General features: G+C 54.7%; 43 protein-coding genes and 7 pseudogenes (1 of these 50 running past the window's edge). 28 read left to right on the top strand and 22 right to left on the bottom strand.

Annotated elements, in window-relative coordinates; translation table 11 throughout:
• The 3 genes and pseudogenes from AC1DWM_RS12895 to AC1DWM_RS12905 all read left to right on the top strand — a co-directional run.
• Nucleotides 1–28, top strand: the 3' portion of a protein-coding gene (locus tag AC1DWM_RS12895) for a type II secretion system protein (protein WP_223512738.1). Its footprint begins 347 nt before the window's first position; 28 of the gene's 375 nt are visible here — the last part of the coding sequence; its start codon lies beyond the left edge, outside the window; it ends in the stop codon at nt 26–28.
• Nucleotides 3–542, top strand: a complete 540-nt coding sequence (locus AC1DWM_RS12900; protein ID WP_223512743.1) for a type II secretion system GspH family protein — start codon at nt 3–5, stop codon at nt 540–542. The genes AC1DWM_RS12895 and AC1DWM_RS12900 overlap by 26 nt, the downstream gene beginning before the upstream one ends.
• Nucleotides 539–745: pseudogene (locus AC1DWM_RS12905) on the top strand (CsgE family curli-type amyloid fiber assembly protein); the annotation flags it as partial. The gene AC1DWM_RS12900 and the pseudogene AC1DWM_RS12905, both read left to right, overlap by 4 nt.
• Before the next feature lie 253 nt (nt 746–998).
• Here AC1DWM_RS12905 and AC1DWM_RS12910 read toward each other — a convergent pair.
• From AC1DWM_RS12910 to AC1DWM_RS12925, 4 genes and pseudogenes are all read right to left on the bottom strand, one after another.
• On the bottom strand, nt 999–1,214 hold the full coding sequence (locus tag AC1DWM_RS12910; RefSeq protein WP_477795332.1) for a hypothetical protein: 216 nt from the start codon (nt 1,212–1,214) through the stop codon (nt 999–1,001).
• 65 nt (nt 1,215–1,279) lie between these two features.
• Nucleotides 1,280–1,545 (bottom strand): annotated as a pseudogene (locus tag AC1DWM_RS12915) (curlin repeat-containing protein).
• A gap of 60 nt (nt 1,546–1,605) precedes the next feature.
• Nucleotides 1,606–3,849 (bottom strand): Ig-like domain-containing protein, encoded by a 2,244-nt coding sequence (locus tag AC1DWM_RS12920; protein WP_477795333.1) that lies wholly within the window; start codon nt 3,847–3,849, stop codon nt 1,606–1,608.
• Between the two features lie 35 nt (nt 3,850–3,884).
• Complete coding sequence (locus tag AC1DWM_RS12925; protein ID WP_223512754.1) at nt 3,885–5,231, bottom strand: hypothetical protein; 1,347 nt, start codon at nt 5,229–5,231, stop codon at nt 3,885–3,887.
• A gap of 290 nt (nt 5,232–5,521) precedes the next feature.
• Here AC1DWM_RS12925 and AC1DWM_RS12930 point away from each other — a divergent pair, with 290 nt between their 5' ends.
• The 5 genes from AC1DWM_RS12930 (at nt 5,522) to AC1DWM_RS12950 (ending at nt 14,034) form a co-directional block, all read left to right on the top strand.
• Entirely contained in the window at nt 5,522–6,970 is a 1,449-nt protein-coding gene (locus AC1DWM_RS12930; RefSeq protein WP_477795334.1) for a sensor histidine kinase, read from the top strand.
• Between the two features lie 186 nt (nt 6,971–7,156).
• Nucleotides 7,157–9,964, top strand: a complete 2,808-nt coding sequence (locus AC1DWM_RS12935) for a multicopper oxidase domain-containing protein (RefSeq protein WP_477795352.1) — start codon at nt 7,157–7,159, stop codon at nt 9,962–9,964.
• A gap of 44 nt (nt 9,965–10,008) precedes the next feature.
• Nucleotides 10,009–11,037 carry an SCO family protein gene (locus AC1DWM_RS12940; protein WP_477795353.1) on the top strand — a complete coding sequence of 343 codons (1,029 nt, stop codon included), beginning with the start codon at nt 10,009–10,011 and terminating at the stop codon, nt 11,035–11,037.
• Nucleotides 11,038–11,141: 104 nt separating this feature from the next.
• On the top strand, nt 11,142–12,635 hold the full coding sequence (locus AC1DWM_RS12945) for a sensor histidine kinase (RefSeq protein WP_477795335.1): 1,494 nt from the start codon (nt 11,142–11,144) through the stop codon (nt 12,633–12,635).
• On the top strand, nt 12,604–14,034 hold the full coding sequence (locus tag AC1DWM_RS12950; RefSeq protein ID WP_477795336.1) for a sigma-54-dependent transcriptional regulator: 1,431 nt from the start codon (nt 12,604–12,606) through the stop codon (nt 14,032–14,034). The genes AC1DWM_RS12945 and AC1DWM_RS12950 overlap by 32 nt, the downstream gene beginning before the upstream one ends.
• Nucleotides 14,035–14,036: 2 nt before the next feature.
• Here the strand turns inward: AC1DWM_RS12950 and AC1DWM_RS12955 are convergent, their stop codons facing one another.
• On the bottom strand, nt 14,037–14,423 hold the full coding sequence (locus AC1DWM_RS12955; RefSeq protein WP_223512765.1) for a hypothetical protein: 387 nt from the start codon (nt 14,421–14,423) through the stop codon (nt 14,037–14,039).
• A 169-nt stretch (nt 14,424–14,592) separates the two neighbouring features.
• Between AC1DWM_RS12955 and AC1DWM_RS12960 the strand changes: the two genes are divergently transcribed.
• The gene (locus AC1DWM_RS12960; RefSeq protein WP_477795337.1) at nt 14,593–15,402 is read left to right on the top strand and encodes a class I SAM-dependent methyltransferase; all 810 of its coding nucleotides are present in this window, start codon (nt 14,593–14,595) and stop codon (nt 15,400–15,402) included.
• 13 nt (nt 15,403–15,415) lie between these two features.
• Here the strand turns inward: AC1DWM_RS12960 and AC1DWM_RS12965 are convergent.
• The 5 genes and pseudogenes from AC1DWM_RS12965 to AC1DWM_RS12985 form a co-directional block, all read right to left on the bottom strand.
• Nucleotides 15,416–15,544, bottom strand: a pseudogene (locus AC1DWM_RS12965) (helix-turn-helix domain-containing transcriptional regulator); the annotation flags it as partial.
• Between the two features lie 51 nt (nt 15,545–15,595).
• Nucleotides 15,596–16,690, bottom strand: coding sequence for an acyltransferase family protein (locus AC1DWM_RS12970; protein ID WP_477795338.1), 1,095 nt, complete (start codon nt 16,688–16,690; stop codon nt 15,596–15,598).
• A gap of 73 nt (nt 16,691–16,763) precedes the next feature.
• The gene (locus AC1DWM_RS12975) at nt 16,764–17,852 is read right to left on the bottom strand and encodes a glycosyltransferase family 4 protein (protein WP_477795339.1); all 1,089 of its coding nucleotides are present in this window, start codon (nt 17,850–17,852) and stop codon (nt 16,764–16,766) included.
• 131 nt (nt 17,853–17,983) lie between these two features.
• On the bottom strand, nt 17,984–19,426 hold the full coding sequence (locus tag AC1DWM_RS12980; RefSeq protein ID WP_223512773.1) for an FAD-dependent oxidoreductase: 1,443 nt from the start codon (nt 19,424–19,426) through the stop codon (nt 17,984–17,986).
• 324 nt (nt 19,427–19,750) lie between these two features.
• Nucleotides 19,751–21,130 (bottom strand): oligosaccharide flippase family protein, encoded by a 1,380-nt coding sequence (locus AC1DWM_RS12985; RefSeq protein WP_223512777.1) that lies wholly within the window; start codon nt 21,128–21,130, stop codon nt 19,751–19,753.
• 92 nt (nt 21,131–21,222) lie between these two features.
• On the opposite strand from AC1DWM_RS12985, the gene AC1DWM_RS12990 reads away from it, so the two are divergent.
• From AC1DWM_RS12990 to galE, 3 genes are all read left to right on the top strand, one after another.
• Nucleotides 21,223–22,755: an O-antigen ligase family protein gene (locus tag AC1DWM_RS12990; protein WP_223512779.1), complete on the top strand. Its 1,533-nt coding sequence runs from the start codon at nt 21,223–21,225 to the stop codon at nt 22,753–22,755.
• Nucleotides 22,756–22,759: 4 nt separating this feature from the next.
• Complete coding sequence (locus AC1DWM_RS12995) at nt 22,760–25,444, top strand: glycoside hydrolase 5 family protein (RefSeq protein ID WP_477795340.1); 2,685 nt, start codon at nt 22,760–22,762, stop codon at nt 25,442–25,444.
• Nucleotides 25,445–25,525: 81 nt separating this feature from the next.
• Nucleotides 25,526–26,503: a UDP-glucose 4-epimerase GalE gene (gene galE, locus AC1DWM_RS13000; protein WP_477795341.1), complete on the top strand. Its 978-nt coding sequence runs from the start codon at nt 25,526–25,528 to the stop codon at nt 26,501–26,503.
• A gap of 49 nt (nt 26,504–26,552) precedes the next feature.
• Here the strand turns inward: galE and AC1DWM_RS13005 are convergent, their stop codons facing one another.
• From AC1DWM_RS13005 to AC1DWM_RS13030, 6 genes are all read right to left on the bottom strand, one after another.
• Nucleotides 26,553–27,341 (bottom strand): CpsD/CapB family tyrosine-protein kinase, encoded by a 789-nt coding sequence (locus AC1DWM_RS13005; protein ID WP_223512791.1) that lies wholly within the window; start codon nt 27,339–27,341, stop codon nt 26,553–26,555.
• An 11-nt stretch (nt 27,342–27,352) separates the two neighbouring features.
• Entirely contained in the window at nt 27,353–28,918 is a 1,566-nt protein-coding gene (locus tag AC1DWM_RS13010; RefSeq protein ID WP_223512793.1) for a GumC family protein, read from the bottom strand.
• A 20-nt stretch (nt 28,919–28,938) separates the two neighbouring features.
• Entirely contained in the window at nt 28,939–30,054 is a 1,116-nt protein-coding gene (locus AC1DWM_RS13015; RefSeq protein ID WP_223512964.1) for a porin family protein, read from the bottom strand.
• A gap of 26 nt (nt 30,055–30,080) precedes the next feature.
• Nucleotides 30,081–30,626 carry a polysaccharide biosynthesis/export family protein gene (locus tag AC1DWM_RS13020; protein WP_223512796.1) on the bottom strand — a complete coding sequence of 182 codons (546 nt, stop codon included), beginning with the start codon at nt 30,624–30,626 and terminating at the stop codon, nt 30,081–30,083.
• Nucleotides 30,627–31,059: 433 nt separating this feature from the next.
• Nucleotides 31,060–31,524: a hypothetical protein gene (locus AC1DWM_RS13025; RefSeq protein ID WP_477795342.1), complete on the bottom strand. Its 465-nt coding sequence runs from the start codon at nt 31,522–31,524 to the stop codon at nt 31,060–31,062.
• Between the two features lie 676 nt (nt 31,525–32,200).
• Nucleotides 32,201–32,374, bottom strand: coding sequence for a hypothetical protein (locus tag AC1DWM_RS13030; RefSeq protein WP_223512800.1), 174 nt, complete (start codon nt 32,372–32,374; stop codon nt 32,201–32,203).
• 282 nt (nt 32,375–32,656) lie between these two features.
• Between AC1DWM_RS13030 and AC1DWM_RS13035 the strand changes: the two genes are divergently transcribed.
• The 11 genes and pseudogenes from AC1DWM_RS13035 (at nt 32,657) to AC1DWM_RS13085 (ending at nt 43,903) form a co-directional block, all read left to right on the top strand.
• A complete protein-coding gene (locus AC1DWM_RS13035; protein WP_223512802.1) occupies nt 32,657–33,616 on the top strand; it encodes a glycosyltransferase family 2 protein in 960 nt (319 codons plus the stop codon).
• Between the two features lie 420 nt (nt 33,617–34,036).
• Nucleotides 34,037–34,396 (top strand): annotated as a pseudogene (locus AC1DWM_RS13040) (oligosaccharide flippase family protein); the annotation flags it as partial.
• Nucleotides 34,397–34,520: 124 nt separating this feature from the next.
• A complete protein-coding gene (locus AC1DWM_RS13045; protein WP_223512805.1) occupies nt 34,521–35,477 on the top strand; it encodes a glycosyltransferase family 2 protein in 957 nt (318 codons plus the stop codon).
• A gap of 7 nt (nt 35,478–35,484) precedes the next feature.
• On the top strand, nt 35,485–36,009 hold the full coding sequence (locus tag AC1DWM_RS13050; protein WP_223512808.1) for a serine O-acetyltransferase: 525 nt from the start codon (nt 35,485–35,487) through the stop codon (nt 36,007–36,009).
• A gap of 5 nt (nt 36,010–36,014) precedes the next feature.
• Complete coding sequence (locus AC1DWM_RS13055) at nt 36,015–36,992, top strand: glycosyltransferase family 2 protein (protein ID WP_477795354.1); 978 nt, start codon at nt 36,015–36,017, stop codon at nt 36,990–36,992.
• Between the two features lie 7 nt (nt 36,993–36,999).
• The gene (locus tag AC1DWM_RS13060) at nt 37,000–37,923 is read left to right on the top strand and encodes a DUF535 family protein (protein WP_223512811.1); all 924 of its coding nucleotides are present in this window, start codon (nt 37,000–37,002) and stop codon (nt 37,921–37,923) included.
• 75 nt (nt 37,924–37,998) lie between these two features.
• The gene (locus AC1DWM_RS13065) at nt 37,999–39,201 is read left to right on the top strand and encodes a glycosyltransferase (protein WP_477795343.1); all 1,203 of its coding nucleotides are present in this window, start codon (nt 37,999–38,001) and stop codon (nt 39,199–39,201) included.
• Entirely contained in the window at nt 39,198–40,385 is a 1,188-nt protein-coding gene (locus AC1DWM_RS13070) for a glycosyltransferase family 2 protein (RefSeq protein WP_477795344.1), read from the top strand. The genes AC1DWM_RS13065 and AC1DWM_RS13070 overlap by 4 nt, the downstream gene beginning before the upstream one ends.
• Nucleotides 40,385–41,125: a WecB/TagA/CpsF family glycosyltransferase gene (locus AC1DWM_RS13075; RefSeq protein ID WP_223512825.1), complete on the top strand. Its 741-nt coding sequence runs from the start codon at nt 40,385–40,387 to the stop codon at nt 41,123–41,125. The genes AC1DWM_RS13070 and AC1DWM_RS13075 overlap by 1 nt, the downstream gene beginning before the upstream one ends.
• A 411-nt stretch (nt 41,126–41,536) precedes the next feature.
• Nucleotides 41,537–42,679, top strand: coding sequence for a hypothetical protein (locus tag AC1DWM_RS13080; RefSeq protein ID WP_477795345.1), 1,143 nt, complete (start codon nt 41,537–41,539; stop codon nt 42,677–42,679).
• An 87-nt stretch (nt 42,680–42,766) separates the two neighbouring features.
• The gene (locus tag AC1DWM_RS13085; protein WP_223512830.1) at nt 42,767–43,903 is read left to right on the top strand and encodes a glycosyltransferase 61 family protein; all 1,137 of its coding nucleotides are present in this window, start codon (nt 42,767–42,769) and stop codon (nt 43,901–43,903) included.
• A gap of 48 nt (nt 43,904–43,951) precedes the next feature.
• Here AC1DWM_RS13085 and AC1DWM_RS13090 read toward each other — a convergent pair whose 3' ends face one another.
• Together AC1DWM_RS13090 and AC1DWM_RS13095 are read right to left on the bottom strand one after the other, a co-directional pair.
• A complete protein-coding gene (locus AC1DWM_RS13090; protein ID WP_477795346.1) occupies nt 43,952–45,376 on the bottom strand; it encodes an undecaprenyl-phosphate glucose phosphotransferase in 1,425 nt (474 codons plus the stop codon).
• A 120-nt stretch (nt 45,377–45,496) separates the two neighbouring features.
• Nucleotides 45,497–45,637 (bottom strand): annotated as a pseudogene (locus AC1DWM_RS13095) (UDP-glucose 6-dehydrogenase); the annotation flags it as partial.
• Nucleotides 45,638–46,233: 596 nt separating this feature from the next.
• Between AC1DWM_RS13095 and AC1DWM_RS13100 the strand changes: the two are divergent.
• The 5 genes and pseudogenes from AC1DWM_RS13100 to AC1DWM_RS13120 form a co-directional block, all read left to right on the top strand.
• Nucleotides 46,234–46,455 (top strand): annotated as a pseudogene (locus AC1DWM_RS13100) (sulfatase-like hydrolase/transferase); the annotation flags it as partial.
• A 135-nt stretch (nt 46,456–46,590) separates the two neighbouring features.
• The gene (locus AC1DWM_RS13105; RefSeq protein ID WP_223512832.1) at nt 46,591–47,259 is read left to right on the top strand and encodes an ABC transporter ATP-binding protein; all 669 of its coding nucleotides are present in this window, start codon (nt 46,591–46,593) and stop codon (nt 47,257–47,259) included.
• Nucleotide 47,260: 1 nt separating this feature from the next.
• A complete protein-coding gene (locus tag AC1DWM_RS13110) occupies nt 47,261–49,732 on the top strand; it encodes an ABC transporter permease (RefSeq protein WP_477795347.1) in 2,472 nt (823 codons plus the stop codon).
• Nucleotides 49,722–50,786 carry a lipocalin-like domain-containing protein gene (locus AC1DWM_RS13115; protein ID WP_477795348.1) on the top strand — a complete coding sequence of 355 codons (1,065 nt, stop codon included), beginning with the start codon at nt 49,722–49,724 and terminating at the stop codon, nt 50,784–50,786. Before AC1DWM_RS13110 ends, AC1DWM_RS13115 begins: the two co-directional genes overlap by 11 nt.
• 195 nt (nt 50,787–50,981) lie before the next feature.
• Nucleotides 50,982–51,566 carry a hypothetical protein gene (locus AC1DWM_RS13120; protein WP_477795349.1) on the top strand — a complete coding sequence of 195 codons (585 nt, stop codon included), beginning with the start codon at nt 50,982–50,984 and terminating at the stop codon, nt 51,564–51,566.
• 316 nt (nt 51,567–51,882) lie between these two features.
• On the opposite strand, the gene AC1DWM_RS13125 is transcribed toward AC1DWM_RS13120, so the two are convergent.
• The 4 genes and pseudogenes from AC1DWM_RS13125 to AC1DWM_RS13140 form a co-directional block, all read right to left on the bottom strand.
• The gene (locus tag AC1DWM_RS13125; RefSeq protein WP_223512836.1) at nt 51,883–52,152 is read right to left on the bottom strand and encodes a hypothetical protein; all 270 of its coding nucleotides are present in this window, start codon (nt 52,150–52,152) and stop codon (nt 51,883–51,885) included.
• Nucleotides 52,153–52,169: 17 nt separating this feature from the next.
• Nucleotides 52,170–52,520 (bottom strand): DUF6124 family protein, encoded by a 351-nt coding sequence (locus tag AC1DWM_RS13130; RefSeq protein WP_223512839.1) that lies wholly within the window; start codon nt 52,518–52,520, stop codon nt 52,170–52,172.
• 424 nt (nt 52,521–52,944) lie between these two features.
• Nucleotides 52,945–53,310: a hypothetical protein gene (locus AC1DWM_RS13135; protein WP_223512842.1), complete on the bottom strand. Its 366-nt coding sequence runs from the start codon at nt 53,308–53,310 to the stop codon at nt 52,945–52,947.
• A 259-nt stretch (nt 53,311–53,569) separates the two neighbouring features.
• Nucleotides 53,570–53,758: pseudogene (locus AC1DWM_RS13140) on the bottom strand (hypothetical protein); the annotation flags it as partial.

A 53,758-nucleotide genomic window follows, 5' to 3' on the forward strand; every position in this document is an offset into this window, starting at 1 on the left:
TGATGGCAGCCTTTTTTCCGAGTGGTAAGCCTGCCGACGAGGCGGGGTTCACCTACCTGGGCGTGCTGTTTCTGATCGTGGTGATGGGCATGGGGCTGGCCAGTGCCGGTGAGTTGTGGGCCACCGCTTCGCGCCGCGATCGGGAACGTCAGTTGCTGTGGGTCGGCACCCAATACGCTCAGGCACTGCGCAGCTATTACCGCAGTTCGCCAGGCTTGGCCCAGTACCCGAAAGAGCTGGCAGACCTGCTTCAGGACGAGCGTTTTCCATCGCCAAAACATCATCTGCGCCAGCTGTATCCGGACCCGATTGGCGGCGGGGAATGGACATTGATGCTCGGTTTCGACGGGCGCATCACTGGCATCAGCAGCCCCTCGACGGACACGCCGCTCAAGCAGACAGGCTTTCCCAGCCAGTGGTCGGACTTCAATGGCATGGCGAGCTACAAAGACTGGCAGTTCGTGGCCGATAAGGCCTTCCTTGACGGCACGTCGGGCCCGCCGAAAAGCCAGTCCACACTGCCTCAGGCGCTATCGCCATGAACAGGCGCTGGCTCGCGGCCCTGATCCTTGCGTGTGTGGCGTCCTTCGCCAGCGCCGCTGAAGAGGACGAAATGCTCGGCTTCATCGTCGATGACACGATCTCGCACATTGGCCACGACTTTTACTACTCGTTCAGTGAACGACTGCGCGCCATCAGCCCGATGGATTTCAACCAGGGACTCCGTGAACGACCTTCGTCACGCAGATGGCGGCCTCACTGCCTAGTGCCGATCAGTTAAGGCGCAAAACCTGTGGGGGAGAGCCTGCTCGCGATGGCGGATTGTCAGGCAACGCAAGTGTTGACTGTGCCACCGTCATCGCGAGCAGGCTCGCTCCCACAAGGATTGCGGCGTTCAACGCCTTAACTGATCGGCATTAGCCTCACTGCCCCCGCATTTCCACCACACATAAAAAAACCGCTCCCCTTCACCAAAGGTCGCGGTTTTTCTACGCTGCTCAATTGTTGTTGTGGATGGTGACCTGACTGGCGAGCTGAATGCCTTGCCAGACTTTGATGCCGTTCCCGTTCCCGTTCCCGAGCTGGTTGATGTTGCCGTACTGCAAGTTCGTCGCGTTGTGGACGATGCCCGATTCGATGGATTCGATGTTGGCATCGCCGTACAGGTTCTGAATGGACATGCTGTCGTCGGCCATCGCTTGGGCGCTGATCATGACCAAGAGGGCAGCGGTAAGGGGGGCAATTTGAATAGGCTGGAACCATCAAATGGTGCAGTGTTTTAGCGATATTGTTTGACCGATATGCTCATGCCGTTCCCGGACTGGGTCACGGCGCTGGAAAGCTCCGTGCCAGCCTGGTCGATGCTGGCGTCGTTGTTATTGCTGTTCTGGTCGATCAGCATGTGCTGGCCAACCGGGGGGAGGGTAACTCTCCTAGGTCGCCACCGGGACCCAGGTCGTCGTTTTCCATTAAGTCATCGGCGCGCACGCCCGCACTGCTGCAAAACAGAAGCAGGCAGAGCGGGGTGGCGGTCGAGTTTTTCATGGTTCAGCCTTTTACGAAGAAGCTCGCCCCACCCACCGGATTGGTGGGTGGGGCGAAGGCTCAGTTCGAGACCACCGACACCGTACGTACGGAGCCTTGGGACGAGGTGATGGTAGCGGTCGGGTTAACCGATGGAATCACCGTGGTGATGTTGTTCACCGTCAGCTTCCAGCGACCGTTCCCCGGCACCGTGGTGGTGCCCAAGGTTACCAACCCTGTCGGGGTGGTCACCTTGATGGTGATGGTGTTGCCAGTGGTCACCGATGAGGTGCCCGCAAAGCTCCAGGTGAAGCGGTTGTTGGAGCGAGCTGACACCGTGGCCGTTGTCACCGCGAAGGTTTCCGCAGCAGGCCTTGGCGAGACTTGCACCGTGACCGTCGCCGGTGTCGACTGGGCGCCGAAGCTGTCCCGGGCGACGTAGGTGAAGGTGGTGGTGAAGGCCGTGGTCACCGTGCCCGGTGGGGTGTAGGTGATGACGGTGCCGTCAGTGCTGACGGTGCCGCGACCGGTCGCCGGTTGGGTCACGATGGCGGCGCTGAGCGGCACGTTGCCTTCCGGATCGGTGTCGTTGGCCAGCACGTTGATGGGAATCGCCACGCCCAGGGTCGAAACGGCATCGTTGACCGCAGTCGGTGGCCGGTTAGGCGCCACGGTGATGGTCACCGTCGCTGGCGTGGTCGAGGCCAGGCCTTTGATGTCTTGAGCCTTGTAAGTGAAGGTCGTGGTCAGCGGCGCGTTGACAACGGCTGGCGGGGTGTAGACCACCGCTGTGGTGCCGCTCATTGCCACGGTACCTTGTTCGGCAGCCGGTTGGGTCAGCGCCGTGATGCTCAGTGGCGTGTTGCCGTCCGGGTCGCTGTCGTTGGTCAGCAGGTTAAGGGTGACCGGCACGCCGAAGCTGGTGCTGCCGGTGTCGGCGACGGAAAGCGGCGCCTGGTTCTCACCGGTATCCGGTGCAATGCCGACAACCACGACCGGCTCGGTGTCACTGCCGCCCGCAGCGGATTTGATCGTCACGGTGGCGGGTGGCTGGCTCAGGTCGGCGACGGTCAGGCTTTGCAGGGTGCCGGACTTCGACAGACGTCCATAGCCCTGAGCGACCATATCCGGCACGGCCACTTCGTCGCTGGAGGAGGCTTCGATCAGCAGGCTGTGATTGCTCCAGTTGTAGCGAGCAGTCTGGATTTTCACCACGTCAGTGAGCTTGCGCGACACCGCTGTAGGGCGGGTAGAGCCCGTCGGGTTGGTGGCGGTGACCACCACGACCGGAGGCACGTTGCCATCGAACTGATGCTGAGCGAAGAACAGCCCTTGGTTGTCGCCTGTCAGATTGCTCAGGCATGGTGAAGGCGGAGGGCCGGGGACGAGGGCGATGCTTTCGCGCAAGCACAGGGTTGAGCTGGTATCCGACTTGGCAAAGATTTCGACCCGAGTGCTGTTGCCTGTAACCGATGGGGTGCGGCGATAGGTGGCGCGGTCAATTTCCACGGGTGTTTGCGCACGGCTGTCGAGCACTTTGCCGGACAGGGTGAAAAGGTTGGCCTGGATGGTCCCGGCGGGCCCCTGGATGCGTACGAAGTTGGTGTTGTTGGGGCTACCGGTCACGGCTTCGGTGAGGTTCGGATCGCCGACGAAGGTTTCGATGGCGCCGGTGTCCGGGTTCACTTCCGTATAAGGGCCGTTGACGCTGCGCAGGAATGGCCCGATTGCACCGTTGACCGCGCCGCTGAATACCCCTGGCGCACCGACGCCGACGTCTCTGGTGATGTTGATCGCACGACGGCCGGTGGAGGTGACGTTGACCGTTTCGACGCCGTAAGGGTGGGTGATGGTGTAGGTGCCTGCGACGGGAATGTTGATCCGCATACGGATCCGCGCGAAGCTGATCTGATCACCGTCGAGCGGGGTCCCGCCGGCAAATGCAGCCTCTATCCCGGCGACGTAGGCGTCCATTCCGTAGCCAGCAGCGTTGTCGGGAATGGTGGTTTCGGCGAGGAACCAGAACGCTTCGTCTGGCCAGTTATCCGGGAACACCATCGGCTGGGTGTCATCGAAAATGCCTGGTGTCGGCAGCAGGGTGCACATGTAGGCCGGTGGCACAGAAGCCGCCACCCGCGAGCTGGCGGCTCGGGACTGGCACAGTTCCATCGACAGTAGATTGTTGTCCTGATACCAGATCGGGAATTTCCCGGAGGCAAAGGTATATGGGCCGGGGTCGACGGCAGCGAGTTGCGCGAAAGCACTGCCGGACAGCGAAAGAGTCAGTCCCAAGGCGTTGAGCGCCAGGCGTGGCCAATTGTTCATGATGCCTCCTGATGAGGATCTGGGCATGTGAGCGTTCATTGCACGATGACCACTTCTTCGGTATCGCTGCCGCCATTGGATGACGTCACCCGAACCTGGGCTGGCGGAATCGGTGTGATGCCGGTGGCGAGGCTTTTCACTGCGCCATCGCCACTGAGAGCACCGATGGCGACCCCGGTACCGGAGGTGGCGGTGAGTATGGGTGGCGAGGTTTCATCACTGGTCGAGGCGACGATGGTGATTTGTCCGTTGCTCAAGCTGTACTCGGCCCGGGAAATCACCACCAGGTCAGTCAGGGGCATGGGCAAGATCGTCGGGGTGCTGCTGGCGATGGCGAGATGGTTGTCGGCGGTCACTTGTAGGGTGCTCGGCAACGTCGGATTGGCCGGCGACTGCGCGTACCAGTGGCCGGTGGTGTTCGCTTCGGTCAAGTTCAGTACCGGGTTATTGCTGTCCAGAGTCACGCTCGCGGGTGGAGGCGGAGCCATGACGAATACGTCCTGCTGGGCCACCGGTGCGCTCTCGCCGGCATGCCGTGAATAGGTGCTGCGCTGGGCGATGACCGGGGTTGGCCGGACTACGCTGGACAGCTTGCCGGATACGGCAAAGAGGTTGGTGCGCAAGTCCAGGCCATTGGGACCTTCGATGCGCACGAAGTTAGTGTTGAACGGGCTGCCGGTGACGGCTTCGTTGAGGTTCGGGTCGCCGACGAATTGTTCGGCGGAACCGGTGACCGGGTTGGTCTCGGTGTAAGGGCCGTTGACGCTGCGCAGGAACGGTCCGACATCGCCCTTGAGCGCGCCGTCATAGGTTTTCGCTGCGCCGATGCCGATGTCGCGGGTCATGTTGATCGCGCGCCGCCCGGGGGTATCGACGGTGAACACTTCGACGCCGTAGGGGTGAGTCACGACATAGGTCCCGGCAGTGGGCACGTCGACGCGGATGCGGATGCGCGCAAAGCTGATCTGATCGCCTTCCACGGGGTCGCCGCCGCTGAAGGCTGCTTCAACCGCAGAGACATACGTCAGGTCGATGCCCCGGGCCGCATCGACGATGGTGGTTTCACCGGTCGCCCAGAACGCTTCGTCGGGGAAATTGGTCGGGAAGACCATCGGTTTGGTGTCGTCGAAAACTCCTGGTGCGGGGATCAACGAGCACATGTAAGTCGGGGCACCCGGTGCACTGGCAACCCTGGAACTGACAGCCTTGGAAAGGCACAGATCGAGGGTGCGTCCGTGGGTATCCTGATACCAGGCGGCGAAATTGCCGTTAGCGGGCAGGTAGGGTCCAGGGTCCACAGCAAACAGCGCCGCTTGGGCAGCGCCTTGGGCCAGAGCGGTCACGACCAGAGCGATCGTGGTTTTGGACAGTAAAGGGTGCATGTGTATTCCCTCTATCAGAAGACCTGCTCCTTGGGGGGCGAGTCAGTTGACAGGGCTTTGGCAACTTCCATACCAACTTTGAAAAACGTCTGCACAGGCCCGTAATAAAAGGCCTGTGGCGCTGCTGTGGCTAAATCGCGGCGGGCGCCGAAGCGGGCGACTGCCCCCAGTGTTGGGGTGAGATTGGGGCGGTGAGGTGGGCCGGGAAAGGTGGGGGGGCAACACCGGAAACGGGGCAAACATCGAGCAGTGGGCTATAACCCTATATGGGAAGCCGGGGAACCACGTCCATGAATATCCAAGCATCATCCCTTCAAAAAGAAGAGGGTGATATTCGCCTTAGGCCGCACAAACAACCGTTCAATCTGCTGCGCTGGTTTTCGCTGATCAGCATGATGGTGATCGGCACGGTGGCCGTGGCGCTGGGCGCAGTGTCCACGCGTTTTGTGATTACCGAGAGCGTGCAGCGCGATGCGTTACTGACGTCGCAGTTCATTCAAGCGATTGCTGCCGCCGAGGTACGCCATGTGTCCATTCCCAACGTGCGGACCATGGGCGAGTTGCTCGACCCGCGCAAAGACAAGGATTTTCCCGATGTCGATCCAATGGCCCGTGCCAGTGCCCGCGGTGAATTTCTCGACCATATCAAACATTTGCCCGATGTAATCCTGGTCAACATCTTCGCCCCGGACCGCATGGTGATCTGGTCCACCAACCCGGAGTTGATGGGCACCACGATCCATGCCGACGAGGACCTCGATCACGCGTTTGGCTCCAAGACTACGGTGTCCGCCAGCTATCACAGCGTAGACAAGGCGCGCATGGAGCAGAAGTTCATCACGCCGCCGGACCACATCTTCATTGAGAATTACATTCCGCTGTTCGATGCCGACCACGAAAACGTCACCGCGATGGTCGAGGTTTACAAGGAACCCACGGACTTGATCGACCGCATGCAGCGCGGCCTGGCAATGATCTGGCTGGCCACGGCCCTCGGGGGAGGGCTGATCTACCTGGGGCTGTACTGGATCGTGCGGCGGGCGGCGATTCTGTTGGAAACGCAACAAAAACAACTGATCACCAACGAAACCTTTGTCGCCCTCGGGGAGATGTCTTCGGCGGTTGCCCATAGTCTGCGCAACCCGTTAGCGAACATTCGCTCCAGCGCCGAACTGGCGCTTGAGTTCGACAGTGGCGCGGCCCACAAAAACATCAACGACATCATCGCTCAGGTCGATCGCATGTCGAAATGGGTCCGGGAGTTGCTGCAATCCTTGCGACCGCTCAACGACGAAGCGGAGCCGGTGAACCTGGTCGCGTGCTTGCATGACAGTCTCCTGGCCTTTGAATATCAGATCGCCAAGGAAAAAATTCACGTGGTATTCGAGCCGAAGGAGACGCCGATGGTGCTGAGCCAGCAAGTGCAGTTGACGCAGATCCTCAACAGTTTGATGGCCAATGCCCTGGAAGCCATGGATAAGGAGGGCACGCTGACCCTCGCGCTGGAACCGATCGATCCCGCAGGTATTTGTTTGGTCGTCAGTGACACCGGCAAAGGCATGAACGAGGAGCAGCGCAGCATGGCGTTCCGCCCATTTTTCACCACCAAGCAAGGCGGGCTGGGCGTCGGGCTGGTGTTGGTGAAACGCATCATGGAGCGTTTTGGGGGGGCGGTGACCCTGGACAGCCGCGAAGGCGAGGGCACTACCGTCCGTATGTCGTTCAAGAGAATTCCCTGACAATGGGCGTGAACTTTCCCCGCTAGCGGGTGTCAAGCCCCAGTTGTTTTTAGCAGGATGTGGCGCATTGATGTTGATAAGCCATTGTTTTGCCAAGTGTTAATGCTTTTGCGTAAGTCTGTTACAAATTTGGCGAGGTCTTTGCAAAACCCACATCACCCCTTCACACATTCGAGGCGGTTGATGATGGATAGAAACGCGCGTTATTCCCTCAAGTGGATTGGTCTGTTGACGCCACTGAGCGTCCTTTTGACGATGACACTGGGCACAGCGACTCTGCGCGCGAGCCCGATCGATGACGAGCGACAGCCTGAACCCTCTGACCCTTCGGCTTACTACGACGAACCAGCTGACGAACCTGCGGCGTTGAACGCCATTTTGAGCATGCCTGAGGCCAACCAGGACGCCTTCGACTTGCCCGATGGCAACAAAGGCAACCGCGACGAGACGCGTATAGAGAACGCCTTGCCGCCAGCGGTGCAGACCAGTTACAACTACCCCACCAATGGCAAACCGAGCCCGTTGTATAACGCTCAACCCTTCACTCAGCAGTTGGTGCTGTTTGAAGAGTTCGGCCCGGAAAAACTCGACCCCACTACACCGGCCGCGCCCTTGGGTTTCCCGCCGGCAGCGGTCGGTCCATTGCCACAACAGGACCCGACCAATGCCGCCCGCAGTGCACCACCGAGCGCGGCACTCGATGCCTTCATGCGTCAACCGGGGCTGACACCGTTCCCCAGCCAGTATTCCAACGTGGTGGACCGCAACCCTTGGCAGGCGCAGATCGAAGTCTTCCTCAACCGCCATATCGGCTCGTCGGCTGAAGGTCGTCCGCCAGGAAAGGGCTGGTCGCATCAGCGCTGGAACGAGTTCTACCCGCAATTGGCCTACAAAACCGTGCAAACCGGGGCGAGGCTCAACAGCGGTTGGCGTGACAGCCTTCAGATGCACCACTACGCCGTGGGCGAGTTCGGCCCTGGCGGCCTTTATCACAACGTCGCTGGCGTGCCGGCAACGGATGGCACCTCCAAAGGCGTTGATGCGCGCTTCCACCCGAACATGCCGGTGCAGAATCACAACTCGGTCTGGACCTTCGATGGCACCCTGCCGCCTAAATTGCTGATGGTGCGTTATGGCCAACCAGTATTGATGCGCCACTACAACGGCTTGCCGATCGACCCATCGGCCAACATGGGTTTTGGTTTGCACACTATCAGTACCCACGAACACAACGGTCACGCACCGGCGGAAAGCGATGGTTATGCCAACGCGTTTTTCTTCCCCGGGCAGTATTACGACTATCGCTGGCCGATCCAGCTGGCCGGTTACGACACTATTAACACCGACGCTCATGATCCACGCGCGGCGTTCCCTTGCTCACCGGGTGAAACCCTGTGGACCAATGACGTCAGCCCGAGCCGCAAGACGTGCGAGAACGGCACGATCAAGATCCGGGGCGACTGGCGCGAAACCATGAGTACCCACTGGTTCCACGACCACATGCTCGATTTCACTGCGCAGAACGTCTACAAGGGCAACGCGGCGATGATGAACTACTACAGCGCCCTGGACCGTGGCAACGAGTCGGTGAACGACGGCGTCAACCTGCGTTTCCCTAGCGGCAGCGCGTTGCCGTGGGGTAACCGCGACTACGACGTCAACCTGGTGTTCGCCGACAAGGCATGGGATCAGAACGGTCAGCTGTGGTTTAACCCGTTCAACACCGACGGCTTCCTCGGTGACCAGGTGTTGGTCAACTGGCAGTGGAAACCGGCCCTGGATGTACGCGCCCGCAGCTATCGGTTCCGCATGCTCAACGGTTCGGTGTCGCGCTACTTCAAACTGGCGCTGGTGCGTGAAATCAAAGGCACCAGTGGCGAGTTTCAGGGGCCCAAAGGCTCGGGTGTGTCCTATGCCCGCGTGCCGTTCCACATGATTGCCAATGACGGCAACATCATGGAGCACAGCGTGCCATTCGACGGCACCATGGACCTGGACGCCGACGGCGACAAACAGAACCACAACGCAATCCTGCCAACCCAGGGCATTGCCGAGCGCTTCGACATCATCGTCAACTTCGCGAAAAACGGCATCAAACCGGGTGACAAGGTGTTCTTTGTCAACCTGCTGGTGCATGACGACGGTAAAGGCCCGAAAGAGCCGGTGTCGCTGGCCGACGTGCTCTCCGAAAATTACAAAGCGGTGATCAAGCAAACCAGCAAAGGGCCGATGTGGGACAAGGGCGACCCGGCGGTGGGCAAAGTCTTGCAACTCAACGTCAAGCCCTACACCGGTCAGGACCTGGCCATGGACCCTGCAGCCTATGAACCAGCCAAACCGGGTAAAGCCGAAGGCCTGGTGATGATCCCGCTGAAGATTCATCGCGACAATGCGGCCGACAAGGCGCGGCTGGCTCAGGCACGTCACCGGACCTTCACCTTCGGCCGTTCCGACGGCACCGATGAAGCACCGTGGACGGTCAAGACCGATGGCGGCTTCGGCTTCCACATGGACCCACGTCGTTTGAACGCCGCGACCCAGTTGGCTAACGGTCCTACCGATGCCGGGGCCGCCGGTTTCGGCACCCTGGAGGTGTGGAATATTAAGGCCGGCGGTACGGGCTGGAGTCACCCGGTGCATGTACACTTCGAGGAGGGGATCATCCTCAGTCGCGGCGGCAAGGCACCACCGGAATGGGAAAAATGGGCGCGCAAGGACGTGTACCGCATAGGCTCGGAAAAAGATGGCCTGGACAACGTCGAGATGGCCATCAACTTCCGCGAATTCGCCGGGACCTACATGGAGCACTGTCACAACACTCAGCATGAAGACAACTCGATGCTGCTGCGTTGGGACATTGAGAAACCGGGGCAATTCCAGTTGATGCCAACTCCGCTGCCAAGCTGGGATGGTGTGCGCTACGTCAGCTCTGCCGCACTGCCAACCTACAAAACCGGTGACGGCGTAGGCCCTAAAGTGACGGTTAAACAATGAAACGCCGAGAGGGAGCCGAAATGAACATGAACATGTACATGAACATGAGCATGAAAACGCCGCGCTCCCGCGCCTTGGGCATGCACCTGATATTGGTACTGGTCAGCTGTCTGCTGGCCAGTCAGGTGCTGCTGGCCCATGAAGGTGTGCTGTCGCCGACGCAGGAGTCGCCGAAGCAGGAGTCGGCGACACCGTGGGGAGGCGACTATTTCCCCAACACCCTGCTGACCGATCAGGACGGTCAGCAGGTGCGTTTTTTCGATGACTTGATCAAGGACAAGGTGGTGGTGATCAACTTCATCTTCACCACGTGCAGCGACTCCTGCCCACTGGAAACCGCGCGGTTGCGTCAGGTGCAAAAGCTGCTCGGCGACCGGGTTGGCCAGGACATCTTTTTCTACTCCATCAGCATTGACCCGTTGAGCGACACGCCCGAAGTGCTCAAGGCCTATGCGCAACGGTTCAAGGTCGGACCGGGCTGGAAGTTTCTCACCGGGGAATTTGYGGATGTCACCGAGTTGCGCAAGAAACTCGGGCTGTTCATTGAAGGCGTCGACAACGGACGCAACAAGGACCACAACCTGAGCCTGATCGTCGGCAACCAGACCACTGGTCGCTGGATGAAAGCCTCACCGTTCGAGAACCCGTGGATTCTCGCCGATCAGCTGGCCAACACCTTGCAGAACTGGAAAAAACCCAGCACGGGAGAAAGCTACGCCAACGCCCCGGAAATTCGTCCGCCGAGCAATGGCGAAGAACTGTTTCGCACCCGCTGTGCGTCGTGCCACAGCCTGGGCCCGATGGACGGGCAGGGCCTCGGCATGCGCAGCATCGGTCCGGACCTGATCGGCGTGACCCGCCAACGCGACCCGGCCTGGCTCAACCGCTGGATTCGCGAGCCGGACATCATGTTGAAGGAGAAAGACCCGATTGCTATGGATCTGTTTGAACGTTACGACAAAATCTCGATGCCCAACCTGCGTCTGGATGAGAAGTCCGCGCAATCGATTATGCAATTTTTGCAGGAAGAAACCGACCGCCAGCAACCGTTGCAAGCGGTGCAGGCGCAATAGCGGCTAACTATTATCATCGGCTCAGAGTCAGACGTGTTCAATGCCACCTACACTGATCCGTGACATGGCTGAACAGGCTTGATGCGAGCATTCAGGACAACCCTATGCCGATACTGGAACAACAAAAAGAACCGGCGCCGGCCACGCCGGCAACAAAGGGCCAGATCCGGCGGAGTCAGTTCAATCTGCTGCGTTGGTTTTCCGTGGGCAGCTTCTTCATCATCGCCGTAGTGGCGTCGGGACTTGGCTATATTTCTACGCGGTTCGTCGTTATCGAGAGCGTCGAACGCGATTCGATGCTAACTGCGCAATTCATTCAGGCCATTGGTGAAGGCGAAATTCGTCATGCCTCGATCAGCCCGAACAGAACCATGGGCGAAATGCTCGACCCGCGCCTGGACAACGCCTATCCCGACGTGTCCCCGGCAACCCGTGCGGCTGCGCGTGTTGAATTTCTCGATCATGTGGAGCATCTGCCGGACATTTTGCTGGCGACGGTGTACGCGCTGGATCGCACCGTGGTCTGGTCGACGAACCCGGAGCTGATCGGCACGCGCATCGAAGGCGACAAAGAGCTGGACGAATCATTTGAAATGAAAGAAGCGGTGTCCACCAGCTACCACGAGATCGACGATGCGCGTCCCGAACAGAGACTGCTGCGTGAGCCGGAATACCTGTTCATCGAGAACTACATCCCGATGTTCAATGCGGACAAAAGCAAAGTGGTCGCCATGGTCGAGATCTATAAGGAGCCGGTGGACCTGGTGGAGCGCATCCAGCGCGGTTTCAAAGCCATCTGGCTGGCGACTGTGATCGGCGGTCTGGTCATTTACCTGGGGTTGTTCTGGATTGTGCGCCAGGCCTCAATGTTGCTGAAGAGTCAGCAAAAACAATTGATTACCAATGAAACCTTCGTCGCCTTGGGGGAAATGTCCTCGGCGGTCGCGCACAGTTTGCGCAATCCGCTGGCCACTATTCGCTCCAGCGCCGAGCTGGCCCAGGACATCGCCAGCCAGGGTGCGCAGAAGAACATCGGCGACATCATCCATCAGGTCGATCGCATGTCACGCTGGGTTCGGGAGTTGCTGGTGTCGTTGCGACCCATGAATGACGACTACGAAACGGTCGAGCTGGTGCTGGCCATCGATGACACCCTGAGTGCTTTCGAGGCGCTGATCAAACGTTCGAACGTGGAAGTGCACTTCACCCCTAAAACTTGGCCACCGGTCGTCAGCCAACAGGTGCTGCTGACGCAAATACTCAATAGCCTGTTTTCTAACGCCCTGGAAGCGATGCCCGAGGGCGGCCATCTGACGATTGATATCGAACAGCCACACGCCGGCCATGTGCGCATGATTCTCAGTGACACTGGAAAAGGCATGACCAAGCAGCAGCAACAGATGGTCTTCAAGCCGTTTTTCACCACCAAACAAGGAGGGTTAGGTGTAGGCCTGGCCCTGGTCAAACGAATAATGGAACGTTTCGAAGGCTCGGTCGAACTGACCAGCCAAGAGCAGGAAGGAACCCGCGTCTGTCTCAATTTTAGAGTGGCAACGGGAGGGGAATATGGAGCGCAGCATATTGCTGGTCGAGGATGACGAAATCCTCGCCGAGAATATACAGACCTACCTGGAGCGCAAAGACTTCGAGGTGACAGTCTGCCACTCTGCTGAAGATGCACTGGTGCAATTAAGTTCGTTCGCCCCCGACGTGGTGCTGACCGACAACTCGTTGCCGGGCATGAGTGGTCACGACCTGATCCAGAAGCTGCGCGTCAGCGCGCCGGACCTGAAAGTGATCATGATGACTGGCTATGGCAATGTCGAAGATGCTGTGGTGGCGATGAAGGAGGGCGCGTTTCACTACGTCACTAAACCCGTGGCGTTGCCTGAACTCAAGCTGTTGCTGGACAAGGCGCTGGCGACCGATCGCATGGAGCGCACGTTGTCGTTTTATCAGGAACGTGAGGCGCAGAAGTCTGGCGTGCAGGCGTTGATCGGCGAATCGGGGCCGATGCACTACCTGAAAAATACCATCGCCCAATTGCTCGACGCCGAGCGACGCATGGCCAACACCGACCTGCCGCCCGTGCTGGTAGAAGGTGAAACCGGCACCGGTAAAGAACTGGTGGCCCGGGCGCTACACTTTGACGGCCCACGCAGCAAAGGCCCGTTCATTGAGTTCAACTGCGCGTCGATCCCCTCCAACCTCGTGGAGTCCGAACTGTTCGGCCACGAAAAAGGCGCCTTTACCGACGCCAAGGACCGCCGTGTCGGCCTGGTGGAAGCGGCCGATGGCGGTACGCTGTTTCTCGATGAAATCGGTGAGATGGACTTGCTGTTGCAAGCCAAACTACTGAAGTTGCTGGAAGACCGGACCATTCGTCGAGTCGGTTCGGTGAAGGAGCGCAAGGTCGATCTGCGCGTGATCAGCGCCACCAACTGCAACCTTGAACAAATGGTCCAGCAGGGCAAGTTTCGCCGTGACCTGTTCTTCCGTCTGCGGATCATTTCCATCAAGGTGCCGCGCCTGTATGCCCGTGGCGAAGACATTCTGCTGTTGGCCCGGCATTTCCTGGCGGTCCACGGCAAACGCTATGGCAAGCCGAACCTGCATTTCAGCGATCAGGCTGAAGAACTGCTGCTCAGCTACAGCTGGCCGGGCAACGTGCGCGAGTTACGCAACATGCTTGAGCAAACGGTGCTGCTGGCCCAGAGCGATACCATCGCCGTTCACCAGTTAAACGTTTGCCTGAGCCTGGTGGATGACCCGCCGATGTATCAGCATGAGCCACAACACCATGAGCCGCGCCCGGTCTATATCGGCACCGAGTCGATGAACCTGCCCGAAGTCGAGCGCGACATGGTGCGCAAGATGCTCGACAAGACCGACTGGAACGTCACCAAGTCCGCTCGGCTGTTGGGCCTGAGTCGCGACATGTTGCGCTACCGGATCGAGAAACTCGGCCTGGCACGCCCGGATAAACGCCAGTGGTAGGCTTATTGCAACATCGGGCCCTGACGACTGAGGCACTCGAGTGTGCAACTCGGGTCGAGGACTTCCTCGTTCACGTACACACCATGCTCGGCATCGTACGTGCGGATGAACACCCGAACGGAGGCGTCGGCAAGCGTCGGCAAGCGTGAATCGTAGAACACGTGCTCGCTTGAAATCGGTATGAACTCCTGGGGCGAGGTCGGGATGTATGACCCCGGCGGTATTATGTTCATGGAGGGTGGAACGGGGTGGGCGAAGGGTTGGTCGGCCCCGTAATAGTTGAATTCACTGCTGTAATCGGTGGTAGGCGTCATGCGGTCGTCTGCGTGGGCGGCGCTTGCAACAACCAGGCAAACAGTGAATAGCAGCGTCAGGTCGGTTTTTTTCATGGCAACACCTGTGTAATCGTTTTTCGCGCAATTCCCCAAGGCCATTAACTATAGCTGTCGTACGGGGGACGCGTTCGCCGTGCCCGGATTACAGGATTCCAACAAGCTTTTTTTGCGGGCTGGTCTAGACTCGTGCCGGTCAAACAAGACCCGTGTTCTGGAGCGTGCAATGGAAGTGCCGACAAAAGAAACAGCCATCGCCAGCAACCGCGAGGCGTGGAACGATTCCGCCCGACACCACAAAAACACCCGCGAATGGCACGAGATTTTGAGCGCCGTGGGTCAGAGGGATTTTTCCTGCCTGGATGCGACGTTGACCGGCGTGCTGGAGCAGGTGGGCGTTGATGGCAAGGACGTGGTGCAATTGGGGTGTAATAACGGGCGCGAGAGTCTATCGCTGTATGCGTTGGGCGCGCGCAGCGTGGTGGGCGTCGATCAGTCTGATGCGTTTCTCAATCAGGCGCGGGAGTTGGCGTCGCACTCGGCTTATGCTCCCGAGTTCATCGAGGCGGACATCCATCATTTGCCGAGCGCGATGCACAATCGTTTTGATGTGGCCCTGATCACCATAGGCGTCTTGAACTGGATGCCGGACATCGGCGAATTCATGCGTCACGTCGCGCAAACCCTCAAGCCCGGCGGCGCGCTGGTGATATACGAAACCCACCCGTTCCTGGAGATGTTCGATCCCGAGTCAGCTGATCCGTATCGCCCGGACAGCTCGTATTTTCGCACCGAGCCGTTCGTGCAGAACCGACCGATCGTCTACGAAGGCAAGGTCGAACAGCAGGCCGCTGCGTCCTACTGGTTCGTCCACACCCTGGGCGCCATCTTCACCGGCGCCCTCGACGCTGGATTGAAAATCAGCCACTTCAAGGAATACCCGCACTCCAACCGGGAGGAGTTGTATGACCGGTATGAGCGGCAGGCGGCGCAGTTGCCGATGTGTTTTACGTTGGTGGTGAAGCAAACAATTTAGCCAGAAGCAACTCTCAGTGAGCCGAGTGATTTACCGAATGACCCGGCTGAGCGCAGAGATCAATTCCAAGGGCATGAATAACCTTCAGGACGGTATCAAAACGAGGTTTTGCACCCGGCGCGAAAGCCTTGTACAGGCTTTCATTTCGGAAACGCAAGAGCGCGAACGCGCCATAATAAAAGTTAGCTTACGTCTAATTGAGCACGGCGGCTTCAGTGCGTTTAAACCTGATGCGCCTACTCCATGCGATTGCGCGGCGTTCGATAAGTATGTATGTGGTGGCTGCAAATACGATGCAGGCCGCCACTGCAAGGACAGTCGCTAATATGTCCGGAGCTAAGCCGGTCGGCGTGATACGCCGGAAAAGGCGCATGAACGTTCCTATTACCGGTGGATGGAATAAATAGATGCTGTAGGATATCAAGCTGATTTTTTGTACAGGATAGCTGGACAAGAAACCAAGAGTCACAGTGCCATTAACCAAAAAACAAAACAAAAGACCAGTCAATCCGACAGCCATTGTAAATGAGTTTTGATCGGCCGCGCCGATGAAGAGGACTAATGTGCAGTACCCAACGGCAATATATCGGTTTCGCTTAGAGCCTCTAAGTATCTGAGCACATAGAACCCCTGCCATGAAGCTGAACCAGAACGCGATAAATCCACCTTGCCAACCTATCGAATGAATAAGCCCGGCAGGCCAAAGTAGCGCAAACAATGCACTGACCCAAATCGTAATATTTCGCGCCTGCAAAGCGTTGCCGCCTCTGGCTTGTTCGGACAGCCAAAGTAGTGCGGCAAATGCGATATAAAACTGCACCTCAATACAAAGTGTCCAAAACACCGTTATGATGTTTTCGATGCCAAGAATACCTTGAAGAAACGTCAAGTGCGCAAGAATGTTCGTGACACTAGGGATTTCAATCCCGCCTTGCCCTGAGATATGCTTTGCGACAATCACAAGCACACCAAGTGCAACGGCAGCATAGTATGGCGGAGCAAGCCGCACTAAACGGCGCGCCACAAAATTCGCAGCGTTTGCAGTGTGCATCGGCACTGAAAATGTTGTGACCGCCATGACGATGCCGCTTAATACGAAAAAAACAGGCACACCCAAGTGACCAGCGTCAAAAACTATATATTTCAACCAGTCCGGAATTGCCGCTAGAAGGGTTGGAATATGTTTTCCCTCAGATAAATGGAACAGAACCACCCAAAGTGCTGCAAAGCATCGTAACGCGTCAACTAGGGCAAGGCGATGCTTATCGTCAGTGGTGATTACACTCATTCCTGCCTCTCCTTCTTCTTTCCACTAATGTCGATCAGGTTGTCAGTTCGACCTAAAAGCGGAAAGCGCCTCACTAAGACGAACTGCTCACGCAAGCATTGCAAAGAGCAGTTTCAAATAACTTTGCCGAGTTCTCCCAAGAACTTAAAGCCACGGTTTGATATGCCTTCTCTGAAATCGTACGCCACTTCAACTCATCCAAAATCAAAAGCTGCTCAACAGCATGAGCCAAGGCAACACTATCATCAATATCTGCCAGCACACCGTTTTCGAAACAAGATATTGCCTCTAGCGGCCATCCCGTACGCGTTGAAACTACCGGAACCCTACATGCCATTGCTTCCATCGCCATAAGGTTAAAGCCTTCACTCCGGCTTGCTGATAGCCAGACATCACATTGAGCATAAAGATCACGAATACGCTCTTGATCGGGGGCTAGATAAAACTCAAGACTCGCTGGCAACTTAAAAGAATCACCGGGTGGAGAACTTCCAAAAGTTATAACTCGAAGCGTCGGGAATGTTTCCTCTAGCAAAGATACAATCTGGAGCGCAACATCAAAGCCCTTTAATGGCGCCTCATGGTACAAAAAGCCGATTGTTGGGCGATGTTGCTTCCCCCTTGGCGCGGAAAAAAATTGCCGATGATCGACACCGTTCAACACCAAAGAAACATCAGAGTCGCCATACTCCACACGCATGACATCTACCAACCATTTAGAAATGGTTATTTTATGCAAAGGCATTTTATACGTTGCCATAACTCTATCAGTCGGGCAGAAAGGGAAAATTTCATGCGCTTGCACAAAATACACTTTTACACCCTTGGAGCGACTTAGAGAATTCACCCATTCAGCTGTTTCCCACCACGTCGCAATTACAACATCTGCATCTGGAACATCCGAATCTAAAATCGGCCTATATTTTTCTATCACTCGGTGATCAAGGCCAAGGCCGTCTAAATGAGATGGAATCTTCTCGTTTATCGGCCAACCCTTACCCGTGATGAAACTCTTTACTTTCCTGCGCAGCGGAATGGGAGGCAATGGCAAAGAAACAAGTGTCACATCATGCCCAGCGTCAGATAATGCCTTGGCGTAAGTTGCAACGACGCGAATCCCGCCAGCCATGCTCGCTACAGGCAATACAAAAACCACTTTCATTAGAACATCCCCCCCTGAAAATCAGAGGCTGTCTATCAAGAACCAACACACACCCAGCCAATTGATGTGCTATCGAGCTACCTCTCGACGAGCATCAAACAGGCAAAAGCCAATACTCCGCCTCAGACGCTCTAACTCATACGATTCAAATGTTCAGCTAGCCTTAGAGTAAGTTGCAAAAGCGGCATTGTAGGGTTGCTGGCACCGCCTGTAGAAAAAACACTGCTGCCTGCAACGTAAAGATTCGCTACACCAAACACTTTGCAGTTCTCGTCGACAACTCCAAACTCAGGCGAAGTTGCCATCCGTGTGGTGCCCATATGATGTGCATGGGGACTTACCTTCAGTGGCAAGTCCTCGTCATAAACGCACGCTTCTAGCTTGACAAAACCTAGTCCACCTTTAGCAAAACATTTCGCCACTTCGAGCCCTATAGACTTGATGGTACTCCGGTCCGCAGGGCTTAGTTCCCAATGAACCGTTGGCTTCCTCATCCCTAACGCATCTCGATCCTCGATTAATGTAATGCGGCTGTTCGGGTTGGGAAACTGTTCAATCAACGTACCGATTACTCCATCCCCGGGACAATTGAATTTGGTAATAAATTCAATCTTTTGCGCCTCTCCTGCTTCGCAGATGAGGTTCTCGAAAAAGCCCTTGATTGCGGCCATTCGCCCATAGGACTTCACTTCAGATACAAGCGAGGCACTCACGTTCCCTTTGCCCGAGCTGTGTTCCATCACGAATGTATCTGTCGTGAAGTACTGGCGAGAATCTGTACTCTGCCCGTCTTTCAAGATGAAGGTACCCAATTCGACGTTCAGGTGTTCCATGAAACATCTACCAACGAAACCATCCTTACTTACGATACCGCCATTTACCAGGGACTCACTATTGAGAAGGTGCCTAGCATTCTCGATTGCGCCCGTCGCCAGAATGAGTTGTTTTGCAATGACTCGCTCCCGATGCAGCTCATAGTCCGACACGACTATCGCCGCAATGCTGCCGGTCTTGTTATCAAACTCAAGATCGACACAGTTGCAATTGATGAACACATCAAGCCCTTCGGTCTCATTGAGTTGCTTGGCATATTTTTGTGCAAATCGTGTCGGTGGGCTTAGTAAGAAACGATCAGCCTCAAACTCGGTGTCATCCAAAGTCGCATTGATGGCTTTGAATTCAGAGTGTGGCGGAAGATCCAGGATATCCATGGCCGCTGGCAGATAACGCTCGATCTCGGAAAACGCGATGGGCCAACCGGGTAAATGCACCGGAGGGCCTACGGTAAAGTCAGATCGCTCGAAGGGACGGCATCGCCCGGCCCAGTGATTGGAGGTGCCGCCAAGATACCGCAGGCGCGCTTCCTCGGCGTAGACGTCAAGGCCTGACGATGGGCACTTGTAGAGGCTCTGCGAGTTCTGTGAATATTCGTGTCCACCCCCCTCGACAAGTAGCACCCTCCGGCCATTGCCGGCCAAACGCAAGGCCAGCGTAATGCCGGCTGGCCCCCCCCCAACAATGCAGAAATCATAGGAGTCGCAGAGTTCTTTCTGCGATTGGTAGTCTTTGATCATGCTTGTGTTTGCCGAAAATACTGGGCAGGCAGCACCCATCCATTGATGACAACAAAGTCAGACTTAACCGCAGGAGGCCGAGCATCGGCTTTGGAAATTCCATACATGAGTCCCCCGAGGCTCAAMAGGGCAAACGCCTGAAGGAAGCCTCTGCGCCCCATCACAGATGTTTTAAAATCAGGTGCTCTCATGATTCAAAGCTCCACGACATCAAGATTGCGTTGGAAATTTCAACTACGCATCAAGGCCACAGTTTTGCAGGCCTCCATCAATACCCCAATAACGGCGCCGAGCCACAACTTTGGAAACAACAAGAGAAATCGATCAAATCAAAGCTTTAGCGAGACTCGACAACAACTCCCCGCACAAAGCCCCCACCACCAGCATTGGCAGCACAACAAGTTCGCGTTTGAGATTGAACAACCCCAAACGGCAATTGACATAAAAAACCAGGATAAGTGTAGGAAACGCATGCAAGGCGACGCCCCAAATCGCATATTCGACTCCGCCAATCGCCAGCATCAGGGGCAGTAGCCCCCATAAGGAGACTGCGCGAATAATGTTGTCCATGGCTTGGTACTTTGTGAGTCCCAAGGCAAGCCAGACTTGATGCGCCACTGTGAAGCGCATTGTGAAAAAAGAAAGTGAAAGAATGGCCAGCATGTGGCCGGCCTGGGCATACCGCTGATCGTACAAGATGCTGATCAGCAGCGGACTGCCGGTCCAGAACAGTCCACAGAAAAACAGCGAGGCCAGATCGAACCCCAATTTGAAGCGGTAATACAAAGCGTGGAGCCGTGCGGTGTCATTTGTTCTTGAGGCTTCACTGAATGCCGGCAGGGCCACGGCCCCGACCAACCTTTGCATTCCAGTTTGAAGAGCGCCCAAAATCAACACGGCAATGGAGTAGACACCCAGTTCGGTGGCCGACATGCTGCCGCCGAACCAGATGCGATCACCTTGCATGGCCAGTACGCCCACTGCCGAAGACAACAGCATCCAACGGCCGAAAACGACCAACTCCTTGAGCGCAGAACGGTCCCAGTGTAGACGGTTGGACGGGCCCTCAAACCAGAAATGACCCAGCAGAGTGCTGACCATCGCTGCTACTAGACCTGCAGCCACCAGCGACCAGATAGACCGGGTGAAGTAACCGAGGGTCAGCAAGACCAGAAGGCCTGCAAGCTGAGACGCAAAATCGGCGAACACCACTTTCTTTTGCTGGAAAGCACGCACTGCCAAGTCCACTTTCGTCGACTGAAAGCCATAGAAGATTGCCGAGAAACCTGTTAGTGCCAACACCATAGGCAACTCCGGTGCGGCATAGGTGGAGTTGATCGACCACAGATTGAGGGTTTGCGCCAACCAGGCGAAGCCTGCGATGAGAAGTGTCGACGCAAAAAGGATGACTCCGCGCACAATCTGCACGGTCCACACCGTATTAAGGAACACCGGATCGTCGCCATTTGGACTCTGGATGATGTTCTGGCGCAAGCCGACATCGGACAGCAAGTGCAGAACCAGCGACACGGTGGTGGCGATGGCCATGATGCCAAACATTTCCGGCATCAGCAGCCGCGCCATCACCAGGTTGCCACCCAAACGAATGGCTTGAGAGGTAACAAGTGCCCCCAGATTCCATGCCCCAGCAGATATCGCACGCTTGCGCAGGCTCAACGATGGCGATAAATCAACTGAAGGCATTACAACTACCCCGGACTCAATGGCACAAAAGGTACTATAGTCGCATTTGGCCATTCCACTAGTCGCTCATCAATCACTAAGTCCAAAAAACTATGCCTGAGCACTTTCGCGCGTTAATTGCCATTCTGGTTATTGCCGGCATCGTTTTTGCCCTCGCACGTCGATCAGCAGCCGACCTGATGGCTGATCGTGACTTCACTCGTCGCCGCAATCTTTGGTTCGTGTTGACGCTACTGGCCTTTGTTTCGCACAGTTTCTGGGTGTATGCGGGTATTGCCGCCATCGTTTTGACCTTCGCACGAAAAAGCGAGCGCAACCCCGTGGCGCTGTTTTTTATCCTGCTGTTTCTAATCCCGCCGGCTCCGGCAGAAATTCCAGGCTTCGACCTGATCAACTATTTTTTTGCCCTTAACCATATTCGTCTGCTGGCATTGTGCGTGTTGCTTCCAGCTTTTTTCGCGCTACGCAGGCAAGCAGACACGGCCTCTTTCGGACGCACCTGGCCTGATAAGTTGTTAGCGGCCAACCTGCTACTGATGAGCCTGATTTACCTGCGCGAAACCACGGTCACCGACACGTTGCGCCAAACGCTATATCTTTTCATCGATGTTTTTTTGCCTTACTACGTCGCCAGTCGGGCCCTCAAGAAACTCAGCGACTTCAAGGACGCCCTATTGGGTTTTGTAATCGCCGCCATGGTGCTGTCGCTGATTGGTCTCTTCGAATTTTCCCGCAATTGGCTGCTCTACAACGCGCTGATCGATGCCTTGGGCCTACACTGGGAAATGTCTAGCTACTTGAGCCGTGGAGGCTCACTGCGTGCCAGCGCCACCACCGGCCAAGCCATTGCGCTGGGACTTGTCATCAGTGTAGCGATGGGTTTTTACCTGTTCTTGCAAAAGGGTGTACGCAGCCGATTTCAGCAACTCCTGGGTGCGCTCCTGCTCGCAGGTGGACTGGTTGCCCCCCTATCGCGAGGCCCTTGGATTGGCGCAGCCACGATGATCATGGTGTTCATCGCCACCGGCCGGAACGCTTTCAAACGCCTGATGCTACTGGCGGTCGCCGGAGTCTTTACCCTTTCCCTGCTGGCTATTGTGCCTGGCGGGCAAAAAGTGCTTGATCTGCTGCCGTTCATCGGCACGATAGAAGTAGAAAACATCACATACCGACAGCGCTTGATTGACAACGCATTGATCGTTATCCAGCGCAACCTGTGGCTGGGCTCCTTTGATTACCGCAACACACCAGAAATGCAATCCATGATTCAGGGAGACGGAATCATCGATATCGTTAACACCTATATCGGCGTAGCGCTGTCGTTCGGACTGATTGGATTGACGCTGTTCGTGGCTTTTTTTGTCACTGTACTGTTCAGCATCCGCAAGGCAATGCGTACGTTCCCCAACAAAGACGAAGAAGCACGTCGACTTGGACGCGCGCTCCTGGCAACCCTGGCCGGGGCATTGATCACCATCATTACCGTTAGCAGTATTACAGTGATCCCCGTGGTGTACTGGTCGGTGGCCGGACTAGGCGTCGCTTATGCTCAAATGGTGCGCAGGCTCAAACACTCCTCGACCGCCGCCACTGCGAGTGCCGGTGCCAGCCTTCAACTCCGGTAACCCCATGGCCAAATTTTTTCGCCACACCCGTTTGCTGGTTCCGGTTCTTTTGTCTTTTGTTGTTTGGCCGTTTAGCACCTGGGCGTCAGCCTGGGTCGCCAGTGTCGATGATCAAAGCGGCCTGCCAGTTCTGATCCACGGCGGTAGTCCCGTTGTTTCCTCTTCATTCACCTTCTTTGAGGGCAACTGGGGCTGGGTGAGTTTTCCAACCGAGTTCAAGATAGACGCCCCCTACAGATACTCCCTCTCAGGCCAGAACAAAGCACTGGATTTCGACCTGGGTACGAAAATCCAGAAGGAAAACGAGCAGAAACTGACTTGGGATTTTACCCTGGATGCACATAGCACGAAGTTGGACGTGATGGGCGGGGGGGTCGTCTTCAAGTTCGACCCAGCCCTTTTCTCGGGAGAAATGGGCGAGCCGGTTTTGCTCCCTGACAACAGAGGCTGGTCATGGGGGAATGCACAAGGGCGACATATCGAGATGCGTTTTGAGCCTGGACTGGCGAGTGTGTACTTTGAACCGGGTAGTCGATCTGAAGTGCGTGCTTTTTTCTACAAAAACACGATCAAGCCCGGTCATCAGAATTTCAAAGCTACCTTAAGCATATCGGGCGATGTGGCACTTGGCCCCACCACTACCGAGCGCTTCGGCCTGGCGGACCCAAAGAGCTGGCCGAGTGGCAAGCTCGATTGGAAAACCTCACCGGTCGATCTGTCCTTTCTCAACGCTGATGAAAAACCAGCAGGCAAGCGCGGCTTCGTCAAAGCGTCCGGCGAGCAACTGCGATTCGCCGACAACACCCCGGCGCGCTTCTGGGGTACCAACATCACGTCTTATGCGCTGTTCCGCACGCCAGACGATGAAATCAAGCAGCAGGCTAAACGCCTGTCCGCACTTGGTTTCAATCTCGTGCGACTACACCACCATGACTCACCATGGGTCAGTCCCAACATTTTTGGCGACCCTGACCTCACGCGGAACACCCAGCAACTAAGCCCGGAGTCGCTGAAAAAAATTGACTGGTGGATCAAGTGTCTCAAAGACGAGGGCATTTATGTATGGCTCGATATGCACGTCGAGCGAGCCTTTACTGCAAAAGACAACATTTATGGCTTCGAAGAGATGCCAAAAAACAGCAGTAACCACGCCGATCTCAAGGGCTACGCCTACGTAAATATCACCATTCAACAGGCGATGAAGCGTTTTGCCAAAGCCTATTTGACCCATGTAAACACCTATACCGGTCTCGCCTACAAAGACGATCCGGGGATCGCCGCAGTATTGATTAGCAACGAAAATGACATTACTCATCACTTTGGAAATGCCCTGCTACCCGACAAGAACGTTCCAAAGCACAACAAGATTTACATGGCCGAAGCCGCAGCGTTTGCCAACCAGCACAATCTATCGCCCAGCAAAACCTGGCGTTCCTGGGAGCATGGACCCTCCAAACTGTTCCTCAATGATTTGGAACGACGTTTCGACGTAGACATGATTCAGTACCTGCGTGATGTGGGAGTGAAGGTCCCCATCGCCACGACCAGTACCTGGGGCGGTGATGGCCTCAGCTCCCTGCCGGCCCTTACTTCCGGCGACGTAATCGACGCCCACAGCTACGGTGGCCCTGGGCAGCTGGAGAAAAACCCGCTCAACAGCGACGGCTTGATCAACTGGATCGCTGCCGGCCAAGTCAGGGGCAAACCTCTGACCGTCACCGAGTGGAACAATGAACCCTTCCCGACACCCGACCGCCACTCGCTGCCACTGTATATCGCCGGCACCGCCAGCCACCAAGGCTGGGATGCATTGATGCAATATGCCTACAGTCAGGAACCGCTATCCGGGGAATGGATGACTGCCAGCAACTGGCACGCCTATAACGACCCCGCACTGCTGGCCACAATGCCTGCCGCCGCTTTGCTCTATCGCCGCGCTGATGTTCGCGAAGCCAGCACGACCTATATCTTCGCACCGACGCCAGACACCCTGTTCAACCAACTGATCACACCGACTAACTCTGCTCTGCTGCGTACTGCGATGGAGAAAGGCAAGCTGCAAATTGCCATGCCACAGACACCAGAATTGCCCTGGTTGCAACAGAGCGTTATTGCAGGCAATGCGCAGGAGTATCACGACCCTGACCAGTCGCTACTAGATGCCAATGCCAACGAGTCCACGACAGATACGGGCGAGCTCAAACGCAACTGGAAACAAGGCATCTACACCATCAATACGCCGCGCACCCAGGCCGCCACCGGCTGGATCGGCGGTGAGTCGATCAGCCTTGGCGACATCCAGGTTCAAGTGAAGACGGCTTATGCCAGTGTGGTAGTGCAAAGCCTGGACGCCGCGCCTGTGAACCTATCGCAGGATTTACTGATTTCGCTGGGCACCCGCGCCGTCCCCCAGGACGAGGGTAAAACACCTTTTTATGTAGAGCCCCTCGAAGGAACGCTGACCATACAGGCACCGCAATACTTGACACTGTTCACCCACGGCACTCTTGGGCAAATGAAAAAACTGCCTGCTACCTACCGTGATGGCCGCTATACAATCAAATTCGACGGCCAACAGGCGTCGAACTGGTTGTTTTTGAAAAAAGACGTCACTCAAGCCACAGCCTCAAGCAACAAGCAGCCAAGCCCTGTCAACAAATCATCATCCAGCGCATCGGCGACTCAATAGCCAACTAATCTTTTAACGCGATAGTCAGCGGGATCGCACTGACGTTTCAATCTGTGCTTGCACAGGGGAGTGGAGGTCGGGATGAAATTTTTGGTTATTGGTGGCGCGGGTTATATCGGCTCTCACATGGTCAAGCAGCTACTGGGCGCCTGTCACGAACTGGTGGTGGCAGACAACTTTTCAACAGGCCATCGCGGCGCGTTGATGGGCGGGAAACTGGTCGAACTGGACATTGCCGACGAGCAATCGCTGGACGCCCTGTTTGCGGAACACCACTTTGATGCCGTGTTCCACTTCGCCTCTTTTATACAGGTGGGCGAGTCCGTCACTGAACCTGCCAAGTATTATCAAAATAACGTTTGCGCCACCCTGACGCTGGTAAAAGCCATGGTTCGCGCCAGAGTTAAAAACTTTATTTTTTCCTCGAGCGCCGCCGTCTATGGCGACCCGGTGTATGTACCTGTCGATGAGAAGCATCCCAAGGTCGCGATCAACCCCTATGGTCGCAGCAAGTGGATGGTGGAGCAGGTGCTTGAAGACTTCGACCGCGCCTACGGGCTCAAATCTGTCTGCCTGCGCTACTTTAACGCCGCCGGTGCAGACCCTGAAGGACAGCTGGGTGAACGTCATGAACCGGAAACACACCTGCTGCCACTGATCCTGCAAGCGGCCTCTGGCAGGCGCACATCAATCACCGTCTATGGCCGTGATTACGACACGCCTGACGGTACCTGCATTCGCGACTATGTCCACGTTGTCGATCTCGTTGCGGCTCACGCGCTTGCAGTGGATTACCTGCGCGATGGAGGTGCAAGCACGGCGTTCAACCTCGGCAATGGCCAAGGTTTCTCTGTACAGCAAGTGATTGACACCGCGCGCTACGTGACTGGGAAAAATATCTGCGTGAGCGAAGCGCCGCGACGGGCCGGGGATCCGCCTCGCCTGGTGGCTGATTCCCGGAGGGCCAATACATTGCTTGGCTGGCAACCGCGATTTTCCTCACTTGAACAGATAGTGGCGCACGCCTGGATCTGGGAGCAGAAGTATCCCTGGAATTGAACGTCGGTGCTGGCGAAAACACCGAGCGCCTCAGGCGGACGCAGTACTACTAGTAGTAAGAGGTTCTGGGCTCGGCTTTGTTTAGCACCGTGCCGATCAGATTGGCTGTCGCCAGGTGATGCAGGCTTTCCTCGATCTCTTTCTTGCTGTTCATGCCGTTGGCGACCACAAGCAGGACGCAATCGAATTTAGGCAAGACCGTAATCACTTCGTCCGAACTCAACACCGGTGGCAAGTCGAAAATCACAATACGCGAGTCGTAGCGCTCGCGAAGATCGCTAATCAAAAGGCTCACCGCGGGTGATGACAGCACCTCTGCTGAGAGAGGAATCGGCTCTCGTGTCGGCAGGACTACAAACCGCGGCAAGGTCGGATTGATCAGCACGTCCTGCAGTTCAGCTTCATTGGCGAGCAACTCATTGAGCGACTTTTCCATCGGAATACCCAGGCAGCCCCCCACCCTCGGACGACGCAAGTCGAAGTCCACAAGCAACGCCGTCTTGGTGGTGTGATGCGCGATGCTCATCGCCAGGTTGATCGCCACTACCGTTTTACCTGAGTCCGGGGTCGGTGAGGTGATGGCAAGCGTGCGCCAGCCATTTTCCTCCATGGCTTTCAAAACCTGCGTACGTAGCAAATCGAAAGCCCCGCTCATACTCGAATTCTTGTTGTAAGCCACAATGCGATGACGCTCAAGGTGGTCTGCCCGCAAAGGTACAACCTTGGTTTGCACATAACTGAGGGCATTGAGCGTTGGAGGCTGCTCTGTCGATGTGATCACGAGACCTGACGAAGCCTGTTGCTCGGCTATATCGCTCGCTGACTTGATGATTTCCATGACTATATTCCTTATTCAAACCGCGCCAGAGCCTTGAACACCATCTGGTCCACCGGCATGTAGAAGAAGTGCACGAGGATCAATAGGCACGCGATCAACACGAATCCACAGAGGATCAGAAACCTTCGCAACCGCTTGCGGTGTGCGAGTTCCGCCTTGGTGTGAATGTAGGGAATGGTGCCCAATACGCGTCGACCCAACACACTGGCCAGAGCCTCAACACCACGCACGCGCTGATTCAGCATCTCCAGCAGCATGACCAGTGCTCCAGTGCCTACCGGGGCGAGCAAAAAGCCCATGGCAACCACTTTCTTACGGTTGGGCCTGACTGGCTTCTCGGGCATCAGCGGCGACTCAAGAAGAACAAAACGCTCGGCCTTGTTTTCCTGTTCCAGGCTTTCTGAAATTTTCGCCCCCATTTCCTTGGTGCGAATCTCCTCATATTTTTTACGAGCGTTTTCATGATCGCGCATCAGCGTGACCATGCCGCGCTCGACTTGCGGCGTCTCAAGAATCTGCGCCTCGTAGGCCTCTATTTTGCCGAGTATTTCCCGCTTCTGATCGGCCAGCGACTTGATGCGCGCTTCTGAGGCCGCGACCCGGGCCTGCGCCTTGGCAACATCCAGACTAACCGGGCTCACTGCACCTGCTCCGGTACCCTGGGCAACCTCAAGTGCAGCAATTTTGCGTTTGACGGCGCGCACATCAGGGTGAGCTTGCGTATAGATCGACAGCAATCTGGTGTACTCCGCCTTGAGGCTACCCAGATCCTGCGGCTTCTCCGCTGCCGCACCATACGCCCCGGGTTTGCTCGCGACACCGGCGCTGGCGGCGGAAACTTCCAACTCATTGAAGCGCAATTCCTCACGGGCAGCCTTGTAGTCTCGGTCGACTTCCTTAAGCTCGGTTTCGGCGCGCGACAGCATATCCATACGCAATTTCTGATGCTCAGGCAGCGCGTTGCTGTGAGCCTGCTTGAAGTCCGCCAGCCGGTTCTCCAGGGTTTCCAGTTCAACCCTGAGTTTGTCTGCCTCCTGCGTCAGGAACTCCGTCGTCTCACTGGCTCGTTCGGTGCGCTGCCTGATGTTTTCATCCAGAAACAGTGTCGCCAGCTCGTTGGCTACTTTGTTGGCGATCTCTGGTTGCCTGTGTTCAAAGCTAACGCGGAAAGCAATTGTCACCTCTCCGCGCCCCTTGACGGCAGCACTGACGAGGGAAACGGCAATCGCATTGCGCATTTCATCGATCTTCTCGGTGACGCTCGACTGCTGGCTTTGCGAAGAAAATAAATTGTATTTGTCGATGATCTCTTGCAGGTGCTCGCGAGTCATCACGCGCTGGCGAATGACTTCGATGCGCTCATCGGCAAAGGTATTGTTGTTTGCCGCAACCAGGTCTGGCGAAATCTGCTGGGACTCAACCAGAATAGTACTGGACGACTCATAGACGGGAGGGATGGAGATCGCAACCAAGACACTCACCGCGAGTATTGCCGCGATACTCACGACCACCAACACGGCTCGATGCTTGATGATTGCGATGTAGTCGTTGACCGACATTTCGTATTCAGAGGCCATAGTTCTCACAACGTTGAATTTCAGAGTTCGGGGTAACTATAGGTCAGGGTTAACCCGACGACGTTAGCGCTGGCATCCGGCAAGCCATCTTGCTGGTGTTGTTTGTAAGTGAAGGATAGGCGCGCAACCCAAAAAGGTGAGAATTCTCGACTGGCCCAGACATTGAAATTTCGCAGGGTATTGGACGTATCGCCTTTGTTTTTTTGCCATGAGGTATCCAGACCGGTACGACTGAGCTCGTCGATGGAATAACTCCATGTCCCCCGCAGATTATTACTCTCGACGAACCCGCCATCGCCGTTGGCGATCGTACTGCGACTGGCGTCGAGCGTTGTGTCAAAACGCTCGCCGGCATAGTGCAAAGTGAACCCGCCTTGACCTGTGGGATTGCTGTCCGTACCCGTGACCTGGTTGACACCAGCGTACACGGCCCCCTCCAGTTGCTCGGAGATTTTAAAGTTCAAACCTACAGTGGGGGTGTAGCTGTTTGAGGATGCAAGCCCGGAGCCCGACTCAGGCTCATAGCGACTCGCGGAAAAACCCGTGACGAGTACGACGCGTTCGCTCCAGTCATAATTCAAGCTTAGGCGGTTCGAAAGCTCGTCATAGCTGGTCAGAGAATTAATATCGTATTTGAAGTCTGTGTATTCAGTCTTATTGACCAAGGTACTTCGTTCGCTAAGCGCGGTGCGCCAATTGCCGCCCAACGAATATTGCTTTTGCGTACCATCGGCGGCAATCACACCCGTTTCCTGAACCACACTGGAGAGCGTCGAGTTCTCGACATAGCTCGCCGTAAGTCCATACGCCCCTGTTTCGGTCTCACGTTGCCACCCTAGAAGCAGTTTTGGGTCTTCACGGTTGCTAACGACGGATGTATCAGACGAGCGCACGATGTTCAATCCGAGACCGATATTCAACTGATCCTGGTCGGAAGTTCCCATGAAGCTCACATCGGGAGTAATAATCGTCCGTGTCACCGCCTTCTCGTTGTTCCCAACAAGCAGTGGATTGCTATCGTGTTCTACAGTCGTTGGCAGTGCGATTGCTGATTGCCAGGTGGCAGCATAGGCCGCCCCCGAACACGGCAAAACAAAGATCGCCGTCGCAACCCCGGCCCCTCGTAGTACAAGCAAGCTAAACCCTAATATCTCGCGCAAAATCAAGGCACGACCAGCGTATCGCCGGCCTGGAGTTCATAGTTGGTGGACATATCACGTCCGGAGATCAAATCGCTGTAATGGACGGGCAGTACCTGTTTGTTGCGCACAATTTTTATGGCGTCTTTGTCCGCGAATTTGTCGAGCCCACCTGCCATACTCAACACTTGCAGTACTGCAGTTGGACCTGCCAACTGCACTGAACCGGGTTTCAGCACTTTGCCCTGCGCGTAGACGATATTGCCCTTGGGGTCCCTGACGACAACGCTCACGTTCGGATCGGGTATGAACGCTTCGAGCTTTTTGGCAATTACCTTTTCGACTGCCGTGGAATCAAGCCCCGCAACCTCGACTCGCCCCACCAGCGGAAAAGTGATGCTGCCATCGGGAAGTACATGCACTTCCTCTTTTAGAGTCTCCTCGCGCCAAACGGTAATAACAATGACATCCCCGCGATTTAGCAGGTAAACCGAGTTTTTTTCGTTGGCACTGGTAATGCTGGGCCAAACAACCAGCGCACAGAGCGCAGATAACAATAAACGCAACATTGGGATCCCTCCGCCTAAGCAGCCATGCAAGGAGTCTCACACAAAAACGGAGTCAATTCACTCACTCCCATTTTATGCCAAAGAAACCATAAGACAGCACCTGCATCAAGCTTGTCGGCGGTAAATTTCATTTAGTATGGCCTCAGATAGCGAAATTTTAATATTTAACAATGACTTGAATCTAAATACTCCCCCCCTGGCTTTTCCACGTCAAATTAACTGCATCATGGTCGTCCGAAAATTCCGCTCAACTGAAACACCGCCAGCCACAGCCACTATAACTACCCCTTCGCGCGCTTTTTGTCAGAAAATCAGCCGACGTCAACTTCAATCAATCGAACATCAAGTAAAAGCATTTGAAATTCATATATTCGAACGACAGTAAAAATTACCACCAGAACAACTGGCATCGCCAAAAACATGAAGACGTCAATTACACTTTTCGTCGATTGGCTACGGCAACAAAACCAAATAACGCAGAAAAAAATAGCCATGCAAGAGCAGAGAGCGCTACGGCCTTCGGCTGATTCGATGTGCCGGTCAAACCTGTCTCCTGGACATTTTGATCAACCATCACCTGATCATTGGTTATCGCCGGCACTAAGTCGTCACAGGTTGAGTCCGGCTGATGAATGAAACTGCTGAGTTTGGCAGATTGAGTGCTGGCGAAGTAGAGATCGCTGATCATCGAATGCACGCAAAGGCTGCGTCCAAAAGTAAGTAGCTCGCTACCCGAACGTGCTTCGAGAACCCTGTCAACCTGATAACTTAAAGCATCACAAGATTTGCTTATGTGACTATTTTCATTGGAAAAACTGGCCGTCTGCGCATTAAAAACAGCCACACCATTAAAGAGCATCACTACCAGAAAGGACTTAAGGAAAAGTAGTGGACGCATAGCACAACCTTCCTGACAGAGGTTATTTCAATTGTCGGGCGGGGGAGATCTTCACCAAGCTAAGTTGAGCGTATAAGCACATAGCCATCACGTCAATAGCTCGTCACAACAATACGCAGAAATAAAAAACACGGCGGATGGCGTCAAAATGTCGACACAATAAATAACTCCGTTATCAGCGGATGGACTGTTTTCCCATGAAATAGCCCCGGATTCAGGTACCTGCAAATGAGCACTGCCACAAATAGTTTTATTGTTATCTTTTAGACGCTTAGCGTAGGTTTTGAAAACAAGCCTCACGTGTTGGCCTACTATGCTAATAACTGTTGTTCTCAATTTTCTTAATACCACGTACTTTTCGTTGAGTACCCGCTTTACTCCGAACAACTCAAAATCCAAGCCGTCAATCAGATGAACGAAGCCCTACGGAAATGGAAAAGCTGCGCCTCGAAGCGCAAGTACTGTTCACAATGAGTCTCTGGCAAGCGCCAGGATCTTGCCGATTCTACGCATCGTATGCATTGGAGCTCATTCCCCGGAGCTACGAAGACAGCCCACCCAAAGCCGATCGTTACACGTCGACCTTTATCGGGAGGCCCTGCAGGATTGCGTTTGAGGTGATGAGGAAACGGTCTCTCTTCTTCATGAATAACGGCCGGTAGAGAAGATATCGATCTCAGTCGCGAGTCAGCACCGGATGCATCCATTTGGCCAGTGGTGGTCTGCCACCCAAGGAAGGCACGGCGACCAACATAGTGGGTGTGAGCGGGTCGACAAGCTGTTGCTGGCCAAGAGGTACTTGCAGCAAGCGGCCCGGAATAGCAGTGCGCGCCCATTGGGTTGTAAACATCAGATTGAAAACGTCGATATAGCACGAAAAGGGAATTTTTTCGGCGAATCCCTAGAGGGGCTAAACATCGAATTTGGCCTACACTCAAGCCCGGGGAATGATCGTGCCTTGCAAAAGCAATTTGGAGTTCAATATGGCAGGGCGCATGGAATAGTCGGCAGCATATGACGGCACTTTGCTACGGATTGAAGGCTGTCATGCTCCAGCCGATTCAATCGATGGGTGGAAGCTGCTGCTTGTTTCAATGTTTAAATCACTTGAGCCGCAGGGGAAGAACCTAATTTGAAAACTAACACTGTCCCGAAGGTTAGCGTACTTGTCCCCATGCGCAACGCAGCCCCGTTCGTTGTTCAGGCGCTGGCGTCAATATTGCGCGAAGTTACCATTAGCTTAGAAGTGGTTGTCATCAACGATAAGTCTACCGACCGCTCATTGGAATTGGTGTTGAATATCAAGGATGAGCGAATCCAAGTCGTAGATGGCCCGGGCAAAGGCATTGCCGCAGCCTTAAATATCGGCCTGGCTTTGGCGCGGGGAGACATAGTCATGCGCTGCGATGCAGATGATCTTTACCCGGTTGGCCGAATCGACCATCAAGTAACGTGGCTTGACAACAATCAAGATTATGCGGCTGTGTGTGGGGGATTTACTGCACTAGATGAATCAGGGCTACTCGTCACCCAGCTAGAGACCGGCGAAATCGGCTCAGATATCACTGAGGAGCTCAATTTAGGGTGCACGAGAACGCATTTTTGTACCTATGCTGTTCGCAAAAGTGCAATTGATCGGGTCGGCGGATTCAGACCCTATTTTGAAACGGGTGAGGATATCGACTACCAGCTGCGCTTAGCCAATTTCGGTCGAGTCATGTACTTACCTCGGATAGCCTACGAATACAGATTACATGAAGCGTCGATAACGCATACACAAACCAATTCAAAGCGTATTTTCTTCGAGGATATTGCCAGAAAGTTTCAAGTTCAGCGCAAGATGTATGGCCAAGATGATCTTCAGCGCGATCAGCCGCCAACAATTCCCGATAGTAGCGCCGACAGTGCTAGTAGTGCAGCAAAACAGATAGGGGGGATGTTAATGGGATCTGCATGGCGCACTCATCAAAGCGGTAATAAATTGGACGCCATAGCATTGGGAATCCGAGCACTTACGCACATGCCTTTTGACATCAGCTCGTGGCGCAGTGTGGTGGCACTGATTGTGAAGTCGGGCAAGCGTTCCCGATGAAAATCCGATGTGCATGAACCACGCTTGGCCAGCACTGGGTAATGCTCTGCGGCAATCGGGGTCAGGCGTCCAGTTCGCGGCATGGCTTTAACGGTGTCCAGACCCCAAAACACTTAACTGATCCCGGATACTGCACTCCCGATTCGCGCAGATAACTCAGGCTCATCAGTAGCCGGCTGGCCGCTAACAACTTGTCAGACCCGATGCGTCCGAAAGGCTCATGCCTGCGTAGCGCGGCTAGCGCAATGGCCAAATGCGACTATAGTACCTTTCGTGCGTGCCATTGAATCCGGGGTAGTTGTAATGCCAGTTGATTTATCGCCATCGTTGAACCTGCACAAGCGAGCGATATCTGCTAGGGCGTGGAATCTTGGCGCACGTGTTACGTCTCAAGCCATTGATTTGGGTGGCAACCCGGCGATGGCACGGCTGCTGATGCTTGGCATCATGGCCGCCGCCACCGTTTCGATGGTTCTGCACATTCTGTCCGATGTTGGCTTGCGCCAGAACATCATCCAGAGTCCAAATGACGACGATGCGGTGTTCCTTAATACGGTGTGGACCGTGCAGATTGTGCGCGGTGTCATCCTTTTTACGTCCAAGCTTGCAGACCTTCTGGTCTTGCTGGCCCTCGGTTACTTCACCCGGTCTACCTGGTCGCTGGTGGCTTCAGGTCTGGTTGCAACAATGGTCAGCACTCTGCCGGGGCATTTCTGGTTTGAGGGCCCGTCCAACCGTCTAAAAAGGGACCGTTCTGCGCTCAAGGAATTGGTCGTTTTCGAAGAGCGTTGTGCCACTTATCCGTGGATCGACCTCATCAAGCAGCGCAGCGGTGTATACGATCAAAACGTTGAGCCGAAGCTTATAGCAATGAGAGTGCAGCACGTTTTGGGTGGGCAATCCAATGGTTAGTGTTTCCCTTGATGTGCTAGTCGTTAACTATAATACAGCGGCTCTGTTAAAGCCGATGTTTAATGCGTTAAGACAAACAAACAGTGCGGATCGCACGCGCTATTTGGTGGTAGACAATGCCTCTTCCGATAATTCTCTCGAATGCCTGGCAAACATTTGTCCAGAGGCATTGCAAGTGGCCAATTATAAAAATATCGGCTTTGGTCGGGCCAATAATCAATTAGTCGAGCACCTGCAAGGTAAATACGCGTTACTCCTTAATACCGATGCCTTTATTGCTGCCGACACCTTGAGCATGACCCTCGAATACATGGAGGCGCATCCGGATTGCGGTGTCCTGGGTGTTCGGTTAGTTGGGCGAGAAGGTGACTTGCAACCGTCCTGTCGGTATTTTCCGACTCCGTTGAATGTCTTCATTGCGCGAACAGGACTCGGTCGCTTTTTTCCTGGGGTGAAGAAGGTCGACGACATGGCTTGGGATCATGAGTCGGTACGTGAGTGCGACTGGGTGCCTGGGTGCTACTACCTAATCCGCCGTGAAGTCATCGACCAGATTGGCTTGTTCGATCCGCGCTACTTTCTTTACTACGAAGAAGTTGACCACTGCAAACGCGTTAAACAGGCTGGTTGGAAAGTGATTTATTACCCGCATACCACGGTGGTGCATATCGGTGGAGAAAGTGCCAAATCTGTTGACGAGCTAAATACGGCCAGCCGTCAACTTCCCAAGTTTCAGATCGAAAGCGAGCTGTTGTACTTTCGCAAGCACCACGGCCTGGCGGGTTTGGCTTTTCATATGGCACTGGTGAGCCTTGGAGATCTAATTTTGGCGCTCAAGGCTCTATTGAAAGGCCGTGATTGGGCGTCTATCCAGGCGTGCTGGCAGCATACTAAAGTTACTTGGATATTGGTGCGTGAAACCCGCCTCGCCAGCCAACCAACACGGTAGATCTTTTATGTTCAAATTCATACGTGCCGACTTGCGTGCATACGGTGGGGATTGGACGGCTCAGGGCTTCTGGGTGATGCTGGTTTATCGCTTTGGGCGCTGGCGCTACGGCGTGCGTCCGGCGCTGTTACGCAAGCTGTTCTCTTTTATATACAAAGTACTTTTCAAGTTTGTGCAGATCGTGACGGGTATCGAACTGCCGTGTGAGGTTGTGGTCGGCCGTAACTTCGTTATCGATCATTTCGGTGGAATCGTGATCAGTGGCTATGCGCAGTTCGGCGACGATTGCCGCATCCGCAACGGCGTGGTGGTGGGGCTAAAAAATGTGGATGAGCCCATTGCCCCGGTGATAGGCAACAATGTTGATATCGGCGCCGGGGCCAAGGTACTGGGCAATATTCGCATTGGTAATAATGTTGTGATCGGTGCCAATGCCGTGGTGCTCATAGATTTACCCGACGACTCGATTGCCGTGGGCGTGCCTGCAACTATCAAGAAAAGAAAGTGCACAGAAGCAAAGGAATGCTTATGAACTCAATGGCCACTGGTATTGGTGTTGTAGTTATCGGTCGTAACGAAGGTCTACGGCTTGAGCGTTGTCTTTCTTCGCTGGTCGGTGTGGCGCAGAAGGCAGTGTATGTCGACTCAGGATCAACGGATGGTTCAGTGCCGATGGCGCTGAAGCTTGGGGTCGAAGTGGTCGAGTTGGATATGACGGTTCCCTTTACGGCTGCGCGCGCGCGTAATGAAGGCTTCGCGCGTGTGCGACGCTTATTGCCGGCGTTACGTTATGTTCAGTTTGTCGATGGTGATTGCGAGGTGGTCGAAGGCTGGCTGCCTCGGGCACAGGCCTTTCTTGATGAAAATCCTCAGGTTGCGGTGGTCTGTGGGCGGCGGCGCGAACGATTTCCACAGCGCTCGATTTACAACTTAATGTGCGATCTCGAATGGGATACGCCGCTAGGTGAGACCAAGGCTTGTGGTGGTGATGCGCTGATAAGGGCCGACGCTTTTGCCACTGTGTCTGGTTTTCGACCGGAGCTTATTGCCGGGGAAGAACCCGAGTTGTGTCTGCGTCTGCGTGCGAATGGATGGAAGGTCTGGCGCCTGGATGGCGACATGACCTTGCATGATGCGGCCATGACTCGTTTTGGCCAATGGTGGTGGCGTACTCTGCGCGGTGGTTACGCCTTTGCCGAGGGCGCATTTCTGCATGGGAATGCACCGGAGCAACACTGGCGGCGTGAGTCGCGTCGGGCCTGGTTTTGGGGCTTGGGGATTCCGTTGGCGACTATCATTGCGGGCTTGATGCTGGGGTGGCTTGGGCTGCTTTTGCTGCTGGTTTATCCATTGCAGGTAGCGCGATTGGCTCGTCGGGGCGATAGAACCGCGCGCGAAAACTGGTTGCTGGCTTTCTTTCTCGTGCTGGGGAAATTCCCCGAGTTGCTTGGGCAAGTCAAGTTTCTATTGGACAGATTCGGCACCGGTAAATCGGCGTTGATCGAATACAAGTGAGACTTCTATGAGTTATTGGCTGGTACTAAAAAGCGTGCTTTCTTTACATGCTGGGTATTCCGTCAGAGCGTTGAAAAACAAGCTGAAGTTCCTGGTATTGGTTGGAATAAACTGGTCCGATCTGAAATTATTTCTGTCGCGCATGTCAAATGCGCTGGGAAAGTCTGGACTTGAGAAGCTGGGGACCGACTGTGTCGGTGTTGTTCATTGGCCATACATTAGTAGAAGATGGGACTCCCAGGCCAGGCTTAGCGTATTAGCCTCACATTACGAAGTGGTCACAAAAAGCTGTCCACAGTTTTTGCTTTTCGGGCGCAATGACCGCTTTATCTTGAGTGATTTATCAGAGTGGTCTGCGGGTTGCTCCTTGGTTCTGGATCGTCCCGTATGGTTTATGCGCGAAGGAGAGCTGGTGCTGAACTTGTTTCAGGGAAATTTGCGCGTTGCATCGATAGCCTTCACGTTGTGCTACACCGAGATTGAGCTTTGTATTTTCATCGGTGCAGTTCAAGGGATACACAAAGGGATAGAGAATGATAAGTCCTTGGCAATTTACCGGGAGCTTACAAAAGATTTTGAAGGTCTTCGGCCAAGAAGTTTTTTGATTGAGACTATTAAATACATCTCAATGAATATTGGTGTTGGAAAAATATATGCGGTAGGGGATGGGTATCGCCATCATCGTCATCCGTATTTCGGCGGTGAAAAAGCTCAAGAGCTTGCGGCAAATTATGATTCGATCTGGTTGGAGCATGGGGCGACACCTTCAGAGCGCGAAGACTTTTTTGAGATTCCCATGGCTTCATCCAGGAAGCCGCTTGACTCTATTCCTTCAAAAAAGCGCGCCATGTACCGCAGGCGCTATGAGCATCTAGATGACACATTTAGAGCAATAGATAAGGTGTTGAAAGGCCGCTATTTAGCACATTGACGTTCGTGATCACCGTACGACTGTGGGTTTGCCTGCAGTCATAATTCACCGCCACGACATCGAAGCTTGGTTCCTATGCGTATCGCTTATTTCATCAATCAATACCCCAGGGTCAGCCATAGCTTCATCCGCCGCGAGATTCTGGCGTTAGAACGCCAGTGCTTGGAAGTGCAGCGCATTGCGCTGCGTGGCTGGGATGCCGAATTGGTGGATGCTGAGGACGTGTCGGAACGCGATAAAACCCTTTATGTGCTCCAGGGTGGAGTCAAAGACCTGTTGGTGCCTGTGTTCCAGGTGCTGCGCGCCAAGCCGCGGCGCTTTTTATCGGCGCTGTGGTTGGCGTTACGCATGGGCCGACATGCCGATCGCCCCTTGCCGTACCATTTGGTCTATTTGTTCGAGGCTTGCCGCTTGCTGTCTTGGTTAGAGGCATTCGGTGCCGAGCATGTGCATGCGCATTTCGGCACTAACTCAACCGAAGTAGTGATGCTGGCCAATGCTCTTGGCGGGCCCGCCTATAGCTTTACCGTGCACGGTCCTGAAGAGTTCGACAAACCGCAGTTTATTCATTTGGGCGAGAAAGTTCAGCGCTCATTTTTTGTCGTGGCCGTCAGCTCTTATGGGCGCAGCCAGCTGTTTCGCTGGGTGCCTCATGCGCACTGGGCAAAAGTCAAATTGGTGCATTGTGGCCTGGAACGAGCCTTTCACGACGTGCCGGCAGTTGCTTTACCGGCTGCCCCCCGGTTGGTTTGTGTGGGGCGCTTGAGTGAACAAAAGGGTCAATTGTTGTTACTGGAGGCCGCCCGTATTCTGGCAGCGCAATCCGTAGCGTTTGAAATAGTGCTGGCCGGCGATGGGGAACTGCGTGAGGAAATTGAAGCCCTGATTGCGCAGCATGGTTTAGAGGCTCAGGTTCGTATCACCGGCTGGATTAGCAGCGCGCAGGTGCGTGAGGAAATTCTTGCGGCGCGGGCCATGGTGCTGCCGAGTTTCGCCGAGGGCTTGCCTGTTGTCATCATGGAAGCCATGGCCCTGCGCCGGCCCGTACTCACGACTTATGTGGCAGGCATTCCAGAGTTGGTGCGCCAGGGTGAGAACGGTTGGTTGTTTCCCGCGGGCGCGGTAGAGGACTTGGCGGCAGCGCTGGCAGACTGCCTCGCGCAACCTGTCGAAGTGTTGCAGCGCATGGGCGAGGCCGCTTATCAGCGAGTGCTGGAGCGGCACGATATTGATACCGAAGCGACCAAATTGGCGAAACTGTTTAAGGATCGAACATGATCACATTTTTCAGTTGGCTGTTCTGTGCACTGCTGCTACTCATCCTGTTGCCGGTGCTGGTGCTGTTCATCCAGGTGTTGCTGGCCTGCCTGACTGTGCGATCGCCTGCGTCGAAACAAGGATCGCGGCCGCGAGTGGCGGTGTTGGTGCCTGCACACAATGAATCATCGATCATCGTCGCAACGTTAAATAGTATTCGGCCGCAGTTGCTTGCTGGCGATCGCCTGTTGGTGGTGGCGGACAACTGCACTGACGACACAGCCGAGCACGCCCGCGCTTCGGGCGCCGAGGTGGTGGAGCGCAGCAATGATCAGCAGCGCGGCAAGGGCTATGCGCTGGACTTTGGCGTGCGTCATTTGACGAGCAGTGCGCCGGACGTCCTCATCATTGTTGATGCCGACTGCCAGGTGGTCGAGGGTTCTATTGAAAGGCTGGCAGTGCGTTGCATCGAATCAGGGCGGCCTACTCAATCACTTAATCTGATGCGTGCACCAGAAGGCGCCGGGCTAAAAGTGCGGCTTGCCGAGTTTGCCTGGTGTGTGAAGAACCTGGTGCGGCCCAAAGGGTGGGCTCGGCTTGGCTTGCCCTGTCAGTTAATGGGCACAGGCATGGCGTTCGTTTGGCGGGATCTGCCTTTAATCAATTTGGCCAGTGGGCACATCGTCGAAGATCTGAAGATGGGCCTGGATTTCTGCCGAAGCGGCAAACCACCTTTATTTTGCCCAGACGCTTTGGTGACCAGTTATTTTCCACGCAGTGATGAAGGTTTAAGGACCCAGCGAACGCGTTGGGAACATGGTCACCTGGGGGTACTTCTCGGTGATACGCCAAAGTTGATCGTGGAGTCTATTAGTGGGGGCAACTGGAGTCTTTTGGCTATGACGCTGGATTTGTTGGTTCCGCCGTTGGCCTTACTGACCCTGATACTGGGAGCGGCGTTTAGCCTGTCCTGGTTGGTGTTTGTGCTCTTTGGCGTCCTGGCGCCCTCCTTGATAGCTTCTGCCGGGCTGGGCATCTTGGGTGTGACCGTCTTGCTGGCATGGAGCCAATTTGGTCGCGGGATCATATCTTTTTCTACTTTATTGTATGCGCCGTTCTACGCGTTGAAAAAAATACCCCTATACCTGGGATTTTTAATGAAGCGCCAGGTTAAGTGGGTGCGTTCGAAGCGAGATGACACGTGATGCGTGCTCTGACCTGGCAGGACAACTGGAAAACGATTGTCTCGAAACTGAGGCTGGTCAGCGATGTTGGCGATCAACAGGATTTGATTGATGATTTATCCAGATTTGACGTAACAACAGTGCTTGGATTCGTCAACGCGCACGCCATGAACCTGGTAGCAGCTAACAATCAATACTACGAGGCGTTGTCATCTGCTGACGTTTTACTGCGAGACGGCTCCGGCATGGCCATGCTGTTTCGTCGTCTTGGAATGGCGCCGGGGTTAAACATGAATGGCACGGATTTTATTCCCAAACTGTTGGCCGCGTTCAAAGGACGACGCGTGGCATTTTGGGGCACTGAAGAGGCTTTTCTAGCTAATGCGGCGAAACGAAGTGATGCGCTATTTGCGGTAAATGTAGTGTCTGCGCACCATGGTTTTGCGGAAGCGGATACCTATGTAAACCTTGCCAGGCTCTGGCAGCCAGAATTGGTTGTGCTGGGAATGGGCATGCCCAAACAAGAGGTCGTAGCGACCAGGCTAGCCGCCAGCGGTGTGCCATGTCTGATTGTCTGCGGTGGGGCTATCCTCGACTTTCTGGGCGGCAAAGTTGATCGGGCGCCGAAATGGGTGCGTCGTCTCGGTTGTGAATGGGTGTTCAGGCTGATACAGGAGCCAAAACGATTATTCAGTCGCTATCTGGTTGGCAATCCGATGTTCTTGCTTCGCATGCTGATCTACAGAGGGGCAACTCCTTAGCGAGTGCTCTCACTTGCCCTTGGGGCACATTACCTTTTGGCCCACGATCGGCCGCAAAAATCGGGGCCATAAAAAAAACGCCGCTGGCGCCACAACGATCTTGCATAACCCCAACTTGGCATCTTTACTCCATTGAGGATTACCGATCTGCTGGACATATTAGAAGCAATTTTGTCAGTTTGGTGACAGTCAGACAGTGTCAGATAATTTTGGCCTTATTAAGATAGTTACGAATTTCTCGCAAGAAAAAACGTGGTGTAGCGTTAAGAGATGGCAGATCATACAAACGTGCCAGCAAAGGTGTACTGCGGGTCTTAAGGGCGAGCCTGGCAATTCAGCTTTTGTTTCGAATGACTATCCTGTTGATTTTAAAGCTTAAATAAAATTCACTTAACTTGCGCCGTTGAACAGATGAAAAAATATGTAGCAATACTGATGCGTAAGCTAATATCTCCTTCAATGCGATTTGAGCTAAGCAAATCACTCGCTGAGCTATATGAATTACTCGCGCGAACATGTTTTTGGCGCTGGGAAATTGTCAGGCTCAGACTTCGGGAAGACAGTTTTTACGATATTCTCTATGTTGGTCGTAAATCACGACGGGAATTTGTGCAAGTTCTCTTGGGTGCCGACCCTCAAGTGGTCGATAGAAAATTAAAATCAGATAAATCAAGGCACTCGGTGCTAGTGAGTGAAATGCCGACCTTGGGCGCGTTGCATATACCTCAGTCTCTGAGTGCAGTCGTGCCCTTGGGCAGGCCAATAGAGGACATTACCGCAAGATACAATACAGAGCTGCGGCGAAATCTGCGTAAAAACCGACTGCGTTATCGCATGAAGCAAGCATTGAACGATGACGAGATTGAAAGAGCAGATCGGGAAATGCTTCAACCTTATGCCAGAGCCCGGCATGGCGCAGCGGCCTCTCAGATTGAATCGCATGAGGTTCAAAGGGTGGCAAAAAATTTCGGGCGACTCGACCTGGTAATGCTGGAAGACGAGGTAGTGGCCTGCCATCTGGGGTGCACCATTACCCGAGGGGAAAGGCGCTACTGGAGCACGATCCGCTTCGGCTATCCGGATGCAGTGTTTTCAGATGCAAAAAAATTGCGTGAAATCAACTCTATAACTACGTTCATGGCACTTGAGTGGGCGATAGAAAACGGTTTTGACTATTACGATATCGGTACGTGTCTGGCGCGTCCGGATGATGGGCTCCTCGAGTGGAAAAGAAGGCGTGGAGGGGATGTCGATACGCTGGGCAATCATGGCTATTTGTTTGTACGACTGCCGAAAGAGGGCGTAGCGCAATTTCTTTGGGAAACACCATTATTTGCTGTCGAAGGTAAAAAATTGACACTTCATCTTGGACTGCCCGAGGGTCGGACTGATGAGGAAGTTACGAATCGATATCGTGAAATGGGCTTCGGTGGACTCTCAAAAGTATATCTTCATTGCGCTAAAGAACCCGGAGCTATGCTTCTCGACACCTTGCGCAGTCGCTACAATCATTTAAAGGCCCCTCCTATCATAAAAAGTATCATATCCGGGTAAATGTATTTTTTGCTTTTGAGAGGTGGAGTTTTACGTGATGGGCTATAAACTAAGTTTCTGTGTGTTTACCTCAGGGTGGAGGTTAATATGTCGAGCACCGATACATTGGCGAATAGCAGTCAGTCGAGGTGGAGTCTTGTTGCGTACAAACATATTCTAAAAGCACGATTTACACGAAAACCGCCATTGACCTTGCAAAGTGTGGCCGTCAAGACTTGGGAAATTGCTCCTGGCGAAACCTCAATTGCTCCGCCTGCTTTTTTCCTGCCCAATCAGCTCGAACGCGTGACGGGATGGGCAGGCGATTTGTTTTATCCCTTCGAACATCCCCGTCGAACAATGGAGGGCGTAGGCAGTTTTGAACATGGCCCAACGCACGGCTACCTGCTTAAAGATGTATGGTTAATTGATGGTGCTATCTATAAAGACGATGCCAAATCATGGTTGTCGCCAAGATCACAATGGCTGCCAAGAGTTCGCGTAGAAAACGAAATTGATCGCGGAGCGATCTATTGCACGGCGGGCGGGAATAAATGGTTCGGCTCATGGTTGATGGATGATTGTATAACTTACCCTATGGCATGCGAAGAGGGTATTCCAGTTACCACGGCACTGCCCGCCAACCTCGTTTCTACCGCCAAGACCGGCATTCTTCACGCCCCCGGTTATGAAGACTGGCTGGGTATGACGCCGGTTCGTCTACGTAACGCATTTTTTCGTGAGCTCGTGATCTTTGACGATCTAAGTCAAAATCGACATAAGCACTTTCGCTTTCGTGCGATGGGTGAAAGGTTGCTGTCGCACGTAAAATATAATTCCCATCCTGGCGTGTTTGTTCTGCGCGGCAACAAGGGTGAATTGCGCTTGTTACGAAATGAAATGGAACTAGCTGAACATCTGCGTGACCGCAGAGGATTTCGCATTATCGATCCCGCAAGGTCTGATGTTGCTACCATCGTCGCGGCCTGTGCCGGTGCAAGAGTCGTGGTAGGGATCGAGGGTAGTCACCTCATACACGGTGTTAACCTACTACCGCTTGGTGGTTCGCTGCTGGTATTGCAGCCTCCCAATCGGTTCCTCTGCTTTTTCAAATATCTAACGGATCGCGATCATCAAAACTTTGGTTTTGTAGTGGGCACACCCGATGGCGACGGTTTTAGAATCGACGCCGATGAGGTTGAGCGCACCCTGGATCTATTTCCGGTCGACACTTTTGTAGGCTGATCAAGTAGGTGAAGGGGTCGTAACTTCTATAGCGCCCCTCGGAATCGACTAGTAGGCATGCTTGCCGGAGAAGACAAGCAAAGTGCGCAGAAGAATGACGAAATCGAGCCAGAGCGACCAGTTGTTGATGTATTCAATGTCCGAATCAACCCGCCGAATCATCTGTTCTATATCTCTCGTTTCACCGCGAAAGCCACGCACTTGAGCCAGGCCTGTGATCCCTGGCTTGATGTTGTGACGGGCAAAATAGTCCGAGATGTCGGGTGAGTACTGCGCATCGTGCGCAATGGCGTGGGGGCGCGGCCCCACCAGGGACATTTCCCCCATCAACACGTTGAACAACTGCGGCAGTTCATCCAGGCTTGTTTTGCGAATAAAGGCGCCCACCCTGGTAGTGCGCGGATCGTTCTTTTCAGCCTGTTTGACGATGCCATCTTCCGGTTGATGGACGACCATGCTTCGGAATTTCCAGATACGGAACGAGTCGCCACTCCACCCCATGCGTTTTTGTCGAAAGAACACCGGCCCAGGGCTGTCGAGCTTGATGGCAATGGCGACTACCGCCAGCAACGGTGCTGCAATCAGCAAGATGAGAAAGGCCAGGACTCTATCTTCAAGGTTCTTCAGAAGCAGCCGCATCCCCATCAGCGGAGTTTCAGAAAGGGTCAGCACGGGAATCCCGGCAATTTCACGTACGCTGTGATTGATCAAGCGCAGTGAAAAAATATCCGGCACCCAGTTTACGGCGATGTGTTTATCAAACAGCTTTAAATAAACGTCTTTGATAACCTTTGAACCATCCAGAGGCGTAACGAAATAGACGGTACGAATGGAGTGCTGAACAACTAGTTCATGTAGGTCGGAGATATGGCCCAGTATTTTTAAGCGATGTGGATTCTTTGAACCATCTTCCACATGATCCTCATCCGTCCCGATCAACACTGCCCCAACCACCTGTTCACTCAGCCAGGGGTTATTGCTGATTTTCTGGTGAAGGAAGTTGGCCAGCTCTCCCTTGCCGATAATAAGTGCGTTGTTCCTATGAGTCGGATGGGCCAGGAACTTTTTCTGGACTTCGCGTGTTGCGAGGTGCAAAAGCAACTGCGCGAAATACCCGATAACAAACAACTCACCCACCAACAAACGTGAGTATTGCTCACTTTGTTTGGTGAGAAAGGCAATGGCAACAAGAAAACAAAAAACGGCCGTCCATGCCTTGAGAAGCTTAAAAGTTTTGACAGCGAAGCCGACATTGCTTCGGTAAATAGCATAGTGATCGTATACGACGGCCAACGCCCCCAGTAGCAACAGGACCATGATGACATAGGCCTGCGATATGAAGCCGATGTGATAGTTGATCAGGTACCACGCGACACCGGTCACTGCGACAGCATCGAGACCAGCCTGAATAACGATACTGGTACTGCTTCTTCTCTGAAGAACGGAACGACTAGTATTGGGCTCAAAAATCATATTTAGATCCTCGCGCTCAATGATGTCGCGCTTCAGTCAAAACTGGCCTCGCTAGAGACCGTTTGCGCCCGCGTTACCGCCAAGCCACTCCTGCTTGTGGTAAGCCACCGACCACCAAATTGAGAGATTTCGCACTGCTTGTTGCAGTTGTTTTATCTTGTTTGGATCAATGTCGGCACATAAGACGCGATGTCCGACATCGGCCAGTGCCGCTGCTTGTATCAGGCCAACATAGCCCGTACCAAATACGCTCACGTCCATATTGGCGTGCCTCGTAAGACGGTTGAAATAACGAAAGTAGAACTCTCAAAAAGGGTATAGCCCAGCGTCGGGAAAGCGTGTCAGCAAAATGACACTCTGTCGTATTAGGGATTTCCAACTGTTTGGGGCTAAATGCCATCAAGTGCTTGTTCGTGTTCGATTTGTCGCGGATTTGAAGGGATTGCAAAGTTTTAAAGAAATCGATGGACGGTCTTGTGCCAAAAAAATCGGGGTAATTTCCTCGTAAAAGTGTCATTTTCGAATCAACGTTTTTTTGACGCGTACTAAAAAGTCCGACAATTCTCGCGCATGGATGAGGCGGAGCTAGTGTCAAAAAAAGGCCGACAATCTATTGGCCAATGGCGCCGGAAAGATAACGATTCGATATATCAAATAACTTTTTTTAATTATTTATTTGCTTAAAAGTTACGACTATTACGTCGAACGTTTGAGTGGAATGGGCATCGGTTTTCCGGTGCTGCTGTTCGGGGCATGTTTATCGCGCTGACGATGGCGCTGTTTATGACGGCGTACATTCGTCAGACGTTGATCCGACAACTGTTCGCCCTGGTGGGCAGCGCGTTGAATATCCTGGTCACTACAACATCTTCCCGACGCTGTTGCAGTTGATGGGGTATGACCTGACGGGGGTTGAGGCGGTGTATGGCAAGCCACTGAGTGTGCCGACGGCCGACGCATTCACGTTTAACTACCGGTTCAATGCGCGGCTGGGGGCGAAGCCGCAGTGGAAGCATACTGATTTGAAGAGCATTGTGACGCCTTCGCAGTCGCCGGCGAGTGTGGCGGCGGGGCAGTGACATTTCTGTTGTCTGATCGGGCCCCTTCGCGGGCAAGCCCGCGCCTACAGGGATCGGGTTGTGAGGGTTGATCCGAAGGCAACGCATCTGTTTAGGCCGCTATCCTTGCTTCACGCTTCTTAAACGGGTTTACCCATGCTTCAGGTCCAAGGCGTCTTCAAAAGTTACGCTACCCCGCAAGGTCCGCTGCCGGTGCTGCAAGGCGTCGACCTGACGCTCAAACCCGGCAGCAGCCTGGCGCTGATGGGCGAGTCGGGCAGCGGCAAAAGCACCTTGCTGCACCTGATTGCCGGGCTCGACAAAGTCGACCAGGGCAGCATCCGCAGCGGTGAACATCGGCTGGAGCAGATGAGCGAAGGGCAACTGGCCAACTGGCGGCGCACCGAAATCGGCCTGGTGTTTCAGCAGTTCAATCTGATCGGCAGTTTGCGGGTCGAGGACAATCTGGCCTTTCAGGCGCGGTTAGCGGGGCGCCATGATCCGCGCTGGCAGGCGCATCTGGTGCAGCGCCTGGGCTTGAGTGATTTACTGCGACGCTATCCGGAGCAACTGTCCGGCGGCCAACAGCAGCGAGTCGCATTGGGCCGCGCGCTGGCGTCAAAGCCGAAACTTCTGCTGGCCGACGAACCCACCGGCAGCCTCGATGAAGCCACCAGCGACGAGGTGCTGAAGCTGCTCCTGGAATTGCTCGACGACACACCCACCACGTTGTTGATGGTCACTCACAGTCCACGGGTTGCCGCGCGGCTGGCGGAAAAAGTGGTGTTGCACGGTGGTCGTCTGGCTGGCACGGACGAGCGCTGAGGTGCGGGTTTTTCGCGAGACGTTACGGGCGCTGCTCAGTCATTGGCGGCAGCACCCGGTGCAGTTTTTCAGCGTGCTGACCGGGCTCTGGCTCGCCACCAGTTTGCTCACCGGCGTACAGGCATTGAACAGCCAGGCGCGGGAAAGCTATGCCCGAGCCAGTCAGTTGATCGGCGGCGAACCGCAGGCCAGCCTAAGTGCGCCCGGTGGCGGGACGTTTTCTCAGGCGTTATTTGTCGACTTGCGTCGAGCCGGTTGGCCGGTGTCGCCGGTGCTGCAAGGTCGAGTCATCCTCAAGGGGCATGAAGAGCAACGCTTGCAGCTGATGGGCATCGAGCCGGTGTCGCTGCCCGCCGGTTCCTCGGTGGCGGGGCAGGCGTTGCCAATCGAGCAGATTGTCGAGTTCTTCAGTGCGCCGGGCAGTACCTGGATTTCGCCGCAGACGTTGCAGACTTTGGGGTTGCGCGAAGGTGAACGGCCGACAAGTTTGAGCGGTGTGGCATTACCACCGCTGCACGTTCAAACCGACATGGCCCCTGGTGTGCTGCTGGTGGACATTGGCTTTGCTCAACAGATTTTGGGGTTGCCCGATCAACTGTCGCGCTTGCTGTTGCCGAAGGATTTCAGCGCTCCTTTACCCGACACCTTCAAGGATCAACTCCAGCTCAGGAGCAGCGGCGAGGAGAACAACCTCGCGCGCCTGACCGAGAGCTTTCACCTGAACCTCGACGCCTTGGGTTTTCTGTCATTCGTGGTCGGTTTGTTCATCGTCCACGCGGCCATCGGTCTGGCACTGGAACAACGCCGGGGCCTGCTCAGAACCCTGCGCGCCTGTGGCGTCAGTGCACGAATGCTCATCGCGTGCCTGGCCGTTGAGCTCGGCGGTCTGGCGCTGATGGGCGGCCTCGCCGGGGTAGTCAGCGGCTACCTGTTGGCCAGCGTATTATTGCCGGACGTTGCCGCCAGCCTTCGCGGCTTGTACGGCGCCGAAGTGGCGGGGCAGTTGAACCTCAGCCCGTGGTGGTGGCTCAGCGGTGTCGGCCTGAGTTTGCTCGGTGCATTGCTGGCCGGCGCCAACAGTCTGCTGCGAGCGGCGCGTTTGCCGTTGCTGGCACTGGCTGATCCGCAAGCCTGGCATCAGGCTCATGCGCGGTGGTTGCGGCGCCAGGGTTGGGTCGCGGGGACGGCGGCCGTGATTGCGCTCAGCGCCTTGATCTGGGGCGACAGCCTGGCCAGTGGATTTGTGTTGATGGCGGCGTTATTGCTGGGCGCCGCTCTGGCGCTGCCCGTAGTGCTCAATGCCGTGCTCAACCTCGCATTGCAGCGCAGTCATTCAGTGCTCGGCCAATGGTTTGTCGCCGATTGCCGACAGCAATTGCCGGCCCTGAGCCTGGCCCTGATGGCGCTGCTGTTGGCACTCGCGGCGAACATCGGCGCCGGCAGCATGACCGCCGGTTTTCGCCAGACCTTCAGCAACTGGCTCGAACAGCGCCTGACCGCCGAGCTCTACGTCAATCCGCAAACCCCGGCTCAGTCTCGTGAACTGGACATCTGGCTCAAACAGCAGCCGCAAGTATTGGCGGTACTGCCTAACTGGCAAGTGGCGATCCAGCTGCAAGGCTGGCCGGCGGACGTCTTTGGCGTGATCGATCACCCGAACTATCGCCAGCACTGGCCGTTGCTGGAGGCCTTGGGTGACAACCCGTGGGACCGGCTGGCCAAGGACGACACGCTGATGCTCAGCGAACAACTGGCCCGACGACTGAAGGTGCGCCTCGGCGATCACCTGACCATTCCCACGCCGGGCGGCCCTTGGTCGCCGCGCATCGTCGGGATCTACGCCGATTACGGCAACCCCAAGGGCCACCTTCTGGTCAACGTCAGCCACCTGCTGCGCGGCTGGCCACAGCTGGCGCCCAACCGTTTTAATCTGCGCATTGAGCCGGCATCGATCCCGTCGTTCGTCAGCGCGCTACAGGCACGCTTCGCGCTCGACGACAGCCGCATCGTCGATCAGGCGCGGCTCAAGGGCTGGTCGACGCAAGTCTTCGAACGTACCTTCGCCGCCACCGCAGCGCTCAACAGCCTGACCCTTTGTGTGGCGGGCGTGGCGTTGTTTATCAGCTTGCTGACCCAAAGCCAAAGCCGTCTCGGGCAGCTTGCGCCGTTGTGGGCGCTGGGCGTGACGCGCCGGCAATTGATGCTGCTCAACCTCGGGCAAACCTGGTCGCTGGCGGTGTTGACGCTGGTACTGGCGTTGCCGCTGGGAATCGCGCTGGCGTGGTGCCTGGATGCGGTGATCAACGTCCAGGCGTTCGGCTGGCGCTTGCCTTTGCGCGTGTTTCCGCTGCAATTGTTGCAGTTGATGGGGTTGGCGTTGTTCGCGACGTTACTGGCATCGGCGTGGCCGTTGTACTCGCTGTATCGCACGCAACCGGCGGACCTGCTGAGGACGTTTGCTCATGAGGATTAAGGTCGGATTGCTTTTATTGGTTTTATTGAGCGGCTGCGACAACTCCGCACCTGTCGAGAAAGGCTTCGCCGGTCTCGGGGGCGAAGCGGCCGCGTTTACACCGGTGGTGCCGGGCCGGGTCTTCAGCTTCCCGGCGGATCACGGGCCCCATGACGGTTTTCGCATCGAGTGGTGGTACGTCACCGCCAACCTCAAGGACGCGCAGGGCCAAGAATTCGGCGTGCAATGGACGTTGTTTCGCAGCGCCTTGAAAGCAGCGCCCGAAGTTGCGGGCTGGGCCAATCAGACGATCTGGCTGGGGCACGCGGCCGTGACCTCAGCGACGGTGCATCACGCGGCCGAACGCTACGCCCGTGGCGGCGTCGGTCAGGCGGGCGTGAGCGTGGCGCCGTTCAATGCGTGGATCGATGATTGGCATTTCAGCAGCCAGGGGGCTGATCCATTAGCGGATGTTCAACTCAGTGCGCGGGACAAGGCTTTCGGATACCAACTGCGGCTAACGTCCTCGCGCCCGCTGGTGCTTCAGGGCGACAAAGGTTTCAGCCAGAAATCCGAACAGGGCCAGGCGTCGTACTATTACAGCCAGCCGTTTTTTCAGGCCAGTGGCTCGCTGGACATCGACGGTAAAACCTATCAAGTCAGCGGCCCGGCCTGGCTCGATCGCGAATGGAGCAGCCAACCGCTGACCGCCAACCAGACCGGTTGGGACTGGTTTTCCCTGCACCTGGACAGCGGCGAACAGGTGATGCTCTACCGCATGCGCAACAAGCTCGGCGAGCCTTACCTCACCGGCACCTGGATCGACGCCCAGGGGCAGACTCAACCACTGCATGCCGACGACATCCGCCTCACACCGCAAGACACGGCCAAGGTCGCTGGCCGTCAGATGCCCGTGCGCTGGTCAATCAAAATCCCCGGCAAGCACCTCGATATCACCCTTGACGCTCTCAACCCCAACGCCTGGATGGATTTGCGCATTCCATATTGGGAAGGGCCGGTGCAACTAAGCGGCAGCCATGCGGGGCAGGGTTATCTGGAAATGACCGGTTACTGAGGGCGAAGTCGAGCGCTGTGCCTCACCGAGTTGATCTGGCGCAAGGAAAGCAGCAAAAACACGGACAGCGGCGAATCCACCGCGCAAGAAACTGCGAACACTCCCTGAAGAACGTCTATGCTCATTGGCACACATCGCGCTGACGCCTGAGCCAGAGCGGTCTGCTGTCATTTACTACCAAGGAATGTATTGCCTATGAAACTCCACGCACTGACCAAAGCCATCACCCTCGCTACATTGCTGTCTGCTGTCAGCCTTGGCGCCATGGCCGAGGAGATTCCGTTGTCTGCTGACGTGGTAGCGGATCAGATGACCGCGACAGTTGTCTCGGTCGATGCCGCAAGCCATCAAGTCGTCCTTAAAGGGCCTGAAGGTAATGAGGCTACTATCCAACTGACTGACGAGGCGAAAAACCTTGGCAAATTGAAAGCTGGCGATCTGGTCGACATCCAAGTGGCTCACGCCGTCGTATTCGCCCTCGATACCGATGTCGACAAGGGCCTGCCAGGCGCCGCTGAACGCACCGGCGAAGCTCGCGCGGCTCCGGGTAGCTCCAAACCGGGCGGCGAAGCTTACCGTCAGGTCCAGGTTCAGCTGAAAATCACCCACATCGACCTGAAGAAACATCAGGTAACCTTCGAAGGTCCGAAGGGTAATAAAAAAACTGTTGATGTCGTAAAACCAGAAATTCAAGCCAAACTCAAAGACTTGAAAGTTGGGCAAAGCGTTGTCGTCACGTACACCGACGTACTGAAAGTGACCACTAAATCCAAAAGCTGAGGATTGACTGTATAGACTGATTGTTCTTGTATAGTTTTTTTGTACAAGAACAATCAGCGTTAATGTTCTGGTTGGTGAGTTTTGGTGCAGGCTGAATAGTATTTCGATCGTCATTCACTTAAACATTATGTATATAAAATTTCATGTTCGTCTCGCGGACATATTTGCAAACTTCTATTAAAATTCCCTCGTTCGCCCAGTGTCAGGGCTCTTTACCAGTGCATGGATTGCCGAGGCCATTGCACTGGGCGGACTCCTTATAGAAGGGCTGACAGCGAATACACAAAAACGGGCGATCGTAGGATCGCCCGTTTTTTTATTCAGCTTGTGCCTGTAAGCGTCGGCCGATAACGTCCAGCAAGTCGCAGCCGTCGCGTAGTGGAATTGCAATTACCCGGGCGAAGTCCTGAAGTAGCGCGTTGTCGCCCTTGAGCGAATCACCCAAGGATAGAGTTTCCACCAGTTGAGTCACGCTGCGGATTCGGTATGCCGCCGTGTCGTGCAACACGTCGAGGGGCGCTTCCGTATCAACCAGCAGGGAAGGGATCAGGCAATCGATGCCGGTGATGGGCATGTATCGAGCCATGGTTGAACCTCCTTCTCTCAAGATTGGGTGCTTTGTGGGGCTTCGGATGCGTCGCCAAGAGGGTCGAGATTGTCCAGCGCACGGTTCACCAATAATTCACCCACTACCGCCAGTTGCTGGATTGATAGCGCGAGGCTGCGGTGTGAACCTTCGAGTTCGCAGGCCAGGTCGGTGGTCAGGACGTTGAGAGAACCGAGGGTTTCGCAGGCGTGGCTTAGCAGGGTTTCGGTATCGATGTTGGGGAGGATGGTGAAGACGTGGCTGATGGGGTCTGGGGTGTTCGGATCTCGGAGGCGGGCGCTGACGGTGCGTTGGGTTGCTTGGCTGAGATCGATTGGGCCGAGGGAATCGGGAGGACATTTTTTCATGGTGAAGCTCCTGTAGGGACGGAGCCGCAAAGCGGCATTTGCATGCCTTGATCGTGTTCAGTCTGTCAAAACCGGTCGCTGAGGTTGCAGCGGCTGGGGGAGGTTATCTGGGGGAGTGGGGGGTTACAAGTTCATGGAGGTCGATAGGGGTTGTGGGAAATTTCTGAAGCATGGATTCATGGAGCAAAAAGTAGAACTTGCTGATTTTTTTCACGACCGTATTTGTTGTTTAAGAAGGCTATATGTTTGGACTTTTAAAAAAGCTATTGTGTTCTGATGGAGCTTTTTCCCAGTTGTCGAGTAACTGATTGTCAAATTCTTCGAATCCTACTTATGTCGACATGTATATAGCTAGATGTCAAAATTCCTGTGCTTAATCGAAATCTGAAAGTATACGATTCACCTTGCTTAACGTTTTTTGTGATTACCAAAGATCTACTCTTGCGCATTTGAATTCAATGACGTTTCCATTCTCTAAGCCGCCTGGTAGGAGGTCGTCGATGATCATGCAGATGTCGCCAACGGCAATTATTTGATTTTTAATGTCGACTATTTTTGCGACGACTTTGCGCTCAAGCTTTTCGTTGTTTGTGCTCCATATCCCCAGTAGGAATTTGTCACTGATCATTGCATTTTTTATGGAGAATACGTGGAGCGGTTCAGTTAACTGCTGGCCAACCTTGGCACTGCAAGGCTGAGAAAAGACGACACATTTAAAGTGGCCGTCACTGATTTCAACCTCAGCTTCTTCGGCCTCACTTGAAATCCATTTTATGCTTTCAATTATCATGCTTTATCACTTGTGATCAAAAGGAGCAGCTTCGTTTGCTTTTGTTGAAAATAAATCCGTCGCCTTTGTTTTCTGGAAAAAATTTTGTCCCCTTTATTATTTTGCTGCTGACTCGGCTTTTGCGAGTAGGTTTGTGAGTTCTGCTTCGACTTCGTCAGTCGGAATCGTTTTTAAAATGTTGCGGATGAAAAGTGCGTATTTTTTTTCTATTGGTACTTCAGCCCAGTCGAGTTCGTAAATGGCTATAATTTTTACATCTTTATAGCTGGAGTCGGAAAGTAATAGTTTCAGTATTTTTGTTGCGTGGTCTGTCCTCTCCTAACGATACAGCGCAACGCTGCTGCCAGTATTCTGGTTTATGGAGTACCTCTCGTTCTAATTGCTCCCATTGCTGATCTTTGAAATCAATTAAAACTGATTTTGCTACTAGTTCGGGGCTGTATTCAGT

The sequence above is a fragment of the Pseudomonas sp. P4_C8 genome (assembly GCF_056401975.1).

What these genes read in the sequence shown, in the direction of transcription:
- AC1DWM_RS12900 (WP_223512743.1), top strand. Translation starts at nt 3, where the DNA reads ATGGCAGCCTTTTTTCCGAGTGGTAAGCCTGCCGACGAGGCGGGGTTC.
- AC1DWM_RS12910 (WP_477795332.1), bottom strand. Translation starts at nt 1,214, where the DNA reads ATGATCAGCGCCCAAGCGATGGCCGACGACAGCATGTCCATTCAGAAC.
- AC1DWM_RS12920 (WP_477795333.1), bottom strand. Translation starts at nt 3,849, where the DNA reads ATGAACAATTGGCCACGCCTGGCGCTCAACGCCTTGGGACTGACTCTT.
- AC1DWM_RS12925 (WP_223512754.1), bottom strand. Translation starts at nt 5,231, where the DNA reads ATGCACCCTTTACTGTCCAAAACCACGATCGCTCTGGTCGTGACCGCT.
- AC1DWM_RS12930 (WP_477795334.1), top strand. Translation starts at nt 5,522, where the DNA reads ATGAATATCCAAGCATCATCCCTTCAAAAAGAAGAGGGTGATATTCGC.
- AC1DWM_RS12935 (WP_477795352.1), top strand. Translation starts at nt 7,157, where the DNA reads ATGGATAGAAACGCGCGTTATTCCCTCAAGTGGATTGGTCTGTTGACG.
- AC1DWM_RS12945 (WP_477795335.1), top strand. Translation starts at nt 11,142, where the DNA reads ATGCCGATACTGGAACAACAAAAAGAACCGGCGCCGGCCACGCCGGCA.
- AC1DWM_RS12950 (WP_477795336.1), top strand. Translation starts at nt 12,604, where the DNA reads ATGGAGCGCAGCATATTGCTGGTCGAGGATGACGAAATCCTCGCCGAG.
- AC1DWM_RS12955 (WP_223512765.1), bottom strand. Translation starts at nt 14,423, where the DNA reads ATGAAAAAAACCGACCTGACGCTGCTATTCACTGTTTGCCTGGTTGTT.
- AC1DWM_RS12960 (WP_477795337.1), top strand. Translation starts at nt 14,593, where the DNA reads ATGGAAGTGCCGACAAAAGAAACAGCCATCGCCAGCAACCGCGAGGCG.
- AC1DWM_RS12970 (WP_477795338.1), bottom strand. Translation starts at nt 16,690, where the DNA reads ATGAGTGTAATCACCACTGACGATAAGCATCGCCTTGCCCTAGTTGAC.
- AC1DWM_RS12975 (WP_477795339.1), bottom strand. Translation starts at nt 17,852, where the DNA reads ATGAAAGTGGTTTTTGTATTGCCTGTAGCGAGCATGGCTGGCGGGATT.
- AC1DWM_RS12980 (WP_223512773.1), bottom strand. Translation starts at nt 19,426, where the DNA reads ATGATCAAAGACTACCAATCGCAGAAAGAACTCTGCGACTCCTATGAT.
- AC1DWM_RS12985 (WP_223512777.1), bottom strand. Translation starts at nt 21,130, where the DNA reads ATGCCTTCAGTTGATTTATCGCCATCGTTGAGCCTGCGCAAGCGTGCG.
- AC1DWM_RS12990 (WP_223512779.1), top strand. Translation starts at nt 21,223, where the DNA reads ATGCCTGAGCACTTTCGCGCGTTAATTGCCATTCTGGTTATTGCCGGC.
- AC1DWM_RS12995 (WP_477795340.1), top strand. Translation starts at nt 22,760, where the DNA reads ATGGCCAAATTTTTTCGCCACACCCGTTTGCTGGTTCCGGTTCTTTTG.
- galE (WP_477795341.1), top strand. Translation starts at nt 25,526, where the DNA reads ATGAAATTTTTGGTTATTGGTGGCGCGGGTTATATCGGCTCTCACATG.
- AC1DWM_RS13005 (WP_223512791.1), bottom strand. Translation starts at nt 27,341, where the DNA reads ATGGAAATCATCAAGTCAGCGAGCGATATAGCCGAGCAACAGGCTTCG.
- AC1DWM_RS13010 (WP_223512793.1), bottom strand. Translation starts at nt 28,918, where the DNA reads ATGGCCTCTGAATACGAAATGTCGGTCAACGACTACATCGCAATCATC.
- AC1DWM_RS13020 (WP_223512796.1), bottom strand. Translation starts at nt 30,626, where the DNA reads ATGTTGCGTTTATTGTTATCTGCGCTCTGTGCGCTGGTTGTTTGGCCC.
- AC1DWM_RS13025 (WP_477795342.1), bottom strand. Translation starts at nt 31,524, where the DNA reads ATGCGTCCACTACTTTTCCTTAAGTCCTTTCTGGTAGTGATGCTCTTT.
- AC1DWM_RS13030 (WP_223512800.1), bottom strand. Translation starts at nt 32,374, where the DNA reads ATGTTTACAACCCAATGGGCGCGCACTGCTATTCCGGGCCGCTTGCTG.
- AC1DWM_RS13045 (WP_223512805.1), top strand. Translation starts at nt 34,521, where the DNA reads ATGGTTAGTGTTTCCCTTGATGTGCTAGTCGTTAACTATAATACAGCG.
- AC1DWM_RS13050 (WP_223512808.1), top strand. Translation starts at nt 35,485, where the DNA reads ATGTTCAAATTCATACGTGCCGACTTGCGTGCATACGGTGGGGATTGG.
- AC1DWM_RS13055 (WP_477795354.1), top strand. Translation starts at nt 36,015, where the DNA reads ATGGCCACTGGTATTGGTGTTGTAGTTATCGGTCGTAACGAAGGTCTA.
- AC1DWM_RS13060 (WP_223512811.1), top strand. Translation starts at nt 37,000, where the DNA reads ATGAGTTATTGGCTGGTACTAAAAAGCGTGCTTTCTTTACATGCTGGG.
- AC1DWM_RS13065 (WP_477795343.1), top strand. Translation starts at nt 37,999, where the DNA reads ATGCGTATCGCTTATTTCATCAATCAATACCCCAGGGTCAGCCATAGC.
- AC1DWM_RS13070 (WP_477795344.1), top strand. Translation starts at nt 39,198, where the DNA reads ATGATCACATTTTTCAGTTGGCTGTTCTGTGCACTGCTGCTACTCATC.
- AC1DWM_RS13075 (WP_223512825.1), top strand. Translation starts at nt 40,385, where the DNA reads ATGCGTGCTCTGACCTGGCAGGACAACTGGAAAACGATTGTCTCGAAA.
- AC1DWM_RS13080 (WP_477795345.1), top strand. Translation starts at nt 41,537, where the DNA reads ATGAAAAAATATGTAGCAATACTGATGCGTAAGCTAATATCTCCTTCA.
- AC1DWM_RS13085 (WP_223512830.1), top strand. Translation starts at nt 42,767, where the DNA reads ATGTCGAGCACCGATACATTGGCGAATAGCAGTCAGTCGAGGTGGAGT.
- AC1DWM_RS13090 (WP_477795346.1), bottom strand. Translation starts at nt 45,376, where the DNA reads ATGATTTTTGAGCCCAATACTAGTCGTTCCGTTCTTCAGAGAAGAAGC.
- AC1DWM_RS13105 (WP_223512832.1), top strand. Translation starts at nt 46,591, where the DNA reads ATGCTTCAGGTCCAAGGCGTCTTCAAAAGTTACGCTACCCCGCAAGGT.
- AC1DWM_RS13115 (WP_477795348.1), top strand. Translation starts at nt 49,722, where the DNA reads ATGAGGATTAAGGTCGGATTGCTTTTATTGGTTTTATTGAGCGGCTGC.
- AC1DWM_RS13120 (WP_477795349.1), top strand. Translation starts at nt 50,982, where the DNA reads ATGAAACTCCACGCACTGACCAAAGCCATCACCCTCGCTACATTGCTG.
- AC1DWM_RS13125 (WP_223512836.1), bottom strand. Translation starts at nt 52,152, where the DNA reads ATGGCTCGATACATGCCCATCACCGGCATCGATTGCCTGATCCCTTCC.
- AC1DWM_RS13130 (WP_223512839.1), bottom strand. Translation starts at nt 52,520, where the DNA reads ATGAAAAAATGTCCTCCCGATTCCCTCGGCCCAATCGATCTCAGCCAA.
- AC1DWM_RS13135 (WP_223512842.1), bottom strand. Translation starts at nt 53,310, where the DNA reads ATGATAATTGAAAGCATAAAATGGATTTCAAGTGAGGCCGAAGAAGCT.